Genomic DNA, 57671 nt, shown 5'->3' with positions numbered 1-57671 from the left:
CGATGTCGGCTATATCGCGTGCGAGGTGTTCGATAACGGCCTGTGTTCGCTGCTGTCGCGCCTTGTCCCCGATGACCACGAAGCCGATGCGCCGGTACCCGACATGCTGCGCATCTGGGACGAGGACGCGCGCATCCTGCTGCGCGAACTGCCCGATGCGTCGATTGACCGGGCCTTCCTGATGTTTCCCGACCCCTGGCCCAAGGCACGCCATGCCAAACGGCGTTTCGTCCACCCCGACACGGTGCGCATGATGGCGCGCATCCTCAAGCCCGGTGCGATCTGGCGCGTGGCCAGTGACGATCCCACCTATCAGGCATGGGTGGAGGAAGTGATGGGGGCGCAGACACTGTTCCGCACGGCGCCGCCGGTACTTGAACGGCCCGAAGGCTGGCCGCCGACACGCTATGAAGCCAAGGCGCTGAAGGCGGGACGGCAGCCTTTTTACTGGACGTTCGTACGCAACTGAGGATCGGGGACATTCCCTGACAACTCAAGGAAACGGCCGCGATATCCGGTCCCATGGCTGACGGTTAGGACTGTTGCAGGACCGGACGGGCGCATTTCCATCCCGGATGCTGGCATTTCCTGACCCTTCCGCCGTACGGATAGCCGATATTGCGCATTGCCAGGCACGGAATCATGTTCCGGCATCACATGACAGATTCGTGACAAATCATTGCGTTTGGATGTTTCAGGAGCAATGCATCCATTTTGAAATGGCATGTCATCACCTGAAATGATCTGGCTCGAACACCTTGCGCAGGTATGTGAACGCCCGTTTTCCCAATGAAAATGAACAATGTTCAGCGCAGATGCCGCCTGCGGGAGGCTCATGGAAAGCGAGTGGTTCCGTGTAACATATTTTATCAAAGATATATCTACACTTACGGGTGCGCTTTCACCCCTGACGGTTTTCATCTACAGGCGGGATGTTTGCCAAAAAGCCGAGATCCCACTGGAAATGTTATGAAAAAATCGTTACGAATCATGAATGTTTCTCTTGGTGTTTCGACGGCAGTTCTCATGCTGGCCGATGGCTGCCTGCCAGCCATGGCAAAGAGCATATCCGACACGCAGGACTTTTCCCTGACCGCCGGGGAATCGTTGGTGAATGACGATGACAAGGCGCTGTCGATCAAGAACCCGACCAATGTGTCGGTCAATATCGGGGCCGGAGCGCTGATCAGCGGGTCGGACGACGCCATCCATGGCGGCAATGCGACCAGCGGCACGGTGTCCATCACCAACAGCGGCACCATCGAAAGCACGGCGGGCGGGCAGGCGATCGACCTGAACGATTTTGTCGGTCCCGATAATACGAGTACCATTACCAACAATGCAGGCGGCCTGATCAAATCGGACGACGCCGATGGCATCCGTCCGGGCGCAAATGCCACGGTAATCAACGCGGGCACGATCTATGCCGATGGCGCGACGGGCGACAGCCATGACGGCATCGATTTCCAGGACGCCCCCACCGGCACCGTCATCAACGAGGCCGGGGGCCTGATTTCCGGCAAACGCCATGGCATCACGGGCGACGGGTATGTGGATGTCTACAACGCCGCCGGGGCGACGATCATCGGGCGCAACGGTTCGGGCGTCGGGTCCGACGGTACGGGCAAGGTGGTGAATTACGGCACCATCATCGGCGGTTATGACGGATCGGGTACAGGCGATGGGGACGGTATCGACATCGATAACGACGCCATCGTGGACAATTACGGGACCATCAAGGCCGAAGGCGCTGCCGGCGTTGGCAAGGACGGGGACACGAATGTGTCCGAAGGCGTGGCCCTGACCAACGGCATCAGCCTGGTGAATGAGAAAGGGGGCGTCATTACCTCCGTACAGGTCGGCGCGACCCTGACCGGCACCGCCTAGCAGCAGATGGTGGCCACGAACTATGGTTCCATCTTTGGCGCGGAACAGGGCGTGCGCGTCAGCGGAAACGTGGCGGTCTACAACTATGGCACGATTTCCAGTAACGACGTGGCGTTCGTGGGCAACCCCTCCTCCGGCACGACCGACCTGGAAAATTACGGAACCATCAAGGGCGGCACGCAGGCCCTGATCCTGCAGGACGGCAGCAATACGGTACTGGGCGTACATGACGGGTCGCAGATCGTGGGCGATATCGTGTCGCGCGGAAATCTCGATATCCACGATGACGGAAATTATACCCTTGATAACAGCCTGAACAACAATATGTCCGGGATAGGTACCCTGACGAAATCGGGCACGGGCCTGCTGGATTATACCGGCGATGGCACGGCGTATAACGGACAGACCTATGTCGCGGACGGGACGCTGGCGGTGGATGGCAACCTGTCCGCCGCTCCGGTAACTGTGGAATCCGGGGCAATGCTGGAAGGTGGCGGCACGGTCGGCAACGTGGTTGTCGATCAGGGCGCGACCCTGCAGGGCGGGCGTGACGGAACGGGCACGCTGTCGGTCAATGGCAACCTGCAGCAGCAGGCGGGATCGACCCTGCTGGCCGATGGTGGCCTGGTATCGGTTACGGGCCATGCGGCCATTGCGCAGGGTGCGCAACTGTCGGTGTCGCAGTCCATCGTGAATGACCTGCGGGATTCGGCGGGAACGGCGGGATACCGGGTGCTCAGCGCGGCGCAGGGCGTCAGCGGGACCTATACGCTGCTGGGCGACACGCAGGTTTCAGCCTTTGATTCCGTCATGGATGCGTATGATGCCAACGATGTCTATCTGCGTGCCGAACAGACCCGCGCCTTTACCGATGCGGCGGTGACGCGCAACCAGATGGCGTCTGCCGGGGCGCTGGATGCGATGGGTGGCACAGGGCTGGGCCGCACGGTCGGCCTTGTCGGCAGCGACGCGCAGGCGCGCCAGGCGTTCAACGCGACATCGGGGGAAATCCATGCCTCTGCCCGGACCGAGCTGATTCAGGACAGTTTCTATCTGCGTAACGCCGCGATCGACCGCCTGCGCGGGGCCGCGTGCGATCCGGGGGCGGGACCGCAGTCAACCGCCACCCTGCGGGGCCGCCGTACCGATGGCACATGCCAGCAGCAGCGCGCCGCAATGTGGGGCGAGGCCTATGGCGGATGGGGCCATAATTCGGGCGACGGCAATGCCGCGGGCATGCATCACAGTGTCGGCGGCTTTATCCTTGGTGCGGACGCCCCGGTGTTCGGGACGTGGCGTGTCGGCGGACTGGTCAGTTATGGCCACTCGGCCTTTGATGTTGGCGGGCGTGATTCCTCGGGCCACAGCAACAATGTGTCGATCGGTGGCTATGCAGGCACGCATTGGGGACGGCTGGCGCTGCGGATCGGCGCGACGTATTCGTGGAACATGCTGGGCATGAACAGGCAGGTGGCGTTTTCGGGATATTCCGCGCGTGAAAGCAGCGCCTATATGGGGGGGACGGCGCAGGGCTTTGGCGACCTTGGCTACCGCTTCGATGCCGGGCCTGTGGCGCTGGAACCGTTCGCCAATGTTGCCTATGTCAACCTGCATACCGACGGGTTCCACGAACATGGCGGCAGCGCGGCACTGGTCGGACGCGCGATTGATACCGGCACCACCTATTCCACCTTCGGGCTGCGGATGTCGTCAAACCTGCGGGCCGGGGCGGTCACGCTGGTACCCAACGCCAGCTTTGCCTATCGCCACGCTTTTGGTGAACTGACGCCCACCACGCGGGAATATTTCGCCCATGGCGGCGGGACGACATTCGATATCGCGGGCGTGCCCCTGTCGGAAAACGCGGCAGTGCTGGATGCGGGGCTGAAAGCGGTGATGAGCAACCGTATTGATGTCGGCGTGTCCTATATCGGACAGTACGGCGAACGCTCCACCGACAGCGGGATCCGTGGGAAATTCCGCCTGAAGTTCTGAACACATCCATCACATGCATGCGACAGCCGGGCGCTGCCCGGACCCGGCAGGGAGCGTGCTCCCTGACCCTGATCCGTTGACAAGTCATGGTTTTCAGGGGGCAATGCCCCTGAAGACACCCGCCCCTACGACAACGCCGTCCCCGTCAGACGTTCCGACACCTGCCACAGGCGCTGCGCCAGTTGCAGGTCGCGCGCCGCAGGCGGCACGATCGCCTCCGTCACATTGCCACGCCGTTCGCCCCATCCATCGGGACCGTAATACCCGCCATCGCGGGCCTGCGGCGCGGTCGCCGCGAACAGGATCGGCAGCGCGCCATGATCGGCCGACTGCCCGAACAGGGTAAAGGCCACCAGCGTCGCGCGCCGCAGCAGCCGTTCGCGCAGTCCCTGCGGGTTGGAGGAACGGCTGACGGCGATATCGGTCATGGCCCAGCCGGGATGGGCGGCAATGGAATGGATCGGCCATCCGTGCTGGCGCGCCTGCCGGTCGAGTTCGAGGGCAAGGATCAGGTCGGCAAGCTTGCTCTGCCGGTAGGCGCCGAACGGGGTGTAATGGTGCCGGGCCTGAAGGTCGTCGAACACCAGTTTTCCCGACAGCGCGGCAAGGCTTGCAACCGTGACGACGCGCGCGCCCCCCTTGCCCGCGCACAGCAGCGGACGCAGCCGTGCCGTCAGCGCGAACGGGCCGAGATAGTTGGTCCCGAACTGCAGTTCGAACCCGTCGATGGTTTCCTGCCGCTTCGGCGGTCCCATGACACCGGCATTGTTGACAAGGATATCGACCGACCCCGTCCGCCCCGACAGGTTCTGCGTGAAATCGGCGATCGATTGCAGGGAGGCCAGATCCAGCGTCATGAAATCGACAGCCCCGTCGGGACAGTCCGTACGCAGCCGTTCCAGTGCCGCCGCCCCCTTGGCCGGGTTGCGTCCGGCAAGGATGACCTCCGCCCCGCGCGAAACAAGCCCCCGCGCGGTGGCATATCCCAGGCCCCCGGTCGCCCCGGTGACAACCGCCACCTTGCCCTTCAGGCTCGGGGCCTGCGTGATATCCCAGTGCACTGTCATGATAAGGCGTCCTGCTGTTCGGATTTCTGCATGTCTTTTTCCATGGCGGCTTCGGCTTCCTCGGTCAGGCGCTGCTCATTGCGGCGCAGGAAGATGACGGAAGCCACAAGCCCGATGGCCCCCAGCACGCCGAACGTGATACCCACGGGGCCGGAAATCTGCATCACCTTGTGCCCCAGGTAATAGGCCCCGAACGCATATCCCCCCGCCCAGAACAGGCCGCCAAGCGCATTGAACACCAGGAACAGGTGCCACGGCATATGGTTTGCCCCGGCCAGCAGCGCGATGAACACGCGCAGTATGGCGACAAAGCGCCCGAACAGGACGATTGTTCCCCCATGCCGCTTGAACATGAACCGTCCCAGCGTCAGCCGTTTTGGTGTCAGCCCCAGCTTCGCACCATGGCGTTCAAGCAGAGGGAAGCCGAAGATTCGCCCGATCAGGTATCCGAAATTGTCCCCCATGATCGCGCCAAGCACGGCGGCGGTGGCAACCCAGCGGATATCCATGTGATGCGTGCTGGCGCAGTAGATCGCGGCGGAAATCAGGAGCGTTTCAGCAGGCAGCGGCACGCCCATGCTTTCCAGCATGACGATAATGCCGATCACGCCATAGCCATAATGCTGAAAAAGCTGTTCAAAATGCTGGAGCAGTGGACTTTATCCGTCTTGTGACAAGTGTGATGCATGAAGGACAAGGCGTGGGAATATCGGCACCACTCCCCTATGCCAAGTTCTATCATGACGTTCTGAAGATGGCAGGAATAAAACATGACCCCTCCCCCCTCCACTCCTTTGGCCCGGACTACCCTTCCCTTTGGCACGTGGCCCTCACCCATCAGCGCCGACCTTGTCGCCGGGGCCACGCTGGGGCTGTCGGACGTGCGGGCCGATGGTGCGGACATCTACTGGATCGAGGGACGCCCGGCGGAGGCAGGACGCCGCGTGCTGGTGCGCTGGCGCGATGGGGTCACGCGCGACATGACCCCACCGCCGTTCGATGTCGGCACGCGCGTGCATGAATATGGCGGCGGGGCCTATACCGCAGCAAAGGGCCGGATCGTGTTCAGCAACCGCGTGGACGGGTCCGTATGGCTGATCGACGGCGATGGCGCACCACGCGCACTCGGCGGGATGGACGGCCTGCGCTTTGCCGATTTCGCACTCAGCCCGGACGGGCGCTTCGTCTTCTGCGTGCGGGAGGATCACAATACCGGTGGCGAGGCTGCGGCTGCCATCGTCGCCTTTGACTGCGGTGCGGGGGCTGACCCCACCGACAATGGCGGCACGGCGCTGGTGATGGGACCGGATTTCCTCGCCAGCCCCCGGCCCTCGCCCGACGGGCGGTTCATGGCGTGGGTGGAATGGGACCATCCCAACATGCCATGGGATGCCACCCGCCTGCGCGTGGCCTCCCTGCTGCAGGAGGGGGCGGACATGCCCCGCCTCGCCGCGCCATGGACACTGGCGGGGGAGGACGGCACGGCGCGTTCCGTCATCGAGCCGCGTTGGGAGGCAGACGGCCACCTGCTGGCGTCATCGGACATCAGCGGGTGGTGGAACCTCTACCGCTTCGATATTGCAGATGCCGCCCCTGCGAAGCCCGTGGCCCCGATGCAGGCGGAAATCGGCCTGCCACAATGGATCTTCGGCCTGCGCAGCTACTGCCCGCTGCCGGATGGGTCGATCCTTGCGCTGGCCATCCACGACGGGGAAAACCGCATGGTCATCCTGCGCGATGGCGCGGCCACGCCAGTGGACCTGCATTTCCCGACGCAATGCCCGGTCGCGCTATCGGACGGGACGCTGGCATGGCTGGACACGCCACCTGACGACGCGGCCTCGGTCGTGCGGGGCGTGCCGGGACAGCCGCCCACCATCCTGCGTCGTGCGATCGCCCTGCCAATGGCGGCGGGGGATATTTCCCACGCCCGCGCGCTGCACTTCCCCCTGTCCGATGCGGCGGATGGCACAGGACACGCGTTTTTCTATCCCCCCGCCAATGCACGTTATTGCGGCATAACCGGCACGCTGCCGCCGCTGGTGGTCATGGCGCATGGGGGACCGACGGGACGGGCGAACCCGGCCTTCTCGTTCAAGGTGCAGTGGTGGACGTCGCGCGGCTTTGCGGTGGTGGACGTCAATTATGGCGGCTCCACCGGGTTCGGACGCCCCTACCGTCTGCGGCTGGAGCGCGAATGGGGCATCGTGGACATTGATGACTGCATCGCCGCGTGCCGCTACCTGATCGCGCAGGAGCTGGTGGATCCGAAGCGCATCGTCATCCGGGGCAGCAGCGCAGGCGGGTTGACGGTGCTGGGTGCACTGGCGCGTTCCGACCTGTTCGCTGCCGGGGCCAGCCTGTATGGCGTGACCGACCTGCGCGCGCTGGCGCAGGAGACGCACAAGTTCGAATCCCGCTACCTCGATTCCCTGATCGGGCCTTACCCGCAGGACGAGGACACCTATATCGCGCGCTCGCCCCTGGCGCAGGCGGCGGATATCCATGTGCCGGTCCTGTTCCTGCACGGGCTGGATGACAAGGTGGTGCCGCCCGCGCAGGCGGACGAGATGGCGCGCGCCCTGCGGCAGCGCGGCGTTGCCTGCGCGCAGTATGAATTCGAAGGGGAAGGGCACGGGTTCCGCAAGGAGGCGACGGTGCGCCGCGCCCTTGAACTGGAACTCGATTTCTACCGGCAGGTGCTTGGCCTGCCGACGGCGCAGGACGGTGAACACGTCGTCCTGCGGTAAAGCGTACAAAAGTTTTTGGTGAAGCTTTTTTCAAAAAGCTTCAAAGAACGCCGCCTTTTTGAAAAAAGGCGGCACCCAAAAACTTTTACTCTTTTCAGTCTTCTTCCGCGACGATGGCGGAGGATTCACGCGTGGGACGGAAACGTCCCTCGCGCAGGGCATCCTCGATATCTTCCAGCGAGGCGCCACGTGTTTCCGGCACGAAGAAGTAGATGAACAGAACCGACGCCAGGTTGACCCCGGCATAGAACCACATCGTCCCGCCCAGCGTGATGGTGGACACCAGCGTCAGCGCCGTGCTGGTCACCAGCAGGTCGCTGCCCCACAGCATGGCCGAATGCAGGCTGGTCGCGTTGCCGCGCATCGACAGGGGGAACATCTCCGCCCCCAGCAGCCAGCCAACCACCTGGATTCCGCCCGCGTTGAACACCATGAACAGCAGCATGAAGATGATGATCATCCAGCTACCGATGCTGCCCTTGTCCGGATGGATCAGGAACATGATGCCCAGACCCACGAGGCTGAGGACCGAACCCGGCCCCATCACCAGCACAAGGCGGCGACGGCCGATACGGTCCACGATATTCGACCCCAGCACCGTCATCACCAGGTAGACGATGGAGATGCCGATGCTCGCCATCAGCGCGGCCGAACTGCCAAAGCCCGCATCCGACAGGAAGGTCGGGGCGTAATAGATCATCATCTCCAGCCCGCCAGCCTGCGTGAAGAACGCAACGCCCAGTGCGGCAACCAGTGCCGGACGCACCCATGGCTGCATCAGGCCACGCCAGCCGATGTCGCGCGGGTCCGCCTCGTCATTCGCGGTGATCTGGATGCGCTTGAGCTCCTTGCGGATCTCGCGCCGGGTGGTGCGGATGCGGCGTAGCTGCTCGATCGCGGAATCAAGGCTTTCATTTTCCGCAGCCCAGCGCGGGCTCTTGGGCAGGAAGAACATGGAGATGAAGACCACGGCCGCCGGGATGGCCGCGATCGCCACCATCGGCCGCCAGCCCCACGCATCACGGGCGACAAAGCCGATGACGTTGGCGGCGAAGATGCCGATGCCGATGGCGATGTTGAACATCGTGACCATATGGCCGCGCTTCTTCGCCGGGGCGAGTTCGGAGATATACATCGGCACGACCTGCGTCGAACCACCCACCGCGAGGCCAAGGAACACACGCGCGGCGATCAGGGCATAGACATCCGGCGCCCATGCACACGCCATCGCGCCAAGGACGAACACCGCGGTGACGATCATGACGGAGTTGCGACGCCCGAAGCGTTCGGACATCCACCCGGTGATGAACGACCCCATGACCGCACCCGCAAGGATCGCGGACGCCACCATCTCCTGATAGAAGCTGCTGAGGTGGAAATCGCGGGTAATCAGCAGCAGCGCGCCGGAGACGATGCCGGTATCGTAGCCATAGAGGCCACCGCAGATGGCGGCCACGATGGCTGCGAGCCAGAGTGTCTTGTGTGCGTTGGGCGAGATTTCGAGATCGGAGAGGTCAGGGATGGGTTCGGGCTGCGAGATGGGTCCGGCCTGGGACTGGGGGGAATAATTCTGCATGCGTGTTCCTTTGTTTCGATATCTGTCTAATTCCCGGCATTGCGCAGGGTTCCATCCGTTTCGCACCGGACATGACCTGCCGCGCCAAGGGCGGCCTTCATTTCCGCGACATGCGCCATGGCCGCATGGAATGCGGACCAGTCATCGTCCCGGGCGATGGGCCGCCATATGTCTTCCACCGTCTCGATCCACATCGCGCATGGATCGTCGCGGGTGAAATAGGGAAGCGAGACATCGACCCCCGCGCGTGGCGGATGGCTTTCGATCTGCTTTCGCAACGTCTGGAACGCCGGGGATTCGTAAAAGTACTTCCTCGGTCCAGACATGGCGCGGTCGCGACTGATGGCGCCACCATACCAGTCAAAGAACAGGAATTCAAACCCGATCGCACTTTCTTCGAGAAAAGACCACACGGATTCGCGCAGTTCCGTGGACGTATTTCTTGATATTTCCTCAACACCAAGACGTTGCAGTGCACAAATATCGAGGAACCTTTCGTACCTTTGAGGAAACTTTTCGAAAATACTTCTGATCTTCTCCATTTCCGAAAATGGCAGCAGGCATTCCGCCATCCGCGCCAGATTCCACATCATCGCGGTTGGTTGCCGGCCAAAGGCATACAGGCCGGAATGATCGAAATAGGCCGCCGTGAAGGTCGGGTTGTAATGCGGCGCGAACCGCCACGGGCCATAATCGAAGCTTTCCCCCGCGATGTTGATGTTGTCGGTATTGAGCACGCCATGCACGAACCCCGCACTCATCCACTGCGCCGTCAGCAGTGCGAGGCGCGTACATAGTGCATCGAGCAGGGTCGCCGCCGGATCCTCCGCCCCCGTCAGGGCGGGATAGTACGTCTCCATCACGTAATCGAGCAGGCGACGCAGCGACGGCGTATCCTGCATCGCGGCAAGGCGCTGGAACGTGCCGATGCGGATATGGGAATGACCCAGTCGCGCCAGCACGCATGACCGCGTGGGCGAAGGCTCGTCCCCCCGGTGCAGCGCCTCCCCCGTCTCGATCACGCTGAGGCTGCGCGAGGTGGTGACGCCGATCGCATCCAGTGTCTCGCTCGCGAGGATTTCGCGTACGCCCCCCTTGAGCGTCAGTCGCCCGTCGCCCCCGCGCGACCACGGCGTCGTGCCGCTGCCCTTCGTCCCGATATCGAGCAGCCGCCCGTCGCACGCATCATATAACTGCGCGAACAGGAAGCCGCGCCCGTCGCCAAGGTCGGGGTTGTAGGCCTGGAACTGATGGCCGTGATAGCGCAGCGCCAGCGGCTGCGGCAGGCTGCCGGGCAGCGCCCTGAACCGGCCAAGGTGGGCGATCCACTCCGCCTCCGTCAGGGTGTCGAGGCCGATGCGCGCCGCCGCTTCCTGATTGCGAAAGCGCAGGATATGGGCCGGGAAGCTGGCGGGCTGCACCGGGTCATAGAACGCATCCCCCAGCGTCATGTGCCGTGTATCGGGTCGGTAGGCGGGGGAAAATGGCATAAGGTTCAACCTCGGGACTCAGGCAGGACAGGAAGGTCAAGCGAGACAGCGGCAGGGGCGAAGCAGGCCTCGACCTGCGGCACCGGCACCACGTCATCCGCGCCACACGACCAGCACGGGGCATTGTCACGGTCGATCAGGCGCGCACGGACCCCTTCGGCGAAATCCGGACGCGCGACCAGCGCACAGACAAGGCGGAACTCCTGCTCCAGCACCATGTCAAGGTCGGGCAGCGCCCGCGCCCTGAAGAATGCGCGCCATGCCACCTCTACCGCGAACGGGTCCGCCTGCGCCAGCGCCGCAAGGTCATCGCGCGCCCATGGGGCGTCGCAGGCATGCAGGCGTTCGGTCACCACCTGCATGTCGGGGGCGTCATACACGGCATCAACCCCGGCCATGTCGCCCCAGCCGCCATCGGCCACCGGCACGCGGGGCGCGAGGTCGAGCACACGCCCCGCCGGATGGCGTGCAAGGTCGGCCGCCACCTGTTCCAGATCGCCCGAGGGCACCATCCGGTCGGCAAAGCCACAGGCGATGGCCTGCGCCCCGTCCATCCGCCCGCCCGTCACCGCAAGCCGCAGTCCCGACAGGCCCGGCGCGCGCGACAGCAGGTACGACCCGCCAGCATCCGGGGTCAGGGCGATCGCGACCTCCGGCATGGCAAGGACGGAACGCTCCGTCACGATACGGTGGCGTACATGACCGCCCAGACCGATGCCGCCGCCCATCGCGATCCCGTCCATGAAGGAGACGATCGGCTTGGGATAGCCCGCCAGCACGGAGACAAGGCGATAGCTGGCGCGAAAGACCGCGCGCACTGCCGCAACCCCCTCCGTGGGCAGCAGCGCATGAAGTGCCCGCAGGTCGCCCCCGGCGCAGAAGGCGCGTGGCGTCGTGCTGTCGAGGATGATGGTCCGCACGTCACGATCCCCGCGCCAGCGTTCAAGGCAGGCGGCGATCCCTTCGATCATGCCGATATCAAGTGCATTGAGTGCCCGCGGGCGGTCCAGCGTGATGCGTCCCAGATGCCCCTGGCGTGAAATACGCAGCGTTTCGTGTGTCATCGCGACGGCGTCTCCGAATTGTCGTGCATCTTCAAGCATGACAGAATAAAGGAGCGGAACCCCCACCAGCCGCATGTTTTAATCAGCGCGCGATCATGTGACGTCAGGAAGGACAGGACAACGTAATGGGTATCGACGCCCGGACCTATCGGGATGCAATGGCGCGACTGGGTGCGGCCGTAAATGTGGTGACAACCGGCACGCTGGAAGACCCGGCCGGATTTACCGCCTCGGCCGTGTGTTCCGTCACCGATGCGCCGCCGACCCTGCTGGTCTGTGTCAACCGCGCGTCACGCATCCGCCCGCGCTTTCGCGAGGGGGCGGCGATGTGCATCAACGTGCTGTCCGCAGCGCAGCAGGAGATTTCGGGCATATTCGCCTCCGCCCGGGAACAGCATGAACGCTTCGCCTTCGGCCACTGGGCCACGCTGACGACCGGTGCACCGGTGCTGGAGGAGGCAGTGACCTCCTTCGACTGCCGGATCGAGCGCATCGTGGAGGTCGGGACCCATAGCGTGATGTTCGGCGCAGTCGAAAGCCTGCGCAATGGCGACAGCCATGGTGGCCTGATCTATTTCAACCGCACCTACCATATCCTGCCCCCCTCCGGCGAAGCCTGAAACCACACGGGGATTTTACGCGAAATTAATCCCTTTGCGACCGTATGGGCCTTCCCGGACATGGCAGGACACGGCGGATGCGCAAGATCAGACCACGCGACGGCAGGACACGGCAGGAAGGCGACGAAGGACCGGACGTGCCGGTCGTGACATGGCGCATGCTGATCGGGATACAGGTGGGGGTGACGGTGTTCATCATGCTGATGGCATGGTGGGACAGCACCCTGCCGCGCTGAAGTCGCGTCCCTTGCAGTAAGTATTTGTTAAAATTAATAAAAGTTTTTGGGTGCCGCCTTTTTTCCAAAAAGGCGGCGTCTTCGAAGCTTTTCAGGTCAAAAGCTTCACCAAAAACTTTTTCACGTCTTCCCGCTCCATCCCATGTTGATTGCGCACATAGGCTTACCACCTGCCGGGGGGTTCATCACCGCCGGATTGAGGCGTATATCCGCACAGGATGACAGGAGCGGCAGGACAGATGGGCAAGGATGATCGCCACGACGACACTGGGACACAAACCACCGTCTTCGGCGTCGAAGTCGAACGGATGCTGGACCGCGCGCATGACATGTGCCGCCGCCATGGCGCACGCCTGACGCAGCAGCGCCGCCTGGTACTCGGCCTGGTGCTGAGCGCCGACCGGCCCATCGGGGCCTACGACCTGCTCGACCGCCTGCGCCGCGACACGAAGGGGGCCGCGCCGCCGACCGTCTATCGCGCGCTGGACTTCCTGCTCGAACAGGGACTGATCCACAAGATCGAGCGCCTGTCCGCCTTCGTCGCCTGCCGCCACATGCTCCACAGCGCGCATGAATGCGACAACCACCTGCATAGTGCCCAGTTCCTGATCTGCACCAAATGCGGGCATGTGACCGAACTTGAAGACAGCCAGATCGTCCATGCGCTGGTCACCGCGACACAGGCGCGGCAGTTCAGCCTGCGTACCTCTACCATCGAGGCCGAGGGCATCTGCGCTGCCTGTTCCTGAAAAACTGTTTTAAACCAATACATTAATAAAAGTTTTTGGGTGCCGCCTTTTTCCAAAAAGGCGGCGTCTTCGAAGCTTTTTGGAAAAAAGCTTCACCAAAAACTTTTGATACTTTCAGGATTTCACAGTGGCCCGCAACGGATGCCACCTGCCGCATCACAGTGATTGCATCCCCGGCGCATTTCCCGGCATGATGCGGGCCAGCCTGCCGCCACGGGGCGGAGCACAAACCACAGAGCCCCGCATCCGGGCGGAGTGTCGCGATGACGCGTTCGCGTCGCAACGAAACGGGCGAACTGCCCCTGCCGTATCCCCCCGCCACCCCACGGGACAACGGGCCGCACCCAAAAAAACGCAAGACCCGCCAGCCTGACACGCCTCCCGCCGGGCAGGAGGACCTGTTCGCACGCCCCCTGCCGCCAGTCGCGGCCCCGCCACGGCGGGTCACGCACCTTGACGCGGCGGAGGTGGGCCTGTCCTTCGTCCCCCTGCGGCAGTTCGGGCCTGCCGACGCCACCGACGGTTTTTTCTATATCGTCACGACAATGTTGCAGGCCGATTCCATGCTGGCCAACGGCATCGCCATCAGTCCCCGCGCCCCCGTACCGCTGACGGAACGGCCGGGCGTCATGGCGTGGTACGCGGACATGAGCGAGGACATGGACGCCATCGCCGACGAAGGCGGTGTGGCGATCCTGCGACTGCGGCGTTTTATGGTGAATGATCTGGTCGAAAATGATCCTGATCATACCCGGGCCTATGGGGTTCCATGCTACTTCCTGACAGGTGTGGCGCGTTCCGCGCCGATCTGAGCAGGAATTGAAACAGGCCGGACCTCCCGGCGGCCCTTTATCTGAGCCCGAACCGACCGGGGCCCCGTGCCCGCGCGTTGGTAACGAAGAAGAAATAAAATGAAGGATCAGCATATATGAATCAGTCCGTCACGCAGCCCGTGGGGTCGTCGCGCATGCGCTCCCTGATCATCGGGTGCCTTGCGGCGCTGGCGGGCCTGATGGCCGGTCTGGATATCGGCGTCATTTCCGGCGCGCTGGATTTCGTGGCCAAGGAATTCCATGCCTCCACCGTGGCGCAGGAATGGATCGTCAGTTCCATGATGGCGGGCGCAGCCCTGGGGTCGATGTGCGCGGGGTGGATGTCGCACCATATCGGGCGCAAGCGTACGCTGCTGGTGGGTGCCGTGGTGTTCGTCGCCGGTTCCTTGGAATGTGCGCTGGCATGGTCGGTGCCGTCGATGATCATCGGCCGCGCGGTCATGGGGCTGGCGATCGGGGTCGCGGCCTTCACGGCGCCGCTCTACCTGTCGGAAATCGCGAGCGAGACAGCACGCGGGGCCATGATCTCCACCTATCAGTTGATGATCACGGCGGGCATCTTCCTCGCCTTCATGAGCAATACGTTCTTCAGCTATTCCGGCAACTGGCGCGGGATGTTCGCCGTGGCGGCGATACCGGGGGTGCTGTTCCTGATCGGTGCGCTGTTCCTGCCGTTCAGCCCGCGCTGGCTGATGATGAAGGGCCGCCGCAGCGAGGCGCTGGAGGTGCTGGCCAACCTGCGTGACAGCCGCAGCGACGCCCGGCGCGAGATCCAGAGCATCAGCGACCAGCTTCAGCAGAAGCAGAAGGGCTGGGCGCTGCTGGCGAACCGCAACTTCCGCCGTTCCATCCTGCTGGGCATGGGATTGCAGATCATGCAGCAGTTGGCCGGCGTGAACGTGGTCATGTATTACGCGCCCAAGATCTTCGCGCTGGCGGGCTATGTCGGCCCGGCGCAGTTGTGGTGCACGGCGATGGTCGGGCTGGTGAACATGCTGGCGACGTTCGTGGCCATCGGGCTGGTGGACAAATGGGGGCGCAAGCCGATCCTGTATACAGGCTTCCTTATCATGGCGGTTGGCATGGGCAGCCTCGGGCTGCTGCTCAACTCCCTGCCGCTGGGTCCGGGGGAGCAGATCATCGCCGTGTTCATGCTGATGATCTATATCTCCGGCTTTTCCATGTCGGCAGGCCCCCTGATCTGGGTCCTGTGTTCGGAGGTCCAGCCGCTGCAGGGGCGTGACCTTGGGATTTCCATTTCCACACTGACCAACTGGATCGCCAACATGATCATCGGCGCGACCTTCCTGTCGCTGCTGCAATGGATCGGCAATGGCCCGACCTTCTGGATGTTTGCGGCCTTCAACCTGGCGTTCGTGTTCGTGACGTGGCGCTTCATCCCCGAGACGCGGGACATGAGCCTGGAGGGGATCGAACAGCGCCTGATGGCCGGCCTGCCGCTGCGCGAGATAGGACAGCCGTCGCGCAAGGCGGCGCAGGATGCCAGCAGCGCCCGGATCCCGCAGGAATCTTCGGACGTGGTTCCCAAAGGTCCGTGATCCCTGGCGGGGCCGGCAGGGAGCATGCTCCCTGCCTCCAGATCATCAGAAATTTTCTGGTGAAGACTTTTTCGAAAAGCTTTAAGGAACACCGCCTTTTTTTGAAAAAAAAGCGGCACCCGGAAACTTTTGTCAGTCTTCGCTGCTATTGGCGTAACGACGATAGATGAAAGGCGGCGGCACGGCAGGCAGAGCCGCGATTGCCGCGCTGATCCGGTCATGGGCCGGCGCGCGTTCGCATACCGGATCGGTCGCCGCCGCGTCCCCCGCCAGCGCCAGTGCCTGACAGCGACACCCGCCCCAGTCCTTTTCACGCTGGTCGCAGGTGCGGCACGGCGCGGGCATCCAGTCCGTTCCCCGGAACATGGTGAACAGCGGGGCGTGATCCCATATCGTGCCCAGAGATGCTTCCCCGATGTCAGGAATATGCACCCCCGGGATACTTTCCGCCGCATGGCACGGCAGCACCCGGCCAGAGGGGGAGACATTGACGAAACGCCGCCCCCATCCCCCCATGCAGGGTTTGGGCTGGTCGGCATAATAATCGGGCGTCACATAATCGATGGACAGGCGACCGGCATATTGCGCCCGTGCGGCCTCCACCGCGCGGGTGGCCTGTTCCACCTGTTCGCGCGTCGGCATCAGGGCATTGCGGTTGCGCAGGCCCCAGCCATAATACTGCGTATGCGCGATCTCCACCCGCCGCGCACCCATTTGTGCCGCCGCGTCGATCATCTGCGCCACGCGCCCGACATTTTCGCGGTAGATGACGAAATTGAGTGTCAGCGGCATGCCATCGGCCACCACCATTTCGGCGGCGGCCATCTTCTTCGCCTGCGCGCCCTTCATGCCGCCGACATGTTCGGCGTTGGCGGTCTCTATATCCTGAAATGACAGTTGCACATGATCCAGCCCTGCCGCCACCAATGCGGCGAAGGCGGCGGGCGTCATCAGCACGCCCGACGTGATCAGGTTCGTATAAAGCCCGCGCCCCACCGCATGACGGACCAGTTCGGGCAGGTCGGGACGCGCCATCGGCTCGCCCCCGGAAAAGTGCACCTGCAACACACCAAGGTCCGCCGCCTGATCAAGTATGTCGATCCATTGCGCCGTGGTCAGTTCATTGGCGCGTGGCTCCAGCGCCAATGGGTTGGAGCAGTACGGGCACTGCAACGGACACCGGTGCGTCAGTTCCGCCAGCAGGCTCATCGGGGGCGCGGGTTTTTCCGTCATGGCAGCAGGACCTGCCGCGCCACAAGGTCGGCGGCCATTTCCATGACATCGCGCGCGATCAGGTCACGCGGGGCGGCAAATCGCGCGGCAAGGTCGGTGACGATCGCATCGAGCGTGCGCGTCCCATCGACAAGGCGCAGGATCTCCACCGCGACGGGATCGGGCAGGAAGGCGCGTTCGGGCGCCTGTATCACCCACTGGTCGCGCACACGGTCATGCTGCAACCGCACGCCACGGGCAAACCTTACGACGCTGTCGGGTGTCAGCGTAGGGGCGTCCGTCATGGGCAGGTCGGCCGGAACGCGCCCGGCGGAATCCGCCCCGGCGTGACATAGGCATAATCCAGCGCATCAAGCATGGACCACAGCACCCCGCACTTGAACTTCAGCGCGCCAAGCACCGCTTCCTGCTGCTCTGCCGTGCGGGCATGTTCGCGGACATAGGACAACGCGAAATCGGAATCACGCGGGGCCTGCGTCAGGCGCGGATGGAAATAGGCCAGGGTCTCGCTGTTGACGAAATCATAGTGCCGCAGCATCCCTGACACGCGCTCGCTGATGATGGTCGGCGAAAACAGTTCCGTCAGGGAGGAGGCGATCGCCGCAAGGATCGAACGGTCACGGACAAATTCAACATAGGCATCGACCGCGAACTTCGTGGCAGGCAGCAGCCCCTCCAGCGACTCGACATAGGCACGGTCAAGGCCCAGCCCGTCCGTCAGCTTCAGCCAGCGTGCCACCCCTCCGGTCCCCGGCGCATCGCCATCATGATCCACCAGGCGCCGCCGCCATTCACGACGCAGTTCCGCCGTCGGCAGGCGCGCCAGTAATGACGCGTCCTTGGCCGGGATCCGGCACTGGTAATAATAGCGGTTCAGCGCCCATGCCTGCACCTGCCCCTGCGTCAGGCGACCATCATGCAGGGCACGATGGAACGGGTGCAGGTTATGGTAACGCTCCGCCCCGATGGCGCGCAGCGCGGCCTCAAGTTCGTCGGGGGAAAGTATCTGTCCGGTCATAGGGTTATCCTCATCCCGTCATGGGCCACGTCCCATCCCTGCGCATTGGCCTGCTGGCGCTCGGCCGAGTCCGAAAGCAGTACGGGATTGGAATTGTTAATGTGAATCAGGATTTTGCACCCGATATCGAGGTCACGGAACGCCTCAAACGTGCCGCCTTCGCCCATCAGCGACATATGGCCCATGCGCTGGCCCGTCTTCTCGCCGATGCCCGCGCGCAGCATCTCGTCATCGACCCATAGCGTGCCGTCAAAAAACACAAGGTCCGCGCCCGACAGGCGCTGCCGCAGCGCATCGGTCATACGCGCGCATCCGGGGATGAAACAGACGCGGTGCGTGCCATCGGTGATCTCAAGGCCGATCGTCTCGCCATTTTCAACAATGGCGGCGGGGTCCGGCCCACGTTCGGCATAGAGCGGCACCTTGCCCGGCACCACAAAGGCCCGGATGTTCAGCCCCGCAGGCGCGCCATCGACCAGGTGCAGCGCGACATCCTGCTCCAGCGGAAGTTGCGTGCGCGTCACCACCTGCCGGTTCAGCGCCTCGAACACGGGATTGGCGTCCAGCGTCTCCAGCACCGCGTCGGTGGCCAGCAATGTCAGGGGTTGGCGTTCACGCAGGGTCAGCAGGCCCGCGATGGTATCGACCTCGCCCCCCGTCAGGATCACGCCCGCGATCGGGGTCGAACGCAGTCCTTCCTGCGGGTGCAGGGCAGGGGTCTGGTTGATCTGGGTCCGCAGATCGGGGGAGGCATTGATGATGAACCAGTGCCGTCCGTCGCCACTGATGGCGATCGAGGCCTGTGTGCGGGGCAGTGCGGCAGGATCGCCGGACCGGGCCCGTCGGCAGCCATCGGCGTTGGAGTTCCATTGCGGAAACCCGCCACCAGCAGCAGCACCAAGAACGATGATGTCGATCATGGCCGACATTTATAAGCAAATCGCCACCCGTGACGAGACGGGTGGCGATTTAAAAACGTCTTACTTCTTTTCGCCGCAGACGTAGCTGTTGATTTCCGCGCCCAGGGGAACTTCAGTGATCTTGGGGGTGTTCCATGCCATGACTTTTCTCCATTTCCTGCGATGAAGGCGACAATCCTTCATATCCAGGACATATTTGAACGCTGAATCCGAATGCGTTGCAACTGCCTCTCAGGTACCAGAGGGGCCATGGGGCGGGGAATGCCTTCACAATCCTGTGTACCCCGCTCATTCCCCCATCCCGTTCCGCCCCCGCCGCCATTGCAAGAATTGCGTAGCGGCAATGCCCGCCGCTGTTGTGGGTTGCGAAGGCAATCCGGACGGATTAGGCCTGTTTTCCTGTTTCTTGCTCGGTAAAGCCGGTTGGTCGGTCCCCTGATCCCCTGCGTCTTGCCAAAGGTGAAGCCGGATCATGCCGCCCGAAGAGACCATGCCCACCCCGCCTGACACACCGTCGCCCGCGCCATCGTATGAAAGCATGCAGCAGCATCGCGCGCGTGAGGTCATGCGCCATACCCGCATGGACCTGAAGACGGCGTGCCTGCTGGTGCTGAGCATCCTTGCGGTGTTCTACACGCTGTATTTCGCAGCCTCCATCATCCTGCCGATGATCCTGGCGCTGGTGGTGAACCTGCTGCTGTCCGCGCCGATGCGCTTTCTGCACCTGAAGATGAAGCTGCCCAAGCCGCTGGCGGCCCTGATCCTGATCCTTGGGGTGTTCGGGGTCGTGGGTGCGATCGGGACCGCGATTTCGGTGCCCGCCGCCGGGTGGATCGAACGCGCGCCAGAGGCGATGAACGCGCTGGGCGAACGCCTCGCCTTCCTGCGTGGCCCGATCCACCTGCTCAATACGGCGTCGGAGCGGATCGAGAACTTCATGACCATCGCGGGCAGTCACCTCGACCATACGACGGCCAAGGCAGGCAGTGACGATACGAACCATATCGTGATGTCCGCCGCCCCCGCCAGTGGTGGCCTCGACAGCTTTGGCTCCTCCCTGCTGCTGGGGACGCGGGCGTTTGTGGGGCAGTTCTTCACCATGATCCTGATGCTGTTCTTCCTGCTGGCGCAGGGGGACAGCCTGTTGCGGCGGTTCGTGGAGATCATGCCCACCTTTGCGGACAAGCGGCGGACCGTGCAGATCGCCTATCAGATCGAACGCAATGTCTCGCTCTACCTTGCGACGATCACGATCATCAACTCCCTCGTCGGCCTTGCGAACATGCTGCAATGCTGGCTGCTGGGCATGCCCAACCCGCTGCTGTGGGGGGTGATGGCGTTCCTGCTGAACTACATCCCCATCATCGGCCCCATGATGGGGATCACCATCTATTTCCTTGTGGGGCTGTTCACCTTTCCCTCCATCCTGCAGGCGACCCTGCCGCCGGCGATCTACCTGTGCATCCACCTGACGGAGGGGGAGACGATCACGCCGATGGTGCTGGCGCGGCGCTTCACGCTCAATCCCGTGCTGGTGATGGGATCGCTGATGTTCTGGGACTGGCTGTGGGGGATTGGCGGGGCGTTCCTGTCCGTGCCGCTGCTCGCCGTGTTCAAGATCATCTGTGACCATGTCGATATCCTGACCCCCATCGGCCACATCGTCGGTGGCCCGACACGCGGGGCGAATACGGCGCCACTGTTTACGCCGGACATGATTGACGAGGATGACAGCCAGCCACCGGGGAAGTAAGGCCCAGGGCGCTGCCCTGAAACCCGCCAAAGGGCAGTGCCCTTTGGAAACCATGACCTTGATTTATGGAATAAAAGTTCTTGGTGAAGCTTTTTTCAAAAAGCTTCGAAAGACGCCGCCTTTTTGAAGAAGGGCGTCAGGGTGCAGCAGTCGTGCTGCCCCGAAAACTTCAGTCCTCGCCTTCGGCAAGGCTTTCGAGTCGCTCCCGCGACAGCAGCGTGATGGCATACCCCTTGCCCACGTCGATCATCCCCTGCGCACGCATCCAGCTCAGCGTGCGGCTGACGGTTTCGATGGTCAGGCCAAGGTAGTCGGCAATGTCGCCGCGCGTCATGGGCAGGTGCAACTGCCCCGCGCTGTTGAGTTCGCCATGATTGGCCTGGTCGAGCAGGAAACTCGCGACGCGTTCGCGCGCTGTCTTGCGGCCAAGCAGCAGCATCTGGTTCTGGGCCGCGACAAGTTCGTTGGACGCCTCTTCAAGCAGGCGACGTTCCATGCGGGGGAAATCGTCAAGCAGGGTGCGCATCCGCTCCCGCGAGAAGCGGCACAGGCGGACCGTATCGACCGCCTCCGCCCCGAAGGCATAGCGGTCGGACACCGCAAGCCCGAGGAAATGGCCCGGCCCGGCGAAACCGGTGATCTGCCGCCGTCCGTCGGGCAGGGCCTTGAACAGCTTTACCGTGCCGGAGGTGACGTTGAAGAAATCGGTGGCGGGTTCGCCTTCCTCGATGAAGCAGCGGCCGGGGGGAACGATGGTTTCCACCGCCGCATCGGACAGGCGGGAGATGTCCGCGTCGTCGATCGCACTGCACACGCTGGAGGGACGGACGTTGCACATCTTGCAGAAATCAGGCTGGAGGCCGACAGCCCCCATGACAAGACGCCGTGGTCGCTGCTCGAACTGGCACGAAGACGTATCCGGCATGTTTATCCCAATTCCCTGCTGTTGCCCGACGCAACACCCGGCCGTCGTCCCGGGTGGGCACCGCGCATGGCACTGTGGGCACCAACGCAATAACGGCACCCCGAAGGCCGCACAGTATGGATGACCCCTTGATATAAATCAATGCAGAGCCCCGATCCCAATCCGGTAAACCATAATGATTAACAATCTTTGGACATAAGGATGCCGCCCCCAGTGCCTGGACATTCCTCCCTGACGGTACGGCGGCTTGGCGCTACGGACATTCTGGTGCTTTACCCTCTGGTCCAGCAGGCCTTTCCGGAGATGGAGCGGCGGCGCTGGATGGATGTCGGCCGCCGGATGTCGGTACAACGCAAGCGCCCGCGCCAGGGGATCCTGGTCGCGCAGTACGGCACCAGGGGCCTCCCCTGCGCCATGGCGACCTATCGCCGCGATTTCGACATCCGCTTTGGCCAGGTCCTGACCAGCGACCACTGCATCGTCATGACACCCGGCGATGCGCAGCAGGTCATCGACGCGTTTCACCCGGTCATGACGCAACTGGCGCAGGAACTTGGCTGTCATGCAATGAGGACAATGCAGCCCATCGCAAAAATGACAACGCTCCCCCAAAAAGTGTGTCCTGCCGAACACATAGTCGAAAGAACACTGCTTTTGACGGAAATTAACGGTTTCTCGCCCCCCGCCTGATTGATCCATATCAAGGTGCGATGTAAGCGCCCCATGATTGTTGCCAGTCATCAAAACACGTTGATTACGACGACACGTCGTCAGAATGAAAAGGTCCGCACCAGATGAAGAAAATGCGTAACACTGCCCTTGCGGCGGCGCTGGGCGCTGCGGCTATCGCGCCTGTCGCGGGCCATGCTCAGACTGCGACACCGTCCACCTATGTCAACGCGCCGCTTTCGGCTCCCGTCGCCCCTTCGCGCCCGCATGGCCACTGTGGCATTTTCGAGACATGCTCCAGCACCAAGATCGGTCTGGGCAAGGGTGACTTCATGATCCGCCTGTCGGCCGTCGGCGTCCTGCCGGAAGACCGTGACAGCAAGGTCTGGGCCAATGGCGCGACACTGACGGGCACGCGCGTCAAGACGACCGACCAGGTCATGCCGGAACTGACGTTCGAATACTTCGTCACCGACAACATCTCGCTGGACCTGATCGCCACCAGCACGCGCCACGAAGTGCAGGCCAATGGCGGCGCGCTGTCCGCCCTGACGGGTGCGAGCAAGACCGACGTGGGCAGCGCCTGGGTGCTGCCGCCGACGGTGACCGTCGCGTGGCATTTCCGTCCGCACAAGCGCCTGAACCCGTATGTGGGCGTGGGCGGCACGTTCATGTGGTTCCACAACATGAACGCCAGTGGCGCGCTGGGCCTGACGAAGCTGAACTCCGGCTTCACCGGTGGCCCGTCGATCAATGCCGGTGTCGATTACCAGCTGGTGGGCAACTGGTTCTTCAACTTCGACGTGAAGCAGATGTTCGTGCGCATGCACGCATGGGCTGAAAACGGCGGCGAAACCCTGAAGGTCCGTGCGCACGACTCGCTGGACCCGACGGTCGTCTCCGCCGGTATCGCCTACCGGTTCTGATGACATGAACGTGGCGGACCCCGCCGCGCTGGCTGCGCGGTACGCCCGGAACCTGCCACGTTACACAAGCTACCCCACGGCGGCGCAGTTTACTGACGCCGTGGGGCCGGACGACGCCCGCGACTGGCTGCGGGCCGTCCCTGCGGGGGATGCGCTCTCCCTCTACCTGCATGTTCCCTTCTGCGACACGCTGTGCCGGTTCTGCGGCTGCAACACCGCCGTTCTGCGCAGTGCCGACGCCCGGGCCGCCTATGCCGCCCTGCTGATCGAGGAACTGCGCCGCATCACCAGACAGCTTGGCACCGGCCATTCCCTCTCCCACCTGCAATGGGGCGGGGGCACGCCGACCACCCTGCCCGTAGGCACGTTGCGGCAGGTGATGCAGACCATCCGCAACAGCTTCACGCTGCTGCCCGATGCCGAAATCAGCATCGAGATCGACCCCCGACACCTGCCCGCGCATTATCCTGCCGTCCTGCATGAACTCGGCTTCAACCGTGCAAGCCTCGGCGTTCAGGACATCAATCCCGCCGTGCAGGAAGCCTGCGGCCGTATCCAGAGCCTGGAGCAGACCACGGCCTGCATCGACGCGCTGCGTGGGGCTGGGATCGACTCGATCAACATCGACCTGATCTATGGCCTGCCACGACAGAGCGTGCAGGGCGTGCGCGACACGGCCACCGCCATCGCTGCACTCTCTCCCGACCGGCTGGCCGTGTTCGGCTATGCCCATGTGCCGTGGAAGCAGAAGCGCCAGAACCTGATGCCCACGGGCGAACTGCCCGACGCCATCGCGCGCTTTGAACAGCGGGCGGCCATCAACGACGCCCTGTGCGCTGCCGGCTACCTGCCCGTCGGGCTGGACCATTACAGCCGCCCCGACGATCGCATGGGGATTGCCGCGCGTGACGGCACGCTGCATCGCAATTTCCAGGGCTACACCACTGACCCGGCAACGGTCCTGATCGGTGTGGGGGCATCGGCCATCTCCTCCTATCCGCAGGGCATGACGCAGAACGCGGTGTCGTCCGCCGCCTATGCCCGCCTGATGGGGGAAACACCCGACAGCCTGCCGGTTGTCCGGGGGGTGCGTCGCACCATGGATGACCGCCTGCGTGCGCAGGTCATCGAACGGCTGATGTGCGACATGGATATCGACCTTGATGCCTTCACCATGCGCCACGGCCTGCCGCAGGACAGTTTTGATGATGACCTGCGCAAACTTTCTGGACTGGAAGCGGACGGATTTGTCATCATCTCCGGGCGGCGACTCCGCGTGACCGAGGGAGGACGTGTGTTCCTGCGCCATGTGGCCGCCGCCTTCGACCGTCACCTTGATATGGACATGCCCCAGCGTCACGCCAGCGGAGTATGAGCATGCCTTCCCACGCCTCATCATCCGCCGCCATGCCGGGCATCGTGGACAGTCCCGTCATCTCCGCCCTGCGCACGGCGCGCTGCACCGATGATCCGTTTCCACACTGGAACATGGACAATGTCCTGCCGCCGTCGGTTACGCACTCCCTGCTGGCATGGGACCCGGGGGCGACGTTCCACGCGGGCGAAAGCGGCGGGCGGCGCGACGTCCGCAACGGGCACCGGATATTCGTGACACCTGCGGGCCGTGCGCGTGACCCCGAACTCGACCACCTGGCGCACCTGTTCGACGCCCCTGCCGCACGACAGCATTTCGAGCGGACCTGCGGCATCGACCTTGCGGGGACGTTCCTGCGGCTGGAACTGTGCCTTGATACGGACGGGTTCTGGCTGGCGCCGCATACCGATATCGGGGCCAAGCGGCTGACGCTGCTGATCTCCCTTTCCACCGACGCCGATGCCCGTGACTGGGGCACCGACCTGCTGACCCCGCAGGGGCAGTCGGTGGCGCGGGCGTCGGGGGCGTTCAACTCCGGCCTGCTGTTCATCCCGTCTGACCGGTCGTGGCACGGCTTCGTCCGCCGCCCCATCACCGGGCTGCGCCGGACGCTGATCGTCAACTATGTCGGCCCCGAATGGCAGGCGTGCGACGAACTGGCATTCCCGCCCGCGCGGACCTGACCGGCACGCCAGACCTGCCCTGTCCGGCCTGTGGATATGCGCCACATGCGCAATATACATGCACACAAACCTTTATTCCCGTTTCAAACGGTTCTAGGAAGCGTTGCTACATGTGGTATCCCACCTATCCACGTCATCCCGGTCATGACGCAAGAGGACAGATCTAGGTATGAGCGAAAACCCGCGCGAGATTATGGAATTCGACGTCGTAATCATCGGCGGCGGTCCCTCCGGACTGGCGGCGGCCATCCGGCTGCGCCAGCTGGCGCCCGACACCAGCGTCTGCCTGATTGAAAAGGGCAGCGAGATCGGGGCGCATATCCTGTCGGGCGCAGTGATCGAGCCACGCGCGCTTGATGAACTCCTGCCACACTGGCGCACCAGCGGCGCGCCGCTCAACACCCCCGTCAGCGAGGAGCACATGCTCTACCTGACGCCGTCGCGCGGCTATCGCATCCCGATGCTGGATCGGGTGATGCCGCACATGCGCAACCACGGCAACTATATCGCAAGCCTGGGCGAGGTCTGCCGCTGGCTTGGCGCACAGGCCGAGGAAATGGGCGTCGAGATCTATCCCGGTTTCGCCGGGGCGGAGGTCCTGACCGAAAATGGCCGCGTGGTGGGCGTGGCCACCGGCGACATGGGCGTGGGCCGCGATGGCAAGCCGGGCGACAATTACGCGCCGGGGATGGAACTGCGCGCGAAATACACCATCTTCGCCGAGGGCTGCCGCGGGTCGCTGACGAAGCAGGTCATGGAGATGTACAACCTGCGCAAGGGCGTCGATCCGCAGACCTATGGCCTGGGCATCAAGGAACTGTGGGAAATCCCCGCCGAACTGCATCGCCCCGGACTGGTGCAGCACAGCTTTGGCTGGCCGCTCGATGACCGCACCTATGGCGGGGCGTGGATGTACCATTTCGGGGAAAACCTCGTCTCCTACGGCTTTGTCGTCGGGCTGGATTATCCCAACACGTGGCTGTCCCCGTTTGACGAGATGCAGCGCGTGAAGCTGCATCCCTCCTTCCGCCCGTATTTCGAGGGTGGGCGCCGCCTGTCCTATGGCGGGCGCGCCCTGTCCGAAGGCGGGCTGCAGTCCATCCCGCGCCTGACCTTCCCCGGCGGCATGCTGGTTGGCGACACGGCGGGCTTCCTCAACGTGCCCAAGATCAAGGGCACCCACACCGCGATGAAGTCGGGCATGCTGGCGGCCGAGGCCGTGGCCGAAGCCTTCCTGACCAACCGGGTGGAGCCGGGCTCCTACACGCGGCGGATCAGGGAATCCTGGCTGTGGGACGAACTGCGTGGCGTGCGCAACATCCGCCCGGCCTTCGCACGCTTCGGTATGAAGGGCGGCGCGCTGTATTCCGGCATCGACGCCATGCTGCTGCGCGGTCGCGCGCCGTGGACACTCCATACCCGCCATGCGGATAACGAGACGCTGGAGCCTGCCTCCATCTCGCCGAAGATCGACTACCCCAAGCCGGACGGCAAGATCACGTTCGACAAGCTGTCGTCCGTCTTCCTGTCGAACACCAACCATGAAGAAGACCAGCCCGTGCACCTGAAGGTGCGCAGCATGTCGATGTGGAAGACCGTCAACTGGGACGTGTTCCGCTCCCCCGAAAGCCGCTACTGCCCCGCAGGGGTGTATGAGGTCGTGGACGAGCAGACCAACCCGACATTGCAGATCAATTCGCAGAACTGCGTCCACTGCAAGACATGCGACATCAAGGACCCGACCCAGAACATCGACTGGGTCACGCCCGAAGGCGCGGGCGGTCCGAACTATCCCGGCGGCATGTAACCCCATGCCCCACCGGCGCCATGGCCCCGTCGTGGCGTCGCCTCTTTTTGCTCCCCCATCCAGACACAGACAGGAAGATATGTGATGAAGGTTCTTGTCCCCGTAAAACGCGTGATCGACTACAACATCAAGCCGCGCGTGAAGGCCGACGGCACCGGCGTTGAAACCGCCGGCGTCAAGATGTCGATGAACCCGTTTGACGAAATCGCCGTCGAGGAGGCCGTCCGCCTGAAGGAAAAGGGCGTCGTCACCGAAATCGTGGCGGTATCCATTGGCGAGCCGAAGGCGCAGGACACGCTGCGCACCGCCATGGCCATGGGTGCTGACCGCTCCATCCTGGTGGAAACCGAGGCCGTGACCGAACCGCTCGCGGTGGCCAAGGTGCTCAAGGCGCTGGTGGAAAAGGAAAAGCCCGACCTGGTCATCCTGGGCAAGCAGGCGATCGACGATGACATGAACGCCACGGGCCAGATGCTCGCGGGGCTGCTGGGCTGGCCGCAGGGCACGTTCGCCAGCAAGGTGGAACTGCATGACGGCAAGGCAACCGTCACGCGCGAAATCGACGGCGGCCTGCAGACCGTCGAACTGGCGCTGCCGGCCATCGTCACGGCGGACCTGCGTCTGAACGAACCGCGCTATGCCTCGCTGCCGAACATCATGAAGGCGCGCAAGAAGCCGATGGAAAAGATCACGCCCGCCGACGTGGACGTGGACATGACCCCGCGCCTGAGCATCGTGTCGGTGGCCGAGCCCGCCGGGCGCAAGGCGGGCATCAAGGTGGATTCCGCAGCAGAACTGGTCGCGAAGCTGCGTAACGAAGCAAAGGTGATCTGATCATGACCGTACTCGTACTTCTCGACCACGAAAATGGCGCCATCCGGCAGGCGTCGCGTTCCGCCGTCGCCGCCGCGTCGAAGCTGGGCGATGTCGATGTGCTGGTCGTGGGCCGCAACGCTGCCGAGGCCGCACAGGCCGCGGCGAAGCTGCCGGGCGTGAAGAAGGTCCTGTCCGCCGCCGATGCCACCAGCGCCGACGAACTGGCCGAACCTGTCGCCGCCCTGCTGGCCTCGCTGGCGGATGGCTACAGCCACATCCTTGGTGCCTCGAGCGCGAACAGCAAGAATATCCTGCCCCGTGCGGCAGCCCTTCTGGATGTGCAGCCGATCCCCGATATCGTCGAGGTCATCGACGCCGACACGTTCGTGCGCCCGATCTATGCCGGCAGCGCGCTGGCGACGGTGAAGTCGTCCGATGCGAAGAAGGTGCTGACGGTTCGTGCCTCCGCCTTCGATCCCGTCGCAACCGAGGGTGGTTCCGCCCCGGTCGAAAGCGTGGCCACCCCGGCGGGCGAGGACAAATCCAAGTTCATCGGCACCGAACTGTCGCAGTCGGAGCGTCCGGAACTGGAATCCGCGCGCGTCGTGGTGTCCGGTGGGCGCGGCATGCAGAACGAGGAGAACTTCAAGCTCCTCGAACCGCTGGCCGACCGTCTGGGCGCGGCCATCGGCGCATCGCGCGCGGCGGTCGATGCAGGCTTCGTGCCCAATGATTACCAGGTGGGCCAGACCGGCAAGATCGTGGCGCCGGAACTGTATATCGCCATGGGGATTTCCGGTGCGATCCAGCATCTGGCGGGCATGAAGGACAGCAAGGTCATCGTGGCCGTGAACAAGGATCCGGAAGCCCCGATCTTCCAGATTGCCGACTACGCGCTGGTGGGGGACCTGTTCGAGGTGCTGCCCGCGCTGGAAGCCGAACTCGACAAGGCGGGCTGATCCCGTCATTCAGGGGCGCTGCCCCTGAACCCCGCCAAAGGGCATTGCCCTTTGGAAACCATGACTTCCGGACGTTTTTGGGTGCCGCCTTTTACCTGAAAAGGCGGCATTTATCAGGGTGCAGGGATCGCGATCCCTGCCGGGTCCGGGCAGAGCCCGGCTCTATCCCACCCTCAGTCCTCGCCCAGCACGGCGCGCGCACGGCGGACCACCGTGTCATATTCCTCCTGTGTCAGGTCTCCCCGATGCAGCATCTCGCTCGCCCGGGCGAGGGCGTCGCGGGCATGCGTTTCATCAGGGATGGGATAGCGCCGACCGGGAAGGGCAAATGCCGAATCCGGCAATGCATTGCGTTCTGCTGCTGTCAGTCTGGACATGATCCGTCTCCTCCATGCCGTTCATCCGGGCCATCTCCGTATGGAATGTCCCATACGGACAGATTACGCCGACACAAAAGCCAGGCAATGCACAAAACGCGGTCATATGCCCCTAAAACAATGCACGACTGACACGCTATACGGCTGAAAAGCGGGTCAAAAAAAACGGGACACATCGCCAATGCAATGTATCCCGTCAGTTGATCACACATGAGAGCATCATGTGGAATTTTATACCAGACCGTATTCAGTCCAGACGTTTCAGTATTTGGCGAAGTCACGCTGACTTCATGACGCATTATTGTCACCAATATTTTTTCAGGTCAACATAAAAAACAAAATAATTATCTCTTTTACTTTTTTTGCACTGCACAATTACTCGTTTTGTTTTGCACTGCACAATCGACACCAAAATATAGACACAAATGACACATATCACTGCACCGGTCGCAGATGATGGATTATTCACCCACGGGGGACCTGCGGCATGTTCCTGATCCCCCGGATATCCTATATGATGGCCCCATGACCCGCATGACAGGCTTCGGCCGATCTCGCATGAATGCCCATCGCGGCCGGACCAGCATTAGATGACGCGCATGCGACAGGGCACGACCACACGACGACATGCCGCGTTCTGTCAGGGCAGCATCATGCGTCATGTGGTCGTCATGGCGGGAACTGGCGCCATCGGCCTGATGGCCGTGTTCATGGTTGACCTGCTGAACCTGTTCTACATCTCCACCCTGCACAATCCGGCCATGACCGCCGCCATCGGGTTCACGGCCGCGGTCGGGTTCATCCAGATCGCGGTGTCCATCGGCATGTCGATCGGGCTAGGCGCGACCACCAGCCGTCAGATCGGGGCCGGGCATCATGACATGGCCCAGCGCATCGCATCTTCGTTTTTCGTGGTGATGCTGATCCTGACCAGCCTGATCGGCTTTGGCACCGCCCTGCTGGCGCATCCCATCCTGCATGCACTCGGCGCGCATGGGGAGGCCGAGCATCAGGCGGCACTTTACCTGTACATTTCCTCTCCCATGCTGCCATTGATCGCGGCGGGAATGGGGTGTTCCAGCCTGCTGCGCGCGGTGGGGGCGGCGCAGCAGTCCATGAATGTCACCTTGGCGGGGGCGCTGATTTCTGCCCTGCTGGATCCCGTGCTGATCCTTTGGATGCACCTTGAACTGCAGGGCGCGGCCTTCAGCACGCTGGCGTCACGCGCGCTGGTGGCCGCACTGGGGGCCTATTGCGCGCGGCAGCATGACCTGCTGGCCTGGCCTGTGGTGCGGTTCATACGGACCGACACCCACCGGGTGGGACAGATCGCGATGCCAGCCATCCTGACGAACCTTGCCACCCCAATCGGCGGGATATTCGTCACGCACGCCATGGCGAGTTTCGGCCTGTCCGCCGTGGCGGGACAGGCAACCATCGACCGTATCGTCCCCGTGGCCTTTGCTTTCGTCTTCGCGCTGACGGGCTCGATCGGGCCGATCATGTCGCAGAACCTCGGTGCGGGAAAACCCGAACGGGTGCATGAAACGCTGGTATCTTCGCTGAAGCTGGTGCTGGGATGCGTGGCGCTGACATGGGCGATCCTGTTTTTCGGACAGAATGTCGTCATTCACATATTTTCGGCCACAGGCACGACCGCCAGCCTGATCCGCCTGTTCTGTAACTGGACCATTGGCGGCTATTTCTTCATCGGCATCCTGTTCGTCGCGAATTCCGCCTTCAACAACCTTGGCCATCCGCTCTACTCCACGCTGTTCAACTGGGGACGGGCGACGCTGGGCACCATTCCCTTTGTCTGGGTCGGCATGCATTTCGGCCCCATGGGTGTGCAGGTCGGGCAGGTGCTGGGAAGTGTCCTGTTCGGGGTGTGTGCGGTGATGGTGGCGTTCGGTGTGGTGCGCAACCTCAAGGTCGAACCCGCGGCGATCCATCCGGATTCCATCCCCTCCCTGCCCCCCGCCCAGAGCGCGGAAAGCGCCATGATCGAACTCGACGACCTGGATAACGAGGCGCAGGAATATGAGCAAGGCGAAGAGGATGCACGGGACCGGTCCCTATCTCGCAGCGGCGGATGAAACCGATGCAGCCCGTCCTGTCATGCACGGGGCTCCAGAATGGAAATGTTTCCGGCCTGTTTCCCTTCGTCAGGAAAAAGTGGTTGTCAGATTCATGCAACGGGGCAAAAATCCGTGCACTCTCCTTACTGCCACCGCGGCCCTGCGGATCACTGCGGTTCTGTCTCGACAATCACCAACGGCTAAGGTAATGGAGGCGGCTGTGTATTTCATTCGTTGCCACAGGAGCATCACTGACAACTCTGGATGGAAAGGCATGTGGCTGATCAGCCTGAAATCTGATTTTCCGGGATGCGGGGCATGGCTATTCCCAGCGGAAGCTGGCGCACTGTGATCCTGTCCCCTCCATGAGTTTCCGAGCAGGTTCCAACATGACCGAAGAAATCATTTTGCGGAGATCGGCAGCAGTGCCCAGTCTTTTTGTGTGCGACAATGTGCCATGGTTCTCAGGCCATTAAGACATGACACAAGTTGCGAAAAAATATAACGAACTTGCCATCCTGAAAAGTGGCTTCGAGACACAGTGGCATGTCCTCGGCGCCTTGATCATCCGCGAACTGCACACCCGTTTTGGCCGCGACAACATCGGCTTCCTGTGGATCATGCTGGAACCCTCGATGCTGACGCTCGGGGTCTCGGCGCTTCATGCGGCCCAGGGTCCCTTCATGCATATCGGCATGCCGACGGGATCCTTTCTGGTGTCAGGATATACCTTTTTCTGCCTGTTCCGTTCAGTGGTCAACCGTTCAGGTGGCGCCATCGAGTCCAACCGTTCCCTGCTTTACCATCGCATCGTCACGATTTTCGACATCCTGCTGTCGCGTGCCCTGCTGGAAGCAGCGGCGACCGTGCTTGCCGTGATTTTCCTGTCCCTGCTGATGCAGTCATTCTCCTTCGGCTTCCTGCCGGAACGTCCGCTGCTGATGATCTGGGGACTGGTGCTGCTGACATGGCTTTCGTTCGGCCTGTCCATGCTCCTTGCCGCCTACAGCGAAAAATCGAGCACTGTGGAACGGCTGTCGCATCCGCTCATGTATCTGAGCATGCCGCTTTCGGGGGCATTCACGATCCAGCAGACCATGCCGGACCCGTTCAGGTGGTATCTTTCGTGGTTTCCAACGACGGAAATATTCGAAATTATCCGTGAAGGACAATTCGACTTCTACGAAAGCGATTACACCTATCCGGCCTATGTAATCGGGTGGTGCTTGGCCCTGACCTATCTGGGCCTGATCAGCATCAGAAACGTTCGCAAGGACATACATCTGGGCTAGATGGCCTGATGAGACCCGTATGCACCATGCCCTGCCATATCCTAGACAAGAGGTAGTATGATCAACGCTGATTCGCCGGATGCGGTATCTGGTATGACGGCATTTTTGCGACGACATGCACCTGTCCTTATTGTCGTGGTCCTGCCAACCGTCCTCGCACTGCTGTACTATCTCTTGCTTGCAAGTGGACAGTACGAGTCCGAAGCCGCCTTCGTGGTCAAGAACAGCCGTCCTTCCGTGCGTAGCGCATCGGCAGGCGGCGGCATGATGGGGGGTGGCGGTGCCATGGGCATGGCCATGACCAGCGGCGCCCTGGCGGAAGGGTTCGCGGTCAATACCTATATGAAGTCCCACGACGCGGTGAACTCCCTGCAGAAGCGTCTGGATCTGGTCTCCATGTTCCGGCATCCGGACACGGATTTCGTGTCGCGGATCTTCTATGCACACCCGACCCCGGAACGCCTGCTGTGGTATTACCTGCGCCATGTGGACGTCGTCTTCCATGAAGATACCGGCGTGACGACACTTGACGTCCGTGCGTTCCGTCCGGAGGAAGCGCAGCGGATTGCCGAGGAACTGCTGAAGCTGGGTGAGGAGCGGATCAACGAATTCAATCGCCATGTGTCGGAGAATACGATCAAGATCGCCGATCATGAGGTGGAGATTGCCGAACAGAGGGTGAAGGAAGTCCAGCAGCGCATGACGGAGTTCCGTCAGAAGTCGGGCGACCTGGACCCCACCAAGTCCAGTGTCGTGGGCATCAGCCTGATCGGGCAGTTGCAGACCGAACTTGCCCAGGCCGACACACAGTTGACGCAGATGCTCCGCACGATCAGCCTGTCCAGCCCGCAGGTCCAGACCCTCAAGCAGCGCATCAACGCCCTGAATGCCCAGATCGAGGCACAGCAGGATCTGGCCCGCAAGAACAAGGGCGTCTCGCTCAATATCGCGGATTATGACCAGCTTATGCTGGAACGCGAATTTGCCCAGACCACTTATATGTCAACGGCATCGGAACTGGAGGAGGCCCGCGCGTCCGCCCTTCAGCAGCAGGTCTATGTCGTGCGGGTGGTGGAGCCCAATTTGCCTGGCATGCCGACATATCCCCATACTATCCTGATGGTGCTTGCCGTGTTTGTCGGTTCAAGCCTGACCTTCATGATCGGGCGGCTGCTGATTACGGGTATGCGCGAACATGCGATCTAGATTATGCAGAGGCAGGCTGCATCAGGGCCTGTCCGGACTGAAGATGAGGATGCTGCCTGAAAGTCTCCCCAAGGGCGTAGGTAACATGGATCCGGCCGGAGCTGTTCCGGGCTCCGCTTTCGAGTGAAAGAAAATTTCCAGCGCGATGTTCATACAATCCTTCGCCTTCTTGCAAAAAGCTTCCCTGGAATGGAAAAAAGCACTTGCGGTCAGTGTGCTCTCAGCCGTGCTGCTGGCGGGGTGCGACACCCTGCCGGATAGCGGCCCCACGGAATCAGGCGTCAAAAGCGCCCAGTCCAATCCAAAGAAGAACACCATCGGGTATGGGATCGTACAGGTCAGCCCCGACCTGATCACGCTGCTCAATAGCGAAAGCCCGCCGCTATTCTCGAACATCGAGCAGTCGCCCGCCATGTCGCATTACAACAGCGATCGCGCCGGTCCGGGCGATACGCTGGAAATCGATGTGTATGAAATGGGCGACAGCCTGTACGTCTCGCGCCCCAGTTCCGCCAATGCCTCCGAAGTTGCCAAGAGGAGCAATTTTTCGGCCATTGTCGTCAACGGCGACGGCACGATCGATATGCCCTATATCGGGCATATCCGTGTCGAGAACCTGACCTCGGATGAGATTGCCGACAAGATCCGCGCCGGCATGAAGACGCAGTCGCAGGCCCCGCAGGTCATGGTGCGGATATCCAAGAATCTTGCGAATTCCATCATCATTTTTGGCGATATCCGCAGGTCCGGGCGACTGCCCCTGTCGTTACATGAAGAACGTCTGGTGGATGTCATCGCCCTGTCCGGTGGGGGCCTGCACCCGTCCGAAGATACGATGGTCCAGTTGACACGCCATGGTCAGATCGCCGAAGGACCGCTGAAGCTGATCGAGGACGATCCCGCACAGAACATCATGATGGAGGCAGGCGACCGGCTGCAACTGATTTACGAACCCCGAACGTTCACGGTCTTTGGCGCCGCGGGCAAGCCGACGGAGACAGCCTTCAGCAAATCCAGCGTCAACCTTGCCGAAGCCCTGGCGCGCGTCGGCGGTCCTGCGGATTCCCGCGCGGACCCGAATGCGATCTTTGTTTTCCGGTATGAAAGTTCAGATATCGCGGAGCGTCTGGGCCTGCCGGTCAGTCCCGACAGCAAGACGACGCCCATCGTCTATCAGCTTGATATGATGAATCCGGCCAGTTTTTTCCTTGCGGAACATTTCGTCATGAAAAACAAGGATACCATCTTCATCGCGAACGCAAAGAGCAACAAGGTCTCCAAAGTATTTAACCTGATCAACACGCTGATTGCGCCTGGCATGTCCGCTGGCCGCTCAATGCAGTAAAGATTTATTTCCATATGTAAAATACATATTCATGCAGGGAAAAAGGTGAGTATGGGACATATGTAGGAAAGGTGTCCCGTTTTTATGATTTTATTCCCTGCTGAAACTACTTACGGTATGTCATGAATTAAGTACATATTATGCCATATTTGTCATATAAGCATATCATGTATGGATATGGCTTTTGCCCTGTGGCAGGGGTTCAGGCCACGTGAAAGACGATTGTGAAGGATCGGGAAGAGATGGCCGTGCGGATTTCATCGGTGAAAGAACTTGATTCCACTCCCTGCGCTTCGTATCTCAGGGTATCGGATACGCATGGCGTCGTTATCTGACCTTATGGACCGTTGGGAGGTCAAGGACAGCCGTTCACTCTCGTTCAGAATAGATCGGTACGCACCACAGGGCATTCTCTGCGTTATGTTCTAAAATCGGTTTTTCAAAGGTAGCCAGCATGCAGAATAACAATAAGCAGAAGAAGGAGGAACCGATACGGCTTTTCAAGAATTCCGTACTTGAACGCTTGACCTTGCTGTCCTTTCCTATTTTTCTGAGCGTGTGGCTGCCGACCCTGCTTGTCGCCCTGGCCTATGGGGCATGGCATGCGGTTTCTGTGCTGTCCTTTGTGATCTGTGTTTCCATCGGGGCCGCCATCTGGTTCCCGACGGAATATGTCCTGCATCGTTTCCTGTTCCACCTGCAGGCCCGCTACGCCGTGATGCAGTCGCTGGTTTACCTGGTTCATGGCAACCATCATGACCAGCCGAACCATCCGCTGCGCAATCTGATGCCGCTCAGCGTTACATTGCCATTAGGCGCGATCATCTGGGGTCTGTGCGTCTTCTTCATGGGCGCGGGACGGGGGGGAACTCTGGCGGCCGGATTTTTCTGCGGCTACGTGTTTTATGATGTGATCCATTATTCGTGCCACCAGTTCCCGATGCGCGGGCCGGTGTTGCGCAGGCTGAAAATCCATCACATCAATCACCACTACCGCAATCATCATACCAATTACGGCATCACGACCACGTTCATCGACCGTGCCTTTCGCACTCTGATGGTCCTGCAGCAGAAAAAGACCTGAGCCACCTTCACGGCGGTTGCTGGCGAAGGACAAAAGGCCTCCGACGCTTCCCAGATGTCGGAGGCGTGTAACATCTGCGTTATCCGGGACCGGAACCTTGTCCCCTGCAATCTTGGTAACGTCTTTCAAGGTCCGGCCCCTTTCCTGACAGGCAGGGCCTTCGTGCCTCCGGATATGGATCCGTGGGCCCTTACCGCGAATGAAATCCGGTAAAACATTCAGAATAAACGGTTTTTTACGCCTTCCGCCATGAAAACATGCCCATGCATGTCATACTCCTGCGCTGATGCCGTCCGATGAACATGACTGACAGTATTTATCCCGGCAACGCGTTACATTTTGTTCTTGGGGTTGGCATAGGGAAGGAGATTAAATTAGGTCTCCGACCGGGATGTCGGCCCATTGCGCGAGGGTTTTCAGCCATTTCCTGAGCGAGTGGTGATTGAAGCGCCATTCACGTTCGGCCAGGAAAAGATGAAAGTCCTGCCGAGATATTCCATTGCATCACCGCAGATGGCGCTTCGCCTGGTGCCAGAAGGCGTCTTTGGGCGGCAAGAGCCAGCCTGCTGCTGGCGACGTGCTTTCATGCGACATATCAAGCCTTTATTGGCTTAACTATGCCAGCCCCAAACTTTTATGATGTTTATCAACCATCCTTTTGACCTGCCGCTAGGCAGGGGAGGGCTGGTTGAGGAGCTTGTCCACAACAGCAATGACATCGTTTGCGGGGATACTCCGGATACAGATGGCCTCCTTGCCACATTGCGCCAGATTGTTGATACCGCATCCGGCACAGGGAACCTGCCGGGTAACGATGACACCGCCGCGGTTCTGGCCCCATTCCTGCCAGTTCAGGCGCGGGATGGAGACGCTGACCACATTTGGAACGCCCCGTATGGCCGCAAGGTGCTTGGGCCCCGTATCATTACCCACGAAAAGACGCGCATGGCTGATGAGGATATCGAATTCGAAGGCCGGAACCCGTTCAAGGAAGATGACGTTGGTGGCATCACCACATCGCCGCTTTTCCTGCTCTGACAGGGGATTATCGCTAAAGAAGACAACCGGCATGCCGTGTTTGTCCGTTACGTCGCGCGCCAGTGCCATGAAGTTTTCCATCGGCCACTGGTTGATCGGGTGTCGCGCGCCCGAATGGATCACTGCGTACTGACCCGGCTTCAGGCCATATTTCTGAAACACCGGCGTTTCATCGGCATTGGCCACACGTGGCACAACGGGTTGTATCTGGCGCATTGCCGTTTCAAGCGCCTGCACCAGCATCGTGATATGGGCCGCATGATTGACGATGGCCTTCGAATTGATCTTGTCACGCGAAATGACCTCGATCCCGAAATCGATGAACCGGAAATGCTCCGGCTTGAAACCCACGCGATAATGGGCATCGCACAGTTGCATCAACGGCTGGCTTTCATCACCAGGCGACAGGTCGATGGCAAGGTCGAAACTGCGTCCGTTCAGGGCGGCACGGACCTGTGCTTCCGCCTCTGCGGTCAGGAACCGTTCTTCGCTTTCATGCGAATATCCAAGGGAAATCGTCATGAATTCATCCGCGATCCCACTGGCCTGCAGGATCGGCTGGACAAACTTCTGCGTCAGCACGGTAATCGTCGCATCCGGGAAAAGCTGGCGAATACGGACCATGGCCGGCATGGAGGCGGAAACATCGCCCAACTGATCGATACGCAGGATCAGGATCGACCTGATCGGGCGCGAAAACATGCTGTTGCGGGGATGATGCACGGCTACGGGACGGCTCGTGATGATTTCCGGCAGGTCACGATCAAGGTAGGGTTCCGCCGGACTGGGCACGAAGGCATCCGACTGCGCCGCGTCTTCTCCCACTTTTTCAAGCAGCATTTCCTGCGGCATCTTCCCGACAAAACGGCGCATATGGGCCACACGGGTCGTACCTGAATAAGCATGTATGTGCAGTTTGTGCGCACCGGCAGGCAACTTGCTGGAATCAAGCCAGATATTCGCCGACCAGACATCAACCCCTTTGTAACTCGACACGAAAACGGGCGCACTCTGTGCCAGTACCGTCGGATCATCATCGAGCGTCAGCGTCGCCGAGGTCAGCGTCCTGGTGGAGTAGATCAGCACCCTGACCGCCACGACACCCGACAGGACGGGGCGCTCGATCGGGTTTTTCAACCAGCCGATCTGCTGCAGGTACATGCGGTACTTGAAGGGAATAACAGGGAACAGGTAATGAAATGCTGAAGTACGGTTGAGAACTTTATACAGATAAAAACGCCGCAAGGCAGGCAGAGTGCCCGAAGGTGACCCCAGTTTTTTTAGCAGCGCATCGGGTATGCTATCAATTTTCTCGACTTTTTCATAAATATTATCTGAAGATGGCATATCCTGAACTCAACCCCTGTTTTCCTGAAACGCTTGCCTGCTGATTGATGACATATAGCATCAAATCATTCTATTCTAAGATGAAAGTGGAAATATGAAGGCATGGGCCTGCCGGGGCCGTGCCCTTTCAATATCCCTGTTTCCATGAATCACGCTACCAACGGGAATATCCGCTGACATTTGAAACCGCGGAAGGAAACAGGAGGATATTCCGTCATCCTGTGCAGGAAGGCATAAAGGAAGAAGGGCATCAGCCTGCGCCGTATCATGCCCCGGTCCCCGCCGTCACGACCTGACGGCGGAAACAGAAGGCATCCTGCGGTACCGGCAGGATTTATTCACTTACGTGCGTAATCATCTTCAATCCGCACGATATCGTCTTCGTCCAGATAGGGGCCGGACTGCACCTCGATCAGGGTCAGCGGGATGCGACCGGGATTGAGAAGACGATGGACCTCGCCCAGCGGCAGGTAGATGCTCTCGTTTTCGCGCACCATATGCTCTTCCTTGCCACGGGTCACGATCGCCGTTCCTTCCACGACAACCCAGTGTTCCGCACGGTGATAATGTTTCTGCAGCGACAGTTTGCGACCCGGGTTCACCATGATCCGCTTCACCTGGAAACGGTCGCCTTTCGTCAGACCTTCATAAAAGCCCCACGGACGGTAATTGCGGTTATGCGTCCTCGCTTCGGGGCGGTCCGCCGCCTCCAGTCGCGACACGATCTTCTTGACGTCCTGCGCATGATTTCGGTGCGACACCAGCACGGCATCCTGCGTCACGACCACGATCAGGTCATCGACCCCGCTGACCGCCGCCACAATCCCTTCGGAACGCACATAGCAGTTGTGGCTGTTGGCAAGGAAGACATCCCCCACCGCGACATTGCCGTCATCATCCTTGGGGCTGAGATCCCATAATGCATCCCAGCTACCGACATCGGACCATCCCAGATCCGCAGGTATGACCGCCGCATGCTGCGTCCGTTCCGCAACGGCATAATCGATCGAGATGTCAGGCGCCCGGCCGAAGCTTTCCGGATCAAGGCGGATAAAGTCCATATCCTTCGTCTGGTGTTCGATGGACTGGCGCACCGCCGTCACAACGTCAGGAGCATACCGTTCCAGTTCATGCAGGATCGTGGAGGCGCGAAACAGGAACATGCCTGAATTCCACAGATAATCCCCCGACGCCAGCATCGCTTCGGCCCGTGCGGTATCCGGCTTTTCGATAAAGGCCGATACTTCATAGACGCCTTCGTCACCCGAAAGGGGGACACCCTTCCGAATATATCCATATCCCGTATTTGGCCCGGTGGGCTGCATCCCGAACATGACGATCTGCCCATCCTGCGCCGCCCGTACCCCATGGGCCAGCACTTCCTTCAGGGAATCTGGCCGACCGATGGAGGCATCGGCGGCAATGATCCACAGGATGGCGTCAGGATCCGTTTCGGCAACGATCATGGCAGCCGCGGCAATGGCGGGTGCCGAATTGCGTCCCGTCGGCTCCAGCACGATACGGGCATCGGTAATCCCGACCTCACGCAACTGCTCGGCAACGATGAAGCGGTGTTCCTGATTGCACACGACCACTGGCGCATTGAGCGTGCAGTCCGTTCCCCGCAGCGCTGCTTCCTGAAGCAATGTCTGTTGTGAAAGGAGTGCCCAGAACTGTTTGGGAAAACTCTTGCGCGAAACCGGCCACAACCGGCTTCCCGATCCACCGGACAGGATGACAGGGATGACATTCCTGGAAATACCGGATGTTTTTTCTGATTCTGGCGTGCTTTTTGTAACGGCAGACATTAAAAACTCCAAATCTATGCGAAATTTACTTGTTAATTACCGTGCCATGGCGATTATATTAAGTAAACAGAACACATCCATTTTCCAGTATCGTCAGAAACTGGTTGCATAATTCCCTGCACTCCAACTCAAACCACGCTGCACGACTTATAATGGCAGGATTTTTTTCATAGGTCCGACCTCACGACAGATGCGGCATTTCGTAAAATACGGTCGGTTCGATCCAAAGTTTCGATATCATGCACAGTTGATCGAAACATTCTCCCCGTCCGGGTGCGTTTGCGTGCACCTACTTTTCCTCAAGGAAAGCAAGGCCGTCCCGAACCTGCTGCGGCCAGGGAAACAGCGCCGCCGAGGCGACACGATCCCCCGGACGATGGGCGTCGATACTGCCCGTCATCAGACCTTCAATCGCGTTACGCCAACCCGGCCCGTCAAGCGGGTCAATAAAGGTCGCGGCCTTTCCCGCCACTTCATGAAAAACCTCGATATCGCTGCAGACGCATGGGACATCCAGTTTCAGCGCTTCGGACAGGGGCAGGCCGTACCCTTCGGAAAAGGAGGGGAACAGCAGTCCGCGCGCCCCCCGCAGCAGTGCCGTGACTTCAGGATCGGACTGGCTGTTGCATTCCCGGACGATGCCCTGCAGCGACGGGCATCGTTCGATCATATCCACGATATTTTCGTTTTCCCATCCACGACGCCCCACCAGTACCAGATGCGGTACCGGCGCATCCCCCGCGTTTTCCACCATGTCGCGCCACAGGTTCAGCAGCAGGAGATGGTTCTTGCGCGGCTCGATCGTCCCCAGGCAGACAAAATAGGGATGCGAACACACAACCCCACCCGCCGGGACAGGCGGGGCGTCCAGCACCCCATGCGGCACCACGCGGATGGGCAGGTTCGTGCGTTTGTGACGCGCGTAACGCAGCAGGGATTCCTCCACCACACGCGACGGCACGATGACGCCCCGTGCCAGTTCGAGGACGGTGTTCATCCGGGCCTCATGCCGCGCGGGTTCACGCGGCCGGGCATATTCCGGGAATTCGATGGGGATGAGGTCATGTACCATCGGGACAAAACGTGCGGCATGCTGACGCAGGAAGCGCACAATGCTGCCGGGACGGTTCAGGTGGTGATGCGACAGCAGCAGATAGATCGCCTGCCGGTAGGTTCCGGCGACCTTCGGCGTCTGCCCGCGCCGCAGCATGGCCCTGCCAACCATAAGCCGGGCCGCCCGCCTGACGTCACGGCACAGATCATGCTGTCCGCGCCATACCTGCTCCGTCAGGCGTATGAACTGTTCCGCCTCGGCAAAGGGGAGCAGTACGATCTGCCCCAGCGGCGAGATCGCCACGAACGTCACCCGCCGCGCATCGTGGCGCAGCAGGTAATCGGCATATTCAAATTCAACCCGGTCTATCCCGGTTGGCACCACATGTCCGGCGCGCGCGATCAGACGTGAGATATCCAGATAGAGATATGAAGTTTCAGGCATGAGGAAGGGTCAGTTTACGCCGTCGGACAGAACGACATCACGCGACACCCGCACCACTTCCGACACGGCCGGAGCGGCGGTAATGGTGTCGGGCACCCGCGCCATGCGGTTGTTGGCCGGAAGCACCCGCGACACACGCCTGACGACCCCGTCAACCAGGCTCGACAGCCCTTCGGGGGAGAAAAACCCGCCCGCGATCAGGCAGCGATCCACCAGGACGCGATAGAAGGCATCGAATGTCGCCTTGTCCGGCGGCGTCGGGTGGGTCCAGAAATTGTCCAGCCCGTTCTGGTCGGTAATATCGGGGATGTCATAGACGGCTTCCCCAAGAGTGATGACCGGCACGCCCGATGACAGGGCAAGCGTGCCCGTGGTGCTGTTGATCGTGATGACCCCGCGTGCGGCGCGCACGATCAGGGCGATATCCCCGGCCTCCAGGAACAGGACCCGGCCCTGAACCTTTTCCTCACGCGCGATCTGCGCGACCAGCGCGCGCCAGTCACGCACCCCGTTGTCGAGGGGATGCTCCTTGATGACCAGAACAAGGTCTTGTGGTGCGTTGGCGGCGAAGGAACCGATGACCTTGCGCAGCGCCGGTTCCATCCCGGCAAAGGGGGAATGCAGCCGCACCTGCGCATCGGCGTCAAGCTGCAGGGGAAACAGCATGTAAGGAATATGCCGGGTCTCGATCCCCTGCATGATCTGCGTGGCCTCTTCTGTCGCCACCTTGCGCCGGCGCAGACGCTTGACCCAGCCCACACCTTCCTTGAGCGGATGCCACGGACGGTAATCGCACCAGTGCCGGTAATGCCAGCGGCTCAGCAGGTCGGCGGAGTTGTAGGCAACCGCCTCCAGCGCGCGACGCCGGAAGGAAGATGGAACCGGGTAATGGGGCGGCATGGGTGAAAGCATCGCCGCTTCCTTACGGAACCACTCGGGATCGCGCGGGAGTGCTGAATGACCGTTTACTCCGCCCAGTTCAAGCGTGACCCAGTCGGGGCGGATATAACCTTCCTCGAATACATGCACGGGAATATGCATCTGCGAACATGCCGCGATGGCAATACGGTGCAGCGGGCGGCAATCCCCGAACAGGAGGACATCGGTAATGCGATATTTCTTTATCACATTGTTGAAGAACGCAGGCCATTCTTCCATATCGCCTGTAAAATCAATACCATTGGGCAGTCCCCAGAAAAGGTAATCCCCCCCATTGAAATTGATTTTATAGACCCCGTAACCCGCGCGCCGGAACGCCTTGCCGAGTTCACGGAAAAACGGCCCCATCAGTCCTTGCAGGAAAAGAAATCTGCGCTCACCCACAACGCTTCTTTCAGAAACATTATTCATTATTGGTTCTTTTTCCGCCAAGGTAAGGTAGCTTTCCCTGTAACCGACGCAGTCGGGTTAACATGCTCACCCGCCAGATATCCGTGTTTCGAAACCGCCCTAGCAACGTTTCCACTTCACAGGGCAGTTGCGTTACGGGATCAATATACAGGGGATAGAGCAATAGGGTACCCGCCACAAGAGCCTCTATAGACAGGGAACGGTTACGCCGTACGCACGGCACCGCGCCCAGATCGGTCGTCAGTCCCCAGCCGGCATAGAACGGTACCCCGTAGGTCACCACCCTGCAGCCCCGCAGCAGTCCCTCGAACCCCGCCAGTGAAGTCAGGGTATGAATTTCAGCCACCTGCGTCATCAGGGTGGTGATGGAACCGCCTCGGCTTATGTAATCAGCATATCTCATGACTTCCGCTTCACGCAAATGTCCGGCACGGTGCCCGGCCTCAACATCAGGGTGCGGTCGATAGATGACAAAAGCGTCGGGATTATGATCCCTTACGGCACGCAGAAGTTGCAGGTTATCCTGAATGGCCCCGCCGCCGGTGCGTACCGACAGGTCGTCGCTGACCTGTCCGGGCACAAGGATCACACGCCGTCCGTCCGCCTTCCATGCCGGGGCGGGAATGGCAGCCTCGACACGTCCATATTTTGACACGCCCCCATCGACCATATAACGGATCAGCCGCCCGGCACGCGCCTGCAATGCCTCGTCAAACTCCGCTGTCGCAAGGATATGCTCCAGATCGCTGGGGCGGGAGGGATCGTAATAGATGCCCCGCCGATCCACGAAAATGGAGCACGGAGGACACAAGTCGCTGCCCAGTCCCACCGAACGGACAAACCCGTCCTCCACCCGCCATACCGCCACATTCGCGGCACTGGCCTTGGAAAGCATCCCTTCGGGCAGGCGCGTGGCCCATCCGGCGATCGCCCCGCCACCATGCCTGCGCGTCGCCAGTCGCAACGCCGCGTCCGCATGACGGCGAAAGGCCGGCCGACCCGGCGCCTGGGCCAGAAATTCGCCAATCCGCCTGCGCTTCCACAACGCCATGCCAACGCAGACGGCGACCTCCCGGTTCGACAGGATCCGGCGATGCCACAATGACAGGATATCGACGATCCGGCCCAGCGGCACAATCTGCCTGTCGAACGGATCGACATAACGCGTCCGCAGGGTCAGGTCGCGCACCACCCACGCCGCTGTCAGTGTCACTGGCGGCGTATCCCCCGAGGCATAACGCCGGGCGCTTATGCCGCGCAGCGCGGCGAGACGGACAAGATCCCCGGTCCCGAGGCTGTGTACTTCCCGGGCCCCGGCAAGGAGGGCATGGGGTTCCACCGCGCCATGAACGATCGCAACCCCACGGTGGCGGGCGATGCGCGCCGCGGCGCCATGGGGTTCACGCACCACCAGCACGACATCGCTGCACCGGACCTGACGCAGCACATGATCCAGAAGGACGGCAACACCCACCTGTCCCCTTCTGCGCTGTTCGGCTATTGTCGCCGTGACGATGACAGGCCGTGTCAGGGCAGGAGGAGAGGCCCAGAATTCGCCCCCCACACGGGCATCGAGCAGACATGCCACCGCATCGGGGTCCGCCATCCCGCTTCCGCGCGACGCCAGGCGCGGCATATCGCGACGCAGGGGAGGGGCACGGACGAAGAAAGCGTCATCCAGTACCACCTTCATGAAAACATCCCCATGCCGTGCCACTTCCCCTGTCCTGCTACGATAATGCTCATGATCACGCCTGCGTTTCCATGCCGGTTCATGGCTGGCGCGATTACTGCAGCCATGCACTTGCCCTTCCACACGGCATCGGCAAGAAAAGACCACACCCTTCCCGCTTCATGCCGTCCGGATAGAATGTAGTCCTTATTTGATGCAATTATGGCCTCCCTTTATCTCTCTGATCGTAACAGCAATTTCCGTCTGCCTGATGGGAAATATGGTACGGCCGAGCATATCAGGCTTTCCATCCCTGCGACGATGCGTCCTTGATGGACTGCTCAGTGGCGTGCAGTTTGGCGGGTGGCTCGCGCTGTCGGGCGCGCCGGTCCTGGCGGCATGCCTGACGATGGCGCTCAGTGCCTGCCTGATCATCGGATCGAATATCAAACTGTCGATCCTTGGTGAACCCATGCTGTTCTGCGACGTGGTCGCGGCGCGCAGTTTCCTGCAAAATCCCAAATTCTACCTGTTTTCCATTCCCGTGCCGGGACGCATCGCCCTGGTGGGGGGCATGATCGCGCTGCCACTGCTGCTGGCGGTCTGTTTCAGCCTCAATCCGCTTCCCCATCTGGCAGGGGTCGCATGCCTGATCGCCTGCGTCATCGCCTTACGGGCCATTCCGGCCGCGCGCTGGGCGCCCGTACCGGATATGCCCCGCGATATCGCCCGACTTGGCCTGCCGGGGTCGCTGTTCCTTTACTGGCGACGCTGGCGCGACGAACTTGCCTCCCTGCCCGAGACTGTTACCGTCCCGCCCGTCATGGGGCATCCGGCGCGTGACATTGTCATCGTGGTGCAGTGTGAGTCCTTTGCGGTGCCTGCCGACCTGTTTGCGGGCAGGTCTGCCCCCATACCACTTCCGGACCTGCCGGGCCTGAAGCGGGCACAGGGCCTGGCCAGCGACTGGGGAACGCTCAATGTCAGCGGGTTTGGCGCCTATACCATGCGCACCGAATACGGTGTCCTGTTCGGGCAGGAGGAAGATGCGCTGGGCTTCCGCGCCTACGACCCCTTTCTGAGCGCGAACCGGGATGTGGCCCTGTCCCTGCCGGCCATCATGGGACAGGCGGGGTATGAATGTGTTTTCGCCCATCCCCATGACCTGCAGTTCTATGGGCGTTCCCGCCTGATGCCGGCATGCGGGTTCACCTGCATCATTGGCGAGGATGCCTTTACCCACACACCCCGACCCGACATGCCCTATATCGAGGATACCGCGCTGGCACGGCAGATCGGGCAACTGGTCAGCAAAAGCACGAAGCCGACCTTCATCTATGCGGTCACGATGGAAAATCACGGTCCATGGCCCGCCCCGTCGCCCGACGGTCCGAAAACGGCGCTTGCCCATTATCTGCGTCACCTGCGTAACAGCGACCGGATGCTGGGCGACCTGATGGATACCCTGGCGGCCAGCGGCAGGTCAGGGCTGCTGGTCTTCTTCGGGGACCATCGTCCCTCCATTCCCGGCATGGTGACACCAAACGACGCCCGCGGGACCCCCTATGTCGTTATTCCGTTTGACGCGCAGGGGACGGACCGTCAGCCCCGAAGTCAGGCCGAAGCACTGACGCCCGCGCAATTGCATCATCTGATCCTGCGTGATAGCGTAAGTCAGGCCGGTACGTGCATACCCTGATCCTGCGATAACGGTATGACCTCCGTTACGGACACACGATACTCCATAATCAGAACGCTTTCCAACAGGCCGCAAATACAAGACCATGATCCAGTTCGAAAACGTCACAAAGGTGTATCACGCGCGCGGCGTCAACAAATGCGTGCTGGATCACCAGTCCTTCGTGATCGAACGGGGTGAGTCCATTGGAATCGTCGGGGTCAACGGCGCGGGTAAATCGACCCTGACGCGCATGATCGCCGGGATCGAATATCCCACCAGCGGGCGTATCACGCGCACGATGTCGATTTCATGGCCACTGGGATTTGGCGGCGCCTTCCAGGGCAGCCTGACCGGCGCGGACAATGCGCGCTTCATCGCCCGCATCTATCGCCGTCCGATCAATGACATCCTTGATTACGTCAACAGCTTTGCCCGACTGGGACATTATTTCGATGCGCCGGTGAAGACCTATTCTTCCGGTATGCAGGCGCGCCTTGCCTTTGCCGTATCGCTTGCCATCCGTTTCGACTGTTACCTTGTGGACGAAGTCACCGCAGTGGGTGACACTTCCTTTCGCCTGCAATGTCGCGAAGCGTTGCTGGAACGGCGCGAACACGGAACGCTCATCATGGTGTCGCACGATCCCAATACGTTGCGCGAATATTGCGACAAGGGCGCCGTCCTGCAGAATGGCCAGTTGACCTTCTACGACACGATCGATGCCGCGATCGATGCCGCGGCCGAACTCTATCGCTGAGTAATCCCCTGCCAAAACTTCCTGAAAAAACATGGGGAAGTTTTTGGTGAAGCTTTTTTCAAAAAGCTTCAGGAAACGTCGTCTTTATGAAAAAAGATTATCTTCTTTTTTCGAAGAAAAAGACGCAAAAAGACTTTCTTCAGCACGAAATTTGCTACCGGAAGGGGAATGATTATTCCCCCGACCAACTACCATAGGTAGATATTACCATGGTACGGACTATATAGATGCTGATTTTTAGAAGAAGCAATATGGTGGAGCCAATGAGAATCGAACTCACGACCTCCTGAATGCCATTCAGGCGCTCTCCCAACTGAGCTATGGCCCCACAATATAGAGCGGATCGCATGGGCACGACCCGCTTGCCTGCCGGGGTATAGCGAGTGCCCAACAGCTTTGCAAGCCCCTAAATTCAGGTTCGTACCGTCCCCTGTTCACGCAGGAATTCCAGAAGGGGCAGGACCGGCAGGCCAAGGATGGCGTCATGGTCCCCCTCGATACGGGCAAACAGGTGCAGCCCCGGCCCCTCCAGTCGATAGGCCCCGACGCAGGACAGGACGGCGTCGCCTTCCAGCCGGAGGTAGCTGTCAAGGAACTCCTCGCTGAAATTACGCATCCACAGGCACGGACGCGCAATGTGGCGCCAGACCTCCACGCCGTCGCGCATCACGACTACGGCCGTATGCAGGACATGCACCTGCCCGCGTAGCCGCATCAACTGCGCCCGTGCACGTTCCAGGTCCTCCGGCTTGTCAAACCATTCACCGTTGCACGACAGCATCTGGTCCGCGCCGATCACGATCGCATCCGGCGCTACGATTCGTGCGGCCTTGGCCCGCGCCAGCGTCAGGGCAGTCGCATCGACATCGAGTCCGGCTTCGCGGCACTCCCGCTTTACGGTTGCCTCATCCACACTGGCGGGCTGGCATGAAATGGCCAATCCCGCCGATTCCAGCAGTCCGCGCCGGGCCGCGGACTGGCTTGCGAGTACTATCCGTGGCGACTCGGCCTGTAATGAATGGGCCTTTAGTACTAAATTCGAGTCGTCTGTCATCTGCCGCTCCGTACTCTCAAAGTGAAACATGAAATTCAGGCCTGGGAGTACTCCGGGAGTACTGTGGTACATGGGGATGGTACTTCGGATGATTCCGCATCGTACCGAGTACCGTGGATAAGGCGAACACCCCCGCAAAACCTGAGTTGTACACAGCCCCCTGTAGGGAAAATCTGGATAACTTTCCCTGATGGCTGAAAACTGCGTAATGGCGGGTTGTACACACTGTGGGAAAAACGGGGTACATTTTCGGAAACATGGGTACCCCATCACTCACATGCCCTATTAACCCCTTCAAGAATTTCTTTCTCTTTTCTTTTATTGTTTAGGAGTGAGACGCACGCGCCGGGGGAAATGTCGCAGGTGCGTATCCGTGCTGTTCGGGTGAGGAAAAGTACGAGATAGTCCCCCCGCAATGATGAAACAGAACGACGGACCGATGACGGAAACAGGCAAACCCCTTCTGCGCGCTCTTGCGGGAGAAGCGATCTGGCCCCCCCCGGTATGGCTGATGCGGCAGGCAGGACGCTTTTTGCCGGAATTCCGCGCCCTGCGTGAAAAGGCCGATTTCATCACGCGTTGCATGACGCCCGACATGGCCACCGAAATCACGCTCCAGCCCATCCGGCGCTTTGGCATGGACGGGGCGATCCTGTTTTCCGACATTCTCATCCTGCCTTGGGCCATGGGGCAGTCGCTGGAGTTCATCCATGGTCGCGGGCCGGTGCTGGAACCGGTGCGCAGCCTGAGCGACCTCAAGCGCCTCGATCCCGCACGGGTGGAAAAGGCGACCGCGCCGGTCATGGAAACACTGCGCAGGCTGCGGAGCATCGTTGACGGACCGGAGCCGATCGGTGTCGCGAAACCCGGTCAGGTCACGCTGATCGGCTTTGCCGGTGCGCCGTTTACCGTGGCGTGTTACATGGTCGAAGGCCACGGATCGCGGGAATTCGATGTGACGCGCGGGCTGGCCTATTCCGATCCGGAATTCTTTGGCGAACTCATGGATATGCTGACCACCGCAACGGCGGACATGCTGTGCCAGCAGATCGAGGCCGGGGCCGAAGCCGTGATGCTGTTTGACAGTTGGGCCGGCCTGTTGCCACCGTCGCAGTTCCGCCAGCATGTCATCGCCCCGGCGCAGCGGATCGTGCGGATCATCAACGAACGCCATCCGGGCGTGCCGGTAATCGGTTTCCCACGCCTCGCCGGGGTCATGGCAGTGGAATACGGGCGCGAGACCGGAATCAATGCGATGGCGCTGGATACCGGTTCGGACATGAAGGCGGTTGCCGCGCAACTGCCCGCAACGCTGGTATTGCAGGGCAATCTTGATCCCCTGCGTGTGCTTGCCGGAGGGGAAGGCATGCGCAGGGAGGCGCTGGCCATCCGTGATGCGATGAAGGGGCGTCCCCACATCTTCAATCTCGGTCATGGGGTCGTGCCTGCGACACCGCCCGAACATGTCGGCGATCTGATCCAGACCATCAGGAATATCTGAGCATGCTACCTGCTTCCATCAGGCCCGACGGGCGACTGCGGCTGATCATCTTTGACTGTGATGGCGTACTGATCGACAGCGAAGGTCCATCGTGCCGCATGCTGGCGCGTGAACTGCGCAAGGTCGGGCTGGAAATCAGTGATGAGGACGCGGTTAAACGTTTCGCCGGCAAGGCCCTGACGGCCCTGAAGGAAGAAATGGAAGATCAGGCAGGGCTGCAACTGGGTCGGGACTGGCCAGTCAGGATGCAGCACGCGCTGGTGGAACTGATGCGCTCGGAGGCGGAAACGATCGAGGGATCAGCCGCCATGCTGCGTGAAATACGCGAACTCGGCATTCCCTTCCGCATTGGATCCAATTCCTCGAAACTGGAAATGGACGCCAAATTCGGGCGGACGGGTCTGGATGCGCTGATCGCGCCGGAATGTATCCATTCGGCGCGCGACATGGGCAAACCCAAGCCAGATCCGGCGGTTTACCTGTCCGCAGCCCGGAGCGAGGGGGTTCTGCCGGAGGATTGCATCGTGCTGGAGGACACCGAAACGGGGGCGGCGGCGGCACGTGCGGCGGGCATGGCGTGCGTGCTGCTGCGGCCTCTGGACCTGCCAGCCGTGAGCTGGCCGGGCCTGCTGCGGGTCGGGCACCTGACGGAGTTCACCGCACTGGTGAAACGGATCCTGCGTTCGCAGGGACGTGCCGCGTGATGGCTGTGCTGTGGCCCTGGATGCTGTGGATCAAGGCGTTCCATATCATGTCCATGGTTGCATGGATGGCGGGCCTGTTCTACCTGCCCCGCCTGTTTGTCTATCACTGTCAGGTGGCGGTGGGATCGGCGGAATCCGAACGTTTCAAAGTGATGGAATACAAGCTGCTGCGCATGATCATGCTGCCTGCGATGTGCAGCACGTTCCTGTTCGGCGGCCTTCTGGCGATAATGCCGGGCCTGATAGACTGGCATGCCGGATGGTGGTTGACGAAGCTTGTCGCCGTATTCGGTCTGGCGGGGTTCCATGGTGCATGTGCATCATGGCGGCGCGCCTTTGCCGAGGACCGCAATATCCACAATGAACGTTTTTACCGTATGGCGAACGAGGTTCCGACCGTCCTGATGATGATTGTCGTCATCATGATTGTCGTCCGCCCCTTCTGACGGGACTTCTTTAAAATAACTGTTTGATAAATAATAAAAGTTTTTGGGAGGTGCCTTTTTTCAAAAAGCTTTACCAGAAACGTCTTTATGATTTGCGGATGTTTCGTGGCAGGCTTTTGAAAAACACTCCGGGAATGGGTACGCGGCCGGGACATCGTCCCGACCGCAGGTCCCCCAAGGGGAGCCGGTTATCACAGAAGCGACTTGCCCTGCTTGAGGACAGCGCTGCAGACCTTCTTGGTAACTTTCTGCTTCATGTTGCCTTCCAGCGAGGACAGCGAGAAGGTGTTGCCGTTCCCGGTATCGAGAATTCCCTTCTGGCCGTTGGAATAAAGCGGGCTGGAAGTATCAAGGCCGCTCTTGCTCTTCAGCGAGGAGAGGACCGTCGAAGGGGAATTCCCGCCGAGATAGTTGTTTTCAACGCAGTAGCTCAGCAGGCCCGTCACGTTCGACGGGGCCAGCGAAGACACCGACGGGATGTTCAGGCCGCTGTTCGACAGGGCGCCGGACGCGGCATTTCCCAGCAGGGAAGATCCGTTATTGCCGCCACCCGTCAGGCCGGACAGTCCCTGCGCATGGACTGGCGCAGTCGAAACCGCGGCGAGAAGGGGAAGGGCAAGGCATGCTGCCGAAAGCTTCTTGATGATGGACATGGGCACTCCTGATTGCCATGGGGCAGGATGCGCGGGACACGTGGCGGAACCCGCTTCCGCCACGGCGCGTATCGCCCCTAGCATTCAGGCAGACGGCCCGTTAGGCAATCCCTACAAGCAGCATGCCATATATCTTGCCCAGGACAGGGCACAGCACATACTGGATCAGCAGCAGCAGCGCGATGGGGCTGAGGTCGATATTCGCGATGGGGGGAAGGATATTGCGGATGGGCTGCAGCAGGGGTTCGGTCATGCGCGACAGGAAATTATAGATTTTCCATACGACCCGTTCCCGCGGATCCAGGATCCCGAAACCGATCAGGAAGCTGAAAAGGCAGGCCAGAAGAACGACCCAGGTGTAAAGCTGTATCAGTTCGAACAGCAGCCTGAACACAATGGTAATCAATGGGCCAACTTTCAAAGAGGGAGCATGTCCGGGAATCTAGCCTCTCGGGGCGGGCCCTACAATATCATGTGCGCCGATACATGAAACGCATCCGTGATCTTTGCGCAGGGTTGACATCATGCGCGCTCCTGTGATTTATCGCCGGTTACGGAATGTGGGGCTGTAGCTCAGATGGGAGAGCGCCTCGTTCGCAATGAGGAGGTCAGGGGTTCGATTCCCCTCAGCTCCACCACGTTCCCCATATCATGGTGATATCCCCGGTATTGCAGGCAGGCGTGTCCTTGTCCCCAGGCCATTATGCTGAGCAAGGGGGGCCTGACAGGTTCCGGTTGATCGTTCTTTGCTGGCAGGGTAGAGATATCTGACTTTTCCTTCCGGCGGTTTCCTGAGTGCTTCGGAAAGTCGCACGTTGTTCCTAGCAAAGAGAAAACATTTAATCAGCATGCTGGACCATCCTGTTGTTTTGAGGGCGCGTCATGAAGACGGCAATACCGTCGGAATGACGACACCGCCGGTTGCAACTGGCGGTCGTGTGTCTTTGTGGGGCAACAGGATATGTTGTCTTGTGCGTGGCATGGGGATGCTGTGCCTTGTGGGCGGCGTCCTTGCCGGTTGCGACACCCTTCCCAACAGCGGCCCGGTGCAGTCCCAGATCACCGCTGAGCAGAAGAACCCGAAGAAGAATACGCTGGGCTTCAAGATTGTCCGCATCACGCCCGAACTGGTGTCATGGCTGGATGAGGAAAAGCTCCCGCTGCTTTCCACGCTCAACACGACCAGCTATACGCCAAGCCACAATGACCGTATCGGTCCGGGCGATAACCTGGCAATCTCCATCTATGAAATCGGGGATGGTGTCTTTACCGGAAGTGTTTCCACTTCTGCGGTGTCTGATCCCAGCAACCTGACCAGCATGAACGGTGTGGGGGGCGGGCCGCCCGTTGGCGCCGTTGAAACGCGCCTGCCGGTGGTGCAGGTCAATAACGAAGGCAACATCACCATTCCCTATGTCGGGAAGGTGCATGTCGCTGGCATGACGATTTCCGAGATTTCACAGCGTGTCAGCAGCAGCCTGAAGCACATGTCTTCCCGCCCCGCCGTGGTCGTGCGTCCGGTACTGGATGAAACGAACGTGGTGATCGTCTATGGTGCGGTTGCCCGCACGGGTCGTATACCGCTGACCCCCAGCCAGGAGCGGGTGATCGACATCATCGCGCTGGCGGGCGGTCCGAAGCAGTTGTCGGAAGACACCATCGTCCAACTGACGCGTGGCGACCGTGTGGTGGAGGCTCCGCTGAAGCTAATTGAACAGAACCCGGAACAGGATATTGTGCTGCAACCGGGCGACCGGCTCGAGCTTTTGCAGGAACCGCGTACATTTACAGTATTCGGTGCAAGTTCCAAAGTAACCGAGGTTTCGTTCGGAACCCCGACGCTTACCCTGGCGGAGGGAATGTCGCGGGTCGGGGGCGTGTCTGATGGACAGGGCAACCCGAGTGCGGTTTACCTGTTCCGGTTCGAGGATCGTGACATCGCCACCAAGCTGGGTCTTCAGATAGACCCAGGCCAGCAGAGTACTCCGGTAGTGTACCAGCTCGACCTGATGAATGCGCAGGATTATTTCCTGGCGCAGAAGTTCCCGATGAAGAATCATGATCTGATCTATGTCGCGAATGCTGGCATCAATAGCTTCAACAAGTTCTTCAACCTGCTGAGCACCATCATCAGTCCGGGTATCACGGCGGCGTGGCTGGCAAAATAATGCGCTCCTGACGGGGCCGGTGAAAGCGACACTGGATCGAAAGGCCCTCTGGCATTGTCAGTTCTTCCTGCTATCGGCCCGGTCTGGCTGGATAGTCGCAATATCGGGCTTAATAACGGTACCGGCGTGACGAGATATACCCAGGATCTTGCCACCTGTCTGGGTGATCTTGGTATCCATACGGTTTTTGTCGATGGCCGGGTCAAGGGACAAAAACCGTCTTTTCTCAGGAAGTTTGACAAAGTTGACCGTCTGATCCGTTCCATGTGGCCGCGACGGCATGTGCAAGTCGGGCGGGATGCGGATGGACATGAAAGTGCTTCCTGTCCGGACCTGTACCGCAGGGCGCATGTCCGGTACAAGACATTCGGCCAACTGACCTCCGTCGTTACGGACACGCCGCCTGCGGTGATGCACTGGACCTATCCCTTGCCGATGGTGATGCAGGGATGTCTTAATGTCGTGACGGTCCATGACCTTGTGCCGATCCTCAATCCGGGACTGACGGGCATCGATCCTGTCCGGTTTGCCCGTTTGCTGCGCAGGCTGTTCATGCGGGTGGATGTGATTGTCACGGTTTCGGAAACCGTTCGGCAGCAGATGATCGACATTCTGGGTATCAGCCCGCAGCGTGTGGTCAATCTGTACCAGATGGTCGATATCGACATTCCTGCCGTAATGGAAAGTCCCCGCATCATTCCTCCCGGCAGCCTGATCCATATCGGGCGGGTGGAATCACGCAAGAACATTGAACGTCTGATTGCCGCCTATGTCCGCAGCGGCAGTGCCCGTCCGCTGGTTCTGGTGGGACCGGATGGGGATGACAGGCCGGACCTGTCGCTGCCGCAGGGGCCGGGACAACTGATCCGCATTGCGTGGAGCGAGAGACCTTCGCTGTTGCGTGGACTGGCCGAGGCACATGCGCTGGTCTTTCCTTCCCTCGCCGAAGGCTTTGGTCTTCCCATTGTCGAGGCCATGCTGCTGGGGACGCCTGTCATGACTTCCCGCGGTGGGGCGACAGAGGAGATTGCAGGTGGCGCCGCCCTGCTTGTCGATCCGTTCGATGTGGATGACATCGCAAGGGCGATCATGGCCCTCGATCACGAAAGGAAAGACGAAGGGTTGTGTCGGGATCTTGTGGCACGAGGTCATGCGCGGGCCGGGTTCTTTTCACGCGCGGCCTATATTGCGCGGCTGAAGGCGTTTTATGAGGGGCTGTAAAGCACCCTGAAAATTACAGAAAGTTTTTAGTGAATATTTTAAAAAATCGGCTCCCAAAAACTTTTATTATTTTAAATAAATATATTTCTGAAAACTATCATATTTATAAATAATATTCTGGAAAATTTTCATCAATAGGATGTAACGGGGCCGGTAAGCGGATGCTGACAGGTCACGCTATTGCGATAGCGTGGAATATTATACGAAATATTTCAAGATTGACCGCATCATTGGGGTATCGCATCCTTTGTTCCCGAAACGGGAGTGATGGATATGATGAACGACGATGCGCCTGTGAATGCGAACGAGATTGCGTTGCTGGAAGCGTATGTTGGCTGTCTGGAAGTCGCATTGCAAAAGGCGATCCGCCTGCTGGACCATGACCAGCAGGTCGAGATGCTGCGTTATGAACAGACCCGTATCAAGGAACGCGACGAACAGCAGATGGCCCATCAACTTGGCCCGGAAGGCGACGAATTCAACGATATTACCACTGCGCATGGCCTGGTGGCCAAATGCATCGCGCGTGTGATCTCAGAAACCCCGGATAGCGTTTCCACCGCGCTCTGATATCGGTTTTGGGAAGTGATTTGCGTTCCCGCAGGGCCGTTCATCTGGCATGGACTGTGCCAGTAAGCATTTGTTGCTCTCCCAAGTCGGATGATGATATTTCATGCAGGTGGGCATCATGGGCTTGATAAATGATTGTTATAACGGGCGGTGCAGGGTTTATCGGCTCTTACCTGCAGGGGAAGCTACGTAGCCGCGGTGAAGAGACCGTCGTTTCTGACTGGCTGGGAGAGGCTGGAAAATGGCGGAATCTGCAGCGTCATGCGCCCTTGGAAATCATCCCGCCTGAATCTCTGGAATCCTTTCTCGAAGAGAATCCGTCCGTTACCGCCATTTTTCATATGGGTGCCATCAGCACGACGACAGCGACGGATGGGGATCTCGTCTGGCAGTCAAACGTCGAACTGTCACAGAAACTGTGGACATGGTGCGCACGACATGGGGTGCGTTTCATTTACGCGTCTTCCGCGGCGACTTATGGCGCGGCATCCCGACCGGAGGAGTTTTCGGATGCACCGGACAGGCTGGATGAACTCCATCCCCTCAACCTGTATGGCTGGTCAAAACATGCCTTTGATCAATGGGTGATGCATCAGTTGCAAAAGAAGGCCAAGGCACCGCCACAGTGGGTTGGCCTCAAATTCTTCAACGTTTATGGCCCTAATGAATATCACAAGGGGGCCATGATTTCGGTCGTCAAGGGGAAGTACGACGAAGTTCGCAGCGGTGCGCCCCTACGCCTGTTCCGTTCCGATGTCCCCGGCCTGCCTGATGGGATGCAGGCGCGTGATTTCATCTGGGTGGGCGATGTTGTCGATGTGATGCTCTGGCTGCTGGACAATTCCGGGGTTAACGGCCTGTTCAATTGCGGAACGGGTGTTGCGCGCACCTATCTGGATCTGGCCCATGCCGTGTGCGATGCGGCAGGTGTTGTGCGCAATGTCGAATTTGTCGATATGCCGGAAAAACTTCGCGGGCAGTACCAGTCTTATACCTGTGCGGATATGAGGCGCCTGAAGGCTGCGGGCTATTCCCGGCCCTTCATGAGTCTCGAAGATGGTGTTGCAAAATATATAAAGGATTACCTGAGCACCCCATGCCCGTATTACTGAACATTCAGTAATTCCAAACCACCATCGAAGACACAACAGGATCCCGAGCGCATGCCGCACCGTCGGGCAAATACCGAAATTCCCGTGCTGCCTGGTTGATCAGCGGGAAACGCTTTTGTTCTTTTTATCGAATTGTTGTTCCCGGACAGTCTTTCAGGACCGTGCCTGCCGGACCATCAGATCCAGTTCAATAAGCTGGCCGGGTTTGTCATAAGTTCTGACAAGCCGGAACGTTGTTGCGGGGCAACTATGCCCGAACAGTTCGTTAAGCAGGGAAAAGGATGACGTGAAATCCTTGGTCCCGGTCAGGGTGAAAACAATATGTGTCACGTCCTGCAGCGTATATCCGTCGCGCTGCAGTTCCGATGCTCCCTGCGCCAGCGCCTGCCGGAACTGCGCAAGCAGGGCAGGGGGAAACAGCCCTGTATCCGGATCGCGTCCTGTCAGGTGACGGATGTGGATGTCAGCATGCGGTCGTGTTGTTTCTTTCATCCCCACAAAAATCACAAAACAGTCATATTTTGTCCATGATTAATTTTGCGTCCATGGAATCATATGTGATCCGGGTCACGCAACAGGGAAAGGGGAAAGGCGTTGCCATTGCTGATCCCCGTGTCTGACGAAATGCAGATGTGATAATGAGGAGACTTTCCTTATTTGCTGAAACAGGGGAAAATCCCTGCATCGAAAATCAGGGTTTCCACCCAATTTGACGTGCCCCCCGGAAATGTCACCATTTTAAAGTAGAGTCCGATCGAGAAGGATACGGACGAATGAAACGCAGTCGTTTTACGGAAGA

52 protein-coding genes and 2 tRNA genes (1 of these 54 running past the window's edge) are annotated in these 57671 nt (G+C 60.5%); 32 read left to right on the top strand and 22 right to left on the bottom strand.

Going from position 1 to position 57671, the window contains the following annotated elements; all coding sequences use genetic code 11:
* The 3 genes from trmB to HNH97_RS11070 all read left to right on the top strand — a co-directional run.
* Nucleotides 1-469, top strand: partial view of a tRNA (guanine(46)-N(7))-methyltransferase TrmB gene (gene trmB, locus HNH97_RS11080; protein WP_110096112.1) — the 3' portion only. The gene continues 236 nt to the left of window position 1, outside the view; 469 of the gene's 705 nt are visible here — the last part of the coding sequence; its start codon lies beyond the left edge, outside the window; it ends in the stop codon at nt 467-469.
* Nucleotides 470-1053: 584 nt separating this feature from the next.
* Nucleotides 1054-1887 carry a hypothetical protein gene (locus HNH97_RS11075; RefSeq protein WP_216657626.1) on the top strand — a complete coding sequence of 278 codons (834 nt, stop codon included), beginning with the start codon at nt 1054-1056 and terminating at the stop codon, nt 1885-1887.
* A gap of 6 nt (nt 1888-1893) precedes the next feature.
* Nucleotides 1894-3882 (top strand): autotransporter outer membrane beta-barrel domain-containing protein, encoded by a 1989-nt coding sequence (locus HNH97_RS11070; RefSeq protein ID WP_244949402.1) that lies wholly within the window; start codon nt 1894-1896, stop codon nt 3880-3882.
* Between the two features lie 125 nt (nt 3883-4007).
* On the opposite strand, the gene HNH97_RS11065 is transcribed toward HNH97_RS11070, so the two are convergent.
* On the bottom strand, nt 4008-4949 hold the full coding sequence (locus HNH97_RS11065) for an SDR family oxidoreductase (RefSeq protein ID WP_110913329.1): 942 nt from the start codon (nt 4947-4949) through the stop codon (nt 4008-4010).
* Nucleotides 4946-5539 (bottom strand): DedA family protein, encoded by a 594-nt coding sequence (locus HNH97_RS11060; protein WP_110913379.1) that lies wholly within the window; start codon nt 5537-5539, stop codon nt 4946-4948. The genes HNH97_RS11065 and HNH97_RS11060 overlap by 4 nt, the downstream gene beginning before the upstream one ends.
* Nucleotides 5540-5719: 180 nt before the next feature.
* On the opposite strand from HNH97_RS11060, the gene HNH97_RS11055 reads away from it, so the two are divergent.
* On the top strand, nt 5720-7699 hold the full coding sequence (locus HNH97_RS11055) for a S9 family peptidase (protein WP_171790913.1): 1980 nt from the start codon (nt 5720-5722) through the stop codon (nt 7697-7699).
* A gap of 94 nt (nt 7700-7793) precedes the next feature.
* Here HNH97_RS11055 and HNH97_RS11050 read toward each other — a convergent pair whose 3' ends face one another.
* From HNH97_RS11050 to HNH97_RS11040, 3 genes are read right to left on the bottom strand one after another with little or no spacing between them, the layout of a single operon-like run.
* Entirely contained in the window at nt 7794-9275 is a 1482-nt protein-coding gene (locus HNH97_RS11050; protein ID WP_171790912.1) for a sugar porter family MFS transporter, read from the bottom strand.
* A gap of 26 nt (nt 9276-9301) precedes the next feature.
* Nucleotides 9302-10765: a protein adenylyltransferase SelO family protein gene (locus HNH97_RS11045; RefSeq protein WP_171790911.1), complete on the bottom strand. Its 1464-nt coding sequence runs from the start codon at nt 10763-10765 to the stop codon at nt 9302-9304.
* A gap of 5 nt (nt 10766-10770) precedes the next feature.
* The gene (locus HNH97_RS11040; protein WP_171790910.1) at nt 10771-11829 is read right to left on the bottom strand and encodes an enoyl-CoA hydratase/isomerase family protein; all 1059 of its coding nucleotides are present in this window, start codon (nt 11827-11829) and stop codon (nt 10771-10773) included.
* A gap of 125 nt (nt 11830-11954) precedes the next feature.
* On the opposite strand from HNH97_RS11040, the gene HNH97_RS11035 reads away from it, so the two are divergent.
* The 5 genes from HNH97_RS11035 to HNH97_RS11015 all read left to right on the top strand — a co-directional run bounded on the left by HNH97_RS11035 (nt 11955) and on the right by HNH97_RS11015 (nt 15826).
* On the top strand, nt 11955-12449 hold the full coding sequence (locus HNH97_RS11035; protein WP_171790909.1) for a flavin reductase: 495 nt from the start codon (nt 11955-11957) through the stop codon (nt 12447-12449).
* Nucleotides 12450-12526: 77 nt separating this feature from the next.
* Nucleotides 12527-12685, top strand: coding sequence for a hypothetical protein (locus HNH97_RS11030; protein ID WP_167400321.1), 159 nt, complete (start codon nt 12527-12529; stop codon nt 12683-12685).
* A gap of 239 nt (nt 12686-12924) precedes the next feature.
* A complete protein-coding gene (locus HNH97_RS11025; RefSeq protein WP_171790908.1) occupies nt 12925-13434 on the top strand; it encodes a transcriptional repressor in 510 nt (169 codons plus the stop codon).
* Between the two features lie 263 nt (nt 13435-13697).
* Complete coding sequence (locus HNH97_RS11020; protein WP_171790907.1) at nt 13698-14246, top strand: hypothetical protein; 549 nt, start codon at nt 13698-13700, stop codon at nt 14244-14246.
* 116 nt (nt 14247-14362) lie between these two features.
* Nucleotides 14363-15826 carry a sugar porter family MFS transporter gene (locus tag HNH97_RS11015; RefSeq protein ID WP_171790906.1) on the top strand — a complete coding sequence of 488 codons (1464 nt, stop codon included), beginning with the start codon at nt 14363-14365 and terminating at the stop codon, nt 15824-15826.
* Nucleotides 15827-15958: 132 nt separating this feature from the next.
* Here the strand turns inward: HNH97_RS11015 and pqqE are convergent, their stop codons facing one another.
* From pqqE to pqqA, 5 genes are read right to left on the bottom strand one after another with little or no spacing between them, the layout of a single operon-like run.
* Nucleotides 15959-17059: a pyrroloquinoline quinone biosynthesis protein PqqE gene (gene pqqE, locus HNH97_RS11010; RefSeq protein ID WP_171790905.1), complete on the bottom strand. Its 1101-nt coding sequence runs from the start codon at nt 17057-17059 to the stop codon at nt 15959-15961.
* The gene (gene pqqD / locus HNH97_RS11005) at nt 17056-17343 is read right to left on the bottom strand and encodes a pyrroloquinoline quinone biosynthesis peptide chaperone PqqD (protein ID WP_110096466.1); all 288 of its coding nucleotides are present in this window, start codon (nt 17341-17343) and stop codon (nt 17056-17058) included. The genes pqqE and pqqD overlap by 4 nt, the downstream gene beginning before the upstream one ends.
* Nucleotides 17340-18077 carry a pyrroloquinoline-quinone synthase PqqC gene (pqqC, locus tag HNH97_RS11000; protein WP_110913338.1) on the bottom strand — a complete coding sequence of 246 codons (738 nt, stop codon included), beginning with the start codon at nt 18075-18077 and terminating at the stop codon, nt 17340-17342. Before pqqC ends, pqqD begins: the two co-directional genes overlap by 4 nt.
* The gene (pqqB, locus tag HNH97_RS10995; protein WP_171790904.1) at nt 18074-18997 is read right to left on the bottom strand and encodes a pyrroloquinoline quinone biosynthesis protein PqqB; all 924 of its coding nucleotides are present in this window, start codon (nt 18995-18997) and stop codon (nt 18074-18076) included. The genes pqqC and pqqB overlap by 4 nt, the downstream gene beginning before the upstream one ends.
* Nucleotides 18998-19057: 60 nt before the next feature.
* Nucleotides 19058-19138 carry a pyrroloquinoline quinone precursor peptide PqqA gene (gene pqqA / locus HNH97_RS10990; protein ID WP_075595519.1) on the bottom strand — a complete coding sequence of 27 codons (81 nt, stop codon included), beginning with the start codon at nt 19136-19138 and terminating at the stop codon, nt 19058-19060.
* 424 nt (nt 19139-19562) lie between these two features.
* Between pqqA and HNH97_RS10985 the strand changes: the two genes are divergently transcribed.
* Complete coding sequence (locus HNH97_RS10985) at nt 19563-20750, top strand: AI-2E family transporter (protein ID WP_227744636.1); 1188 nt, start codon at nt 19563-19565, stop codon at nt 20748-20750.
* A gap of 169 nt (nt 20751-20919) precedes the next feature.
* On the opposite strand, the gene HNH97_RS10980 is transcribed toward HNH97_RS10985, so the two are convergent.
* A complete protein-coding gene (locus tag HNH97_RS10980; RefSeq protein ID WP_171790903.1) occupies nt 20920-21675 on the bottom strand; it encodes a Crp/Fnr family transcriptional regulator in 756 nt (251 codons plus the stop codon).
* A gap of 213 nt (nt 21676-21888) precedes the next feature.
* Between HNH97_RS10980 and HNH97_RS10975 the strand changes: the two genes are divergently transcribed.
* The 7 genes from HNH97_RS10975 (at nt 21889) to HNH97_RS10945 (ending at nt 28910) form a co-directional block, all read left to right on the top strand.
* Nucleotides 21889-22365 (top strand): hypothetical protein, encoded by a 477-nt coding sequence (locus HNH97_RS10975; RefSeq protein ID WP_171790902.1) that lies wholly within the window; start codon nt 21889-21891, stop codon nt 22363-22365.
* A gap of 104 nt (nt 22366-22469) precedes the next feature.
* The gene (locus HNH97_RS10970; protein ID WP_110096065.1) at nt 22470-23270 is read left to right on the top strand and encodes an OmpW/AlkL family protein; all 801 of its coding nucleotides are present in this window, start codon (nt 22470-22472) and stop codon (nt 23268-23270) included.
* Between the two features lie 4 nt (nt 23271-23274).
* The gene (hemN, locus tag HNH97_RS10965) at nt 23275-24645 is read left to right on the top strand and encodes an oxygen-independent coproporphyrinogen III oxidase (RefSeq protein WP_171790901.1); all 1371 of its coding nucleotides are present in this window, start codon (nt 23275-23277) and stop codon (nt 24643-24645) included.
* Between the two features lie 32 nt (nt 24646-24677).
* The gene (locus HNH97_RS10960; RefSeq protein WP_233045300.1) at nt 24678-25328 is read left to right on the top strand and encodes a 2OG-Fe(II) oxygenase; all 651 of its coding nucleotides are present in this window, start codon (nt 24678-24680) and stop codon (nt 25326-25328) included.
* A gap of 169 nt (nt 25329-25497) precedes the next feature.
* A complete protein-coding gene (locus tag HNH97_RS10955; RefSeq protein WP_171790899.1) occupies nt 25498-27135 on the top strand; it encodes an electron transfer flavoprotein-ubiquinone oxidoreductase in 1638 nt (545 codons plus the stop codon).
* An 84-nt stretch (nt 27136-27219) separates the two neighbouring features.
* The gene (locus tag HNH97_RS10950; protein WP_171790898.1) at nt 27220-27969 is read left to right on the top strand and encodes an electron transfer flavoprotein subunit beta/FixA family protein; all 750 of its coding nucleotides are present in this window, start codon (nt 27220-27222) and stop codon (nt 27967-27969) included.
* 2 nt (nt 27970-27971) lie between these two features.
* On the top strand, nt 27972-28910 hold the full coding sequence (locus HNH97_RS10945; RefSeq protein ID WP_110913348.1) for an electron transfer flavoprotein subunit alpha/FixB family protein: 939 nt from the start codon (nt 27972-27974) through the stop codon (nt 28908-28910).
* 173 nt (nt 28911-29083) lie between these two features.
* On the opposite strand, the gene HNH97_RS10940 is transcribed toward HNH97_RS10945, so the two are convergent.
* Entirely contained in the window at nt 29084-29287 is a 204-nt protein-coding gene (locus HNH97_RS10940; RefSeq protein WP_110913349.1) for a hypothetical protein, read from the bottom strand.
* 599 nt (nt 29288-29886) lie between these two features.
* Here HNH97_RS10940 and HNH97_RS10935 point away from each other — a divergent pair.
* From HNH97_RS10935 to HNH97_RS10915, 5 genes are all read left to right on the top strand, one after another.
* A complete protein-coding gene (locus HNH97_RS10935; protein ID WP_227744635.1) occupies nt 29887-31383 on the top strand; it encodes an MATE family efflux transporter in 1497 nt (498 codons plus the stop codon).
* A 461-nt stretch (nt 31384-31844) separates the two neighbouring features.
* Nucleotides 31845-32657: an ABC transporter permease gene (locus tag HNH97_RS10930; RefSeq protein ID WP_110913350.1), complete on the top strand. Its 813-nt coding sequence runs from the start codon at nt 31845-31847 to the stop codon at nt 32655-32657.
* 93 nt (nt 32658-32750) lie between these two features.
* The gene (locus HNH97_RS10925; RefSeq protein WP_171790897.1) at nt 32751-33863 is read left to right on the top strand and encodes a lipopolysaccharide biosynthesis protein; all 1113 of its coding nucleotides are present in this window, start codon (nt 32751-32753) and stop codon (nt 33861-33863) included.
* A 214-nt stretch (nt 33864-34077) separates the two neighbouring features.
* On the top strand, nt 34078-35208 hold the full coding sequence (locus tag HNH97_RS10920; protein WP_265176060.1) for a polysaccharide biosynthesis/export family protein: 1131 nt from the start codon (nt 34078-34080) through the stop codon (nt 35206-35208).
* 454 nt (nt 35209-35662) lie between these two features.
* A complete protein-coding gene (locus HNH97_RS10915) occupies nt 35663-36292 on the top strand; it encodes a sterol desaturase family protein (RefSeq protein ID WP_171790895.1) in 630 nt (209 codons plus the stop codon).
* 669 nt (nt 36293-36961) lie between these two features.
* On the opposite strand, the gene HNH97_RS10910 is transcribed toward HNH97_RS10915, so the two are convergent.
* The 5 genes from HNH97_RS10910 to HNH97_RS10890 all read right to left on the bottom strand — a co-directional run bounded on the left by HNH97_RS10910 (nt 36962) and on the right by HNH97_RS10890 (nt 45026).
* On the bottom strand, nt 36962-38575 hold the full coding sequence (locus HNH97_RS10910; protein ID WP_171790894.1) for a glycosyltransferase family 9 protein: 1614 nt from the start codon (nt 38573-38575) through the stop codon (nt 36962-36964).
* 440 nt (nt 38576-39015) lie between these two features.
* Complete coding sequence (locus HNH97_RS10905) at nt 39016-40485, bottom strand: mannose-1-phosphate guanylyltransferase/mannose-6-phosphate isomerase (RefSeq protein ID WP_167400323.1); 1470 nt, start codon at nt 40483-40485, stop codon at nt 39016-39018.
* Nucleotides 40486-40774: 289 nt separating this feature from the next.
* Nucleotides 40775-41983, bottom strand: coding sequence for a glycosyltransferase family 4 protein (locus HNH97_RS10900; RefSeq protein ID WP_171790893.1), 1209 nt, complete (start codon nt 41981-41983; stop codon nt 40775-40777).
* A 9-nt stretch (nt 41984-41992) separates the two neighbouring features.
* Nucleotides 41993-43333, bottom strand: coding sequence for a capsule biosynthesis protein (locus HNH97_RS10895; RefSeq protein ID WP_171790892.1), 1341 nt, complete (start codon nt 43331-43333; stop codon nt 41993-41995).
* The gene (locus HNH97_RS10890) at nt 43326-45026 is read right to left on the bottom strand and encodes a capsular polysaccharide export protein, LipB/KpsS family (RefSeq protein ID WP_171790891.1); all 1701 of its coding nucleotides are present in this window, start codon (nt 45024-45026) and stop codon (nt 43326-43328) included. The genes HNH97_RS10895 and HNH97_RS10890 overlap by 8 nt, the downstream gene beginning before the upstream one ends.
* A 328-nt stretch (nt 45027-45354) precedes the next feature.
* Here HNH97_RS10890 and HNH97_RS10885 point away from each other — a divergent pair, with 328 nt between their 5' ends.
* Nucleotides 45355-46704, top strand: coding sequence for an LTA synthase family protein (locus tag HNH97_RS10885; protein WP_265176061.1), 1350 nt, complete (start codon nt 45355-45357; stop codon nt 46702-46704).
* Nucleotides 46705-46789: 85 nt separating this feature from the next.
* Nucleotides 46790-47443 (top strand): ABC transporter ATP-binding protein, encoded by a 654-nt coding sequence (locus HNH97_RS10880; protein WP_171790889.1) that lies wholly within the window; start codon nt 46790-46792, stop codon nt 47441-47443.
* A 252-nt stretch (nt 47444-47695) separates the two neighbouring features.
* Here the strand turns inward: HNH97_RS10880 and HNH97_RS10875 are convergent.
* Nucleotides 47696-47771 (bottom strand) — tRNA-Ala (locus tag HNH97_RS10875).
* Between the two features lie 84 nt (nt 47772-47855).
* Entirely contained in the window at nt 47856-48497 is a 642-nt protein-coding gene (locus tag HNH97_RS10870; RefSeq protein ID WP_171790888.1) for a Maf family protein, read from the bottom strand.
* 439 nt (nt 48498-48936) lie between these two features.
* Between HNH97_RS10870 and hemE the strand changes: the two genes are divergently transcribed.
* The 3 genes from hemE to hemJ are packed head-to-tail and all read left to right on the top strand — an operon-like array spanning nt 48937 to nt 51148.
* Nucleotides 48937-49998 (top strand): uroporphyrinogen decarboxylase, encoded by a 1062-nt coding sequence (hemE, locus tag HNH97_RS10865; protein WP_171790887.1) that lies wholly within the window; start codon nt 48937-48939, stop codon nt 49996-49998.
* 2 nt (nt 49999-50000) lie between these two features.
* Entirely contained in the window at nt 50001-50702 is a 702-nt protein-coding gene (locus tag HNH97_RS10860) for an HAD family hydrolase (protein WP_171790886.1), read from the top strand.
* Nucleotides 50702-51148 carry a protoporphyrinogen oxidase HemJ gene (gene hemJ / locus HNH97_RS10855; RefSeq protein WP_171790885.1) on the top strand — a complete coding sequence of 149 codons (447 nt, stop codon included), beginning with the start codon at nt 50702-50704 and terminating at the stop codon, nt 51146-51148. The genes HNH97_RS10860 and hemJ overlap by 1 nt, the downstream gene beginning before the upstream one ends.
* Nucleotides 51149-51339: 191 nt before the next feature.
* On the opposite strand, the gene HNH97_RS10850 is transcribed toward hemJ, so the two are convergent.
* Both HNH97_RS10850 and HNH97_RS10845 read right to left on the bottom strand, forming a co-directional pair.
* Entirely contained in the window at nt 51340-51801 is a 462-nt protein-coding gene (locus HNH97_RS10850; protein WP_171790884.1) for a YjjA family protein, read from the bottom strand.
* A gap of 100 nt (nt 51802-51901) precedes the next feature.
* A complete protein-coding gene (locus HNH97_RS10845) occupies nt 51902-52207 on the bottom strand; it encodes a YggT family protein (RefSeq protein WP_171790883.1) in 306 nt (101 codons plus the stop codon).
* 156 nt (nt 52208-52363) lie between these two features.
* Between HNH97_RS10845 and HNH97_RS10840 the strand changes: the two genes are divergently transcribed.
* From HNH97_RS10840 to rfaD, 5 genes are all read left to right on the top strand, one after another.
* Nucleotides 52364-52439, top strand: a tRNA-Ala gene (locus tag HNH97_RS10840).
* Between the two features lie 342 nt (nt 52440-52781).
* Entirely contained in the window at nt 52782-53969 is a 1188-nt protein-coding gene (locus HNH97_RS10835; RefSeq protein WP_244182205.1) for a polysaccharide biosynthesis/export family protein, read from the top strand.
* Between the two features lie 126 nt (nt 53970-54095).
* A complete protein-coding gene (locus HNH97_RS10830) occupies nt 54096-55190 on the top strand; it encodes a glycosyltransferase (protein WP_171790882.1) in 1095 nt (364 codons plus the stop codon).
* Between the two features lie 273 nt (nt 55191-55463).
* A complete protein-coding gene (locus HNH97_RS10825; RefSeq protein ID WP_146220676.1) occupies nt 55464-55760 on the top strand; it encodes a hypothetical protein in 297 nt (98 codons plus the stop codon).
* A gap of 131 nt (nt 55761-55891) precedes the next feature.
* The gene (gene rfaD / locus HNH97_RS10820; protein WP_171790881.1) at nt 55892-56872 is read left to right on the top strand and encodes an ADP-glyceromanno-heptose 6-epimerase; all 981 of its coding nucleotides are present in this window, start codon (nt 55892-55894) and stop codon (nt 56870-56872) included.
* Nucleotides 56873-57025: 153 nt separating this feature from the next.
* On the opposite strand, the gene HNH97_RS10815 is transcribed toward rfaD, so the two are convergent.
* Nucleotides 57026-57364: a RidA family protein gene (locus tag HNH97_RS10815; protein ID WP_167400325.1), complete on the bottom strand. Its 339-nt coding sequence runs from the start codon at nt 57362-57364 to the stop codon at nt 57026-57028.
* Nucleotides 57365-57671 lie beyond the last annotated feature (307 nt).

The organism is Gluconacetobacter entanii (assembly GCF_013155425.1).
GTDB classification, from domain to species: Bacteria; Pseudomonadota; Alphaproteobacteria; order Acetobacterales; family Acetobacteraceae; genus Novacetimonas; species Novacetimonas entanii.
This window is presented reverse-complemented; position numbering and strand designations above follow the sequence as displayed.

Coding starts and splice junctions, on each gene's coding strand:
- HNH97_RS10880 (WP_171790889.1), top strand. CDS start 46,790: ATGATCCAGTTCGAAAACGTCACAAAGGTGTATCACGCGCGCGGCGTC.
- HNH97_RS10835 (WP_244182205.1), top strand. CDS start 52,782: ATGGGGATGCTGTGCCTTGTGGGCGGCGTCCTTGCCGGTTGCGACACC.
- HNH97_RS10895 (WP_171790892.1), bottom strand. CDS start 43,333: ATGAATAATGTTTCTGAAAGAAGCGTTGTGGGTGAGCGCAGATTTCTT.
- HNH97_RS10955 (WP_171790899.1), top strand. CDS start 25,498: ATGAGCGAAAACCCGCGCGAGATTATGGAATTCGACGTCGTAATCATC.
- pqqD (WP_110096466.1), bottom strand. CDS start 17,343: ATGACGGACGCCCCTACGCTGACACCCGACAGCGTCGTAAGGTTTGCC.
- HNH97_RS10980 (WP_171790903.1), bottom strand. CDS start 21,675: ATGCCGGATACGTCTTCGTGCCAGTTCGAGCAGCGACCACGGCGTCTT.
- HNH97_RS10945 (WP_110913348.1), top strand. CDS start 27,972: ATGACCGTACTCGTACTTCTCGACCACGAAAATGGCGCCATCCGGCAG.
- HNH97_RS10900 (WP_171790893.1), bottom strand. CDS start 41,983: ATGCCTGAAACTTCATATCTCTATCTGGATATCTCACGTCTGATCGCG.
- HNH97_RS10815 (WP_167400325.1), bottom strand. CDS start 57,364: ATGAAAGAAACAACACGACCGCATGCTGACATCCACATCCGTCACCTG.
- HNH97_RS10930 (WP_110913350.1), top strand. CDS start 31,845: ATGACACAAGTTGCGAAAAAATATAACGAACTTGCCATCCTGAAAAGT.
- HNH97_RS11025 (WP_171790908.1), top strand. CDS start 12,925: ATGGGCAAGGATGATCGCCACGACGACACTGGGACACAAACCACCGTC.
- HNH97_RS10915 (WP_171790895.1), top strand. CDS start 35,663: ATGCAGAATAACAATAAGCAGAAGAAGGAGGAACCGATACGGCTTTTC.
- HNH97_RS10960 (WP_233045300.1), top strand. CDS start 24,678: ATGCCGGGCATCGTGGACAGTCCCGTCATCTCCGCCCTGCGCACGGCG.
- HNH97_RS10970 (WP_110096065.1), top strand. CDS start 22,470: ATGAAGAAAATGCGTAACACTGCCCTTGCGGCGGCGCTGGGCGCTGCG.
- hemJ (WP_171790885.1), top strand. CDS start 50,702: ATGGCTGTGCTGTGGCCCTGGATGCTGTGGATCAAGGCGTTCCATATC.
- pqqA (WP_075595519.1), bottom strand. CDS start 19,138: ATGGCATGGAACACCCCCAAGATCACTGAAGTTCCCCTGGGCGCGGAA.
- HNH97_RS10890 (WP_171790891.1), bottom strand. CDS start 45,026: ATGAAGGTGGTACTGGATGACGCTTTCTTCGTCCGTGCCCCTCCCCTG.
- hemE (WP_171790887.1), top strand. CDS start 48,937: ATGACGGAAACAGGCAAACCCCTTCTGCGCGCTCTTGCGGGAGAAGCG.
- HNH97_RS10870 (WP_171790888.1), bottom strand. CDS start 48,497: ATGACAGACGACTCGAATTTAGTACTAAAGGCCCATTCATTACAGGCC.
- HNH97_RS10940 (WP_110913349.1), bottom strand. CDS start 29,287: ATGTCCAGACTGACAGCAGCAGAACGCAATGCATTGCCGGATTCGGCA.
- HNH97_RS11070 (WP_244949402.1), top strand. CDS start 1,894: ATGGTGGCCACGAACTATGGTTCCATCTTTGGCGCGGAACAGGGCGTG.
- HNH97_RS10935 (WP_227744635.1), top strand. CDS start 29,887: ATGCGACAGGGCACGACCACACGACGACATGCCGCGTTCTGTCAGGGC.
- HNH97_RS11065 (WP_110913329.1), bottom strand. CDS start 4,949: ATGACAGTGCACTGGGATATCACGCAGGCCCCGAGCCTGAAGGGCAAG.
- HNH97_RS11035 (WP_171790909.1), top strand. CDS start 11,955: ATGGGTATCGACGCCCGGACCTATCGGGATGCAATGGCGCGACTGGGT.
- rfaD (WP_171790881.1), top strand. CDS start 55,892: ATGATTGTTATAACGGGCGGTGCAGGGTTTATCGGCTCTTACCTGCAG.
- pqqC (WP_110913338.1), bottom strand. CDS start 18,077: ATGACCGGACAGATACTTTCCCCCGACGAACTTGAGGCCGCGCTGCGC.
- HNH97_RS11015 (WP_171790906.1), top strand. CDS start 14,363: ATGAATCAGTCCGTCACGCAGCCCGTGGGGTCGTCGCGCATGCGCTCC.
- HNH97_RS10905 (WP_167400323.1), bottom strand. CDS start 40,485: ATGTCTGCCGTTACAAAAAGCACGCCAGAATCAGAAAAAACATCCGGT.
- HNH97_RS10850 (WP_171790884.1), bottom strand. CDS start 51,801: ATGTCCATCATCAAGAAGCTTTCGGCAGCATGCCTTGCCCTTCCCCTT.
- HNH97_RS11055 (WP_171790913.1), top strand. CDS start 5,720: ATGACCCCTCCCCCCTCCACTCCTTTGGCCCGGACTACCCTTCCCTTT.
- HNH97_RS11050 (WP_171790912.1), bottom strand. CDS start 9,275: ATGCAGAATTATTCCCCCCAGTCCCAGGCCGGACCCATCTCGCAGCCC.
- HNH97_RS11045 (WP_171790911.1), bottom strand. CDS start 10,765: ATGCCATTTTCCCCCGCCTACCGACCCGATACACGGCACATGACGCTG.
- pqqB (WP_171790904.1), bottom strand. CDS start 18,997: ATGATCGACATCATCGTTCTTGGTGCTGCTGCTGGTGGCGGGTTTCCG.
- pqqE (WP_171790905.1), bottom strand. CDS start 17,059: ATGACGGAAAAACCCGCGCCCCCGATGAGCCTGCTGGCGGAACTGACG.
- HNH97_RS10985 (WP_227744636.1), top strand. CDS start 19,563: ATGCGCCATACCCGCATGGACCTGAAGACGGCGTGCCTGCTGGTGCTG.
- HNH97_RS11020 (WP_171790907.1), top strand. CDS start 13,698: ATGACGCGTTCGCGTCGCAACGAAACGGGCGAACTGCCCCTGCCGTAT.
- HNH97_RS11040 (WP_171790910.1), bottom strand. CDS start 11,829: ATGACACACGAAACGCTGCGTATTTCACGCCAGGGGCATCTGGGACGC.
- HNH97_RS10925 (WP_171790897.1), top strand. CDS start 32,751: ATGACGGCATTTTTGCGACGACATGCACCTGTCCTTATTGTCGTGGTC.
- HNH97_RS11060 (WP_110913379.1), bottom strand. CDS start 5,539: ATGCTGGAAAGCATGGGCGTGCCGCTGCCTGCTGAAACGCTCCTGATT.
- HNH97_RS10860 (WP_171790886.1), top strand. CDS start 50,001: ATGCTACCTGCTTCCATCAGGCCCGACGGGCGACTGCGGCTGATCATC.
- hemN (WP_171790901.1), top strand. CDS start 23,275: ATGAACGTGGCGGACCCCGCCGCGCTGGCTGCGCGGTACGCCCGGAAC.
- HNH97_RS11075 (WP_216657626.1), top strand. CDS start 1,054: ATGGCAAAGAGCATATCCGACACGCAGGACTTTTCCCTGACCGCCGGG.
- HNH97_RS10950 (WP_171790898.1), top strand. CDS start 27,220: ATGAAGGTTCTTGTCCCCGTAAAACGCGTGATCGACTACAACATCAAG.
- HNH97_RS10825 (WP_146220676.1), top strand. CDS start 55,464: ATGATGAACGACGATGCGCCTGTGAATGCGAACGAGATTGCGTTGCTG.
- HNH97_RS11030 (WP_167400321.1), top strand. CDS start 12,527: ATGCGCAAGATCAGACCACGCGACGGCAGGACACGGCAGGAAGGCGAC.